The sequence below is a fragment of the Lysobacter sp. DMC104 genome (genome assembly GCF_056313665.1).
Map to the genome: position 1 here is coordinate 128,513 of NZ_JBQUZW010000011.1, position 56,305 is coordinate 184,817.

General features: G+C 70.2%; 53 protein-coding genes and 1 pseudogene (1 of these 54 only partly in view). 15 read left to right on the forward strand and 39 right to left on the reverse strand.

The features are described 5' to 3' along the window. Positions 1-53: 53 nt before the first annotated feature. A complete protein-coding gene (gene glmU / locus ACT53R_RS14755; RefSeq protein WP_476172655.1) occupies positions 54-1,427 on the reverse strand; it encodes a bifunctional UDP-N-acetylglucosamine diphosphorylase/glucosamine-1-phosphate N-acetyltransferase GlmU in 1,374 nt (457 codons plus the stop codon). 89 nt (positions 1,428-1,516) lie between these two features. On the opposite strand from glmU, the gene ACT53R_RS14760 reads away from it, so the two are divergent. Then, positions 1,517-3,547 (forward strand): hypothetical protein, encoded by a 2,031-nt coding sequence (locus ACT53R_RS14760; RefSeq protein WP_476172656.1) that lies wholly within the window; start codon positions 1,517-1,519, stop codon positions 3,545-3,547. Further along, positions 3,544-3,927, forward strand: coding sequence for a GtrA family protein (locus ACT53R_RS14765; protein WP_476172657.1), 384 nt, complete (start codon positions 3,544-3,546; stop codon positions 3,925-3,927). Before ACT53R_RS14760 ends, ACT53R_RS14765 begins: the two co-directional genes overlap by 4 nt. 76 nt (positions 3,928-4,003) lie before the next feature. Here ACT53R_RS14765 and ACT53R_RS14770 read toward each other — a convergent pair whose 3' ends face one another. The 15 genes from ACT53R_RS14770 to ACT53R_RS14840 form a co-directional block, all read right to left on the reverse strand. Continuing rightward, positions 4,004-4,426 (reverse strand): F0F1 ATP synthase subunit epsilon, encoded by a 423-nt coding sequence (locus ACT53R_RS14770; protein ID WP_476172658.1) that lies wholly within the window; start codon positions 4,424-4,426, stop codon positions 4,004-4,006. Positions 4,427-4,506: 80 nt separating this feature from the next. Next, positions 4,507-5,925, reverse strand: coding sequence for a F0F1 ATP synthase subunit beta (gene atpD / locus ACT53R_RS14775; protein ID WP_476172659.1), 1,419 nt, complete (start codon positions 5,923-5,925; stop codon positions 4,507-4,509). 58 nt (positions 5,926-5,983) lie between these two features. Continuing rightward, the gene (gene atpG / locus ACT53R_RS14780; RefSeq protein WP_476172660.1) at positions 5,984-6,847 is read right to left on the reverse strand and encodes a F0F1 ATP synthase subunit gamma; all 864 of its coding nucleotides are present in this window, start codon (positions 6,845-6,847) and stop codon (positions 5,984-5,986) included. An 86-nt stretch (positions 6,848-6,933) separates the two neighbouring features. Further along, positions 6,934-8,484 carry a F0F1 ATP synthase subunit alpha gene (gene atpA, locus ACT53R_RS14785; protein ID WP_476172661.1) on the reverse strand — a complete coding sequence of 517 codons (1,551 nt, stop codon included), beginning with the start codon at positions 8,482-8,484 and terminating at the stop codon, positions 6,934-6,936. A gap of 48 nt (positions 8,485-8,532) precedes the next feature. Beyond that, positions 8,533-9,060 (reverse strand): F0F1 ATP synthase subunit delta, encoded by a 528-nt coding sequence (locus ACT53R_RS14790; protein WP_476172662.1) that lies wholly within the window; start codon positions 9,058-9,060, stop codon positions 8,533-8,535. A 16-nt stretch (positions 9,061-9,076) separates the two neighbouring features. Then, positions 9,077-9,547, reverse strand: a complete 471-nt coding sequence (locus ACT53R_RS14795) for a F0F1 ATP synthase subunit B (protein WP_476172663.1) — start codon at positions 9,545-9,547, stop codon at positions 9,077-9,079. Between the two features lie 109 nt (positions 9,548-9,656). Next, positions 9,657-9,932, reverse strand: a complete 276-nt coding sequence (gene atpE / locus ACT53R_RS14800) for a F0F1 ATP synthase subunit C (protein WP_476172664.1) — start codon at positions 9,930-9,932, stop codon at positions 9,657-9,659. A gap of 73 nt (positions 9,933-10,005) precedes the next feature. Next, entirely contained in the window at positions 10,006-10,830 is an 825-nt protein-coding gene (atpB, locus tag ACT53R_RS14805; protein WP_476172665.1) for a F0F1 ATP synthase subunit A, read from the reverse strand. Positions 10,831-10,926: 96 nt separating this feature from the next. Further along, entirely contained in the window at positions 10,927-11,421 is a 495-nt protein-coding gene (locus tag ACT53R_RS14810) for an ATP synthase I (protein ID WP_476172666.1), read from the reverse strand. A 244-nt stretch (positions 11,422-11,665) separates the two neighbouring features. Then, on the reverse strand, positions 11,666-12,358 hold the full coding sequence (locus ACT53R_RS14815; protein ID WP_476172667.1) for an aspartate/glutamate racemase family protein: 693 nt from the start codon (positions 12,356-12,358) through the stop codon (positions 11,666-11,668). Positions 12,359-12,383: 25 nt separating this feature from the next. Continuing rightward, positions 12,384-14,195 (reverse strand): dihydrolipoyl dehydrogenase, encoded by a 1,812-nt coding sequence (gene lpdA / locus ACT53R_RS14820; RefSeq protein WP_476172668.1) that lies wholly within the window; start codon positions 14,193-14,195, stop codon positions 12,384-12,386. 16 nt (positions 14,196-14,211) lie between these two features. After that, on the reverse strand, positions 14,212-15,744 hold the full coding sequence (gene aceF, locus ACT53R_RS14825; protein WP_476172669.1) for a dihydrolipoyllysine-residue acetyltransferase: 1,533 nt from the start codon (positions 15,742-15,744) through the stop codon (positions 14,212-14,214). Between the two features lie 73 nt (positions 15,745-15,817). Continuing rightward, positions 15,818-16,675, reverse strand: a complete 858-nt coding sequence (locus tag ACT53R_RS14830; protein ID WP_476172670.1) for a hypothetical protein — start codon at positions 16,673-16,675, stop codon at positions 15,818-15,820. Between the two features lie 115 nt (positions 16,676-16,790). Next, complete coding sequence (locus tag ACT53R_RS14835) at positions 16,791-17,687, reverse strand: hypothetical protein (RefSeq protein WP_476172671.1); 897 nt, start codon at positions 17,685-17,687, stop codon at positions 16,791-16,793. Between the two features lie 78 nt (positions 17,688-17,765). Then, complete coding sequence (locus ACT53R_RS14840; protein WP_476172672.1) at positions 17,766-18,608, reverse strand: DMT family transporter; 843 nt, start codon at positions 18,606-18,608, stop codon at positions 17,766-17,768. A 197-nt stretch (positions 18,609-18,805) separates the two neighbouring features. Here ACT53R_RS14840 and ACT53R_RS14845 point away from each other — a divergent pair, with 197 nt between their 5' ends. From ACT53R_RS14845 to ACT53R_RS14855, 3 genes are all read left to right on the forward strand, one after another. After that, positions 18,806-19,861 (forward strand): OmpA family protein, encoded by a 1,056-nt coding sequence (locus ACT53R_RS14845; RefSeq protein ID WP_476172673.1) that lies wholly within the window; start codon positions 18,806-18,808, stop codon positions 19,859-19,861. A 165-nt stretch (positions 19,862-20,026) separates the two neighbouring features. Next, on the forward strand, positions 20,027-20,509 hold the full coding sequence (locus tag ACT53R_RS14850; protein WP_476172674.1) for a YajQ family cyclic di-GMP-binding protein: 483 nt from the start codon (positions 20,027-20,029) through the stop codon (positions 20,507-20,509). A gap of 5 nt (positions 20,510-20,514) precedes the next feature. Then, a complete protein-coding gene (locus tag ACT53R_RS14855) occupies positions 20,515-21,072 on the forward strand; it encodes a DUF1415 domain-containing protein (protein ID WP_476172675.1) in 558 nt (185 codons plus the stop codon). 25 nt (positions 21,073-21,097) lie between these two features. On the opposite strand, the pseudogene ACT53R_RS14860 reads toward ACT53R_RS14855, so the two are convergent. The 3 genes and pseudogenes from ACT53R_RS14860 to ACT53R_RS14870 form a co-directional block, all read right to left on the reverse strand. After that, positions 21,098-21,718: pseudogene (locus tag ACT53R_RS14860) on the reverse strand (HAD family hydrolase). A gap of 50 nt (positions 21,719-21,768) precedes the next feature. Next, positions 21,769-22,494: a pseudouridine synthase gene (locus ACT53R_RS14865; protein ID WP_476172676.1), complete on the reverse strand. Its 726-nt coding sequence runs from the start codon at positions 22,492-22,494 to the stop codon at positions 21,769-21,771. Positions 22,495-22,532: 38 nt separating this feature from the next. Next, positions 22,533-23,537: a class I SAM-dependent methyltransferase gene (locus tag ACT53R_RS14870; RefSeq protein WP_476172723.1), complete on the reverse strand. Its 1,005-nt coding sequence runs from the start codon at positions 23,535-23,537 to the stop codon at positions 22,533-22,535. 171 nt (positions 23,538-23,708) lie between these two features. Between ACT53R_RS14870 and ACT53R_RS14875 the strand changes: the two genes are divergently transcribed. Both ACT53R_RS14875 and ACT53R_RS14880 read left to right on the forward strand, forming a co-directional pair. Next, positions 23,709-24,215 (forward strand): RNA polymerase sigma factor, encoded by a 507-nt coding sequence (locus ACT53R_RS14875; protein WP_476172677.1) that lies wholly within the window; start codon positions 23,709-23,711, stop codon positions 24,213-24,215. Positions 24,216-24,286: 71 nt separating this feature from the next. Further along, on the forward strand, positions 24,287-24,946 hold the full coding sequence (locus ACT53R_RS14880) for a hypothetical protein (RefSeq protein WP_476172678.1): 660 nt from the start codon (positions 24,287-24,289) through the stop codon (positions 24,944-24,946). Positions 24,947-25,046: 100 nt separating this feature from the next. On the opposite strand, the gene ACT53R_RS14885 is transcribed toward ACT53R_RS14880, so the two are convergent. The 8 genes from ACT53R_RS14885 to ACT53R_RS14920 all read right to left on the reverse strand — a co-directional run bounded on the left by ACT53R_RS14885 (position 25,047) and on the right by ACT53R_RS14920 (position 34,842). After that, positions 25,047-27,554: an ABC transporter permease gene (locus ACT53R_RS14885; RefSeq protein ID WP_476172679.1), complete on the reverse strand. Its 2,508-nt coding sequence runs from the start codon at positions 27,552-27,554 to the stop codon at positions 25,047-25,049. After that, positions 27,551-28,273 (reverse strand): ABC transporter ATP-binding protein, encoded by a 723-nt coding sequence (locus tag ACT53R_RS14890; RefSeq protein ID WP_476172680.1) that lies wholly within the window; start codon positions 28,271-28,273, stop codon positions 27,551-27,553. The genes ACT53R_RS14885 and ACT53R_RS14890 overlap by 4 nt, the downstream gene beginning before the upstream one ends. Before the next feature lie 129 nt (positions 28,274-28,402). Then, a complete protein-coding gene (locus tag ACT53R_RS14895) occupies positions 28,403-29,068 on the reverse strand; it encodes a hypothetical protein (protein ID WP_476172681.1) in 666 nt (221 codons plus the stop codon). A gap of 120 nt (positions 29,069-29,188) precedes the next feature. Further along, complete coding sequence (locus ACT53R_RS14900) at positions 29,189-31,060, reverse strand: CIA30 family protein (RefSeq protein WP_476172682.1); 1,872 nt, start codon at positions 31,058-31,060, stop codon at positions 29,189-29,191. Between the two features lie 159 nt (positions 31,061-31,219). Further along, positions 31,220-31,822 (reverse strand): response regulator transcription factor, encoded by a 603-nt coding sequence (locus tag ACT53R_RS14905; RefSeq protein ID WP_476172683.1) that lies wholly within the window; start codon positions 31,820-31,822, stop codon positions 31,220-31,222. After that, complete coding sequence (locus ACT53R_RS14910) at positions 31,819-33,033, reverse strand: sensor histidine kinase (protein WP_476172684.1); 1,215 nt, start codon at positions 33,031-33,033, stop codon at positions 31,819-31,821. Before ACT53R_RS14910 ends, ACT53R_RS14905 begins: the two co-directional genes overlap by 4 nt. Before the next feature lie 58 nt (positions 33,034-33,091). Then, positions 33,092-33,880 (reverse strand): ABC transporter permease, encoded by a 789-nt coding sequence (locus ACT53R_RS14915; protein WP_476172685.1) that lies wholly within the window; start codon positions 33,878-33,880, stop codon positions 33,092-33,094. Next, positions 33,877-34,842, reverse strand: a complete 966-nt coding sequence (locus tag ACT53R_RS14920; RefSeq protein WP_476172686.1) for an ABC transporter ATP-binding protein — start codon at positions 34,840-34,842, stop codon at positions 33,877-33,879. The genes ACT53R_RS14915 and ACT53R_RS14920 overlap by 4 nt, the downstream gene beginning before the upstream one ends. A gap of 222 nt (positions 34,843-35,064) precedes the next feature. Here ACT53R_RS14920 and ACT53R_RS14925 point away from each other — a divergent pair, with 222 nt between their 5' ends. The 4 genes from ACT53R_RS14925 (at position 35,065) to ACT53R_RS14940 (ending at position 39,482) form a co-directional block, all read left to right on the forward strand. Next, positions 35,065-36,330: an efflux RND transporter periplasmic adaptor subunit gene (locus tag ACT53R_RS14925; RefSeq protein ID WP_476172687.1), complete on the forward strand. Its 1,266-nt coding sequence runs from the start codon at positions 35,065-35,067 to the stop codon at positions 36,328-36,330. 85 nt (positions 36,331-36,415) lie between these two features. Beyond that, the gene (locus ACT53R_RS14930; protein ID WP_476172688.1) at positions 36,416-37,108 is read left to right on the forward strand and encodes an ABC transporter ATP-binding protein; all 693 of its coding nucleotides are present in this window, start codon (positions 36,416-36,418) and stop codon (positions 37,106-37,108) included. Positions 37,109-37,124: 16 nt separating this feature from the next. After that, positions 37,125-38,279 carry an ABC transporter permease gene (locus tag ACT53R_RS14935; RefSeq protein ID WP_476172689.1) on the forward strand — a complete coding sequence of 385 codons (1,155 nt, stop codon included), beginning with the start codon at positions 37,125-37,127 and terminating at the stop codon, positions 38,277-38,279. A 24-nt stretch (positions 38,280-38,303) separates the two neighbouring features. Beyond that, a complete protein-coding gene (locus ACT53R_RS14940; RefSeq protein WP_476172690.1) occupies positions 38,304-39,482 on the forward strand; it encodes an ABC transporter permease in 1,179 nt (392 codons plus the stop codon). A gap of 66 nt (positions 39,483-39,548) precedes the next feature. Here ACT53R_RS14940 and rarD read toward each other — a convergent pair whose 3' ends face one another. The 11 genes from rarD to ACT53R_RS14995 all read right to left on the reverse strand — a co-directional run bounded on the left by rarD (position 39,549) and on the right by ACT53R_RS14995 (position 51,810). After that, positions 39,549-40,454, reverse strand: coding sequence for an EamA family transporter RarD (rarD, locus tag ACT53R_RS14945; RefSeq protein ID WP_476172724.1), 906 nt, complete (start codon positions 40,452-40,454; stop codon positions 39,549-39,551). Beyond that, entirely contained in the window at positions 40,454-41,380 is a 927-nt protein-coding gene (gene yedA, locus ACT53R_RS14950) for a drug/metabolite exporter YedA (RefSeq protein WP_476172691.1), read from the reverse strand. Before yedA ends, rarD begins: the two co-directional genes overlap by 1 nt. Positions 41,381-41,553: 173 nt before the next feature. Beyond that, positions 41,554-42,381 carry a bifunctional transcriptional activator/DNA repair enzyme AdaA gene (locus ACT53R_RS14955; RefSeq protein WP_476172692.1) on the reverse strand — a complete coding sequence of 276 codons (828 nt, stop codon included), beginning with the start codon at positions 42,379-42,381 and terminating at the stop codon, positions 41,554-41,556. Positions 42,382-42,808: 427 nt separating this feature from the next. Continuing rightward, positions 42,809-44,986 (reverse strand): carboxy terminal-processing peptidase, encoded by a 2,178-nt coding sequence (locus ACT53R_RS14960; RefSeq protein ID WP_476172693.1) that lies wholly within the window; start codon positions 44,984-44,986, stop codon positions 42,809-42,811. A gap of 203 nt (positions 44,987-45,189) precedes the next feature. After that, positions 45,190-46,200: a lipoyl synthase gene (gene lipA, locus ACT53R_RS14965; RefSeq protein WP_476172694.1), complete on the reverse strand. Its 1,011-nt coding sequence runs from the start codon at positions 46,198-46,200 to the stop codon at positions 45,190-45,192. A 1-nt stretch (position 46,201) separates the two neighbouring features. Beyond that, positions 46,202-46,954, reverse strand: coding sequence for a lipoyl(octanoyl) transferase LipB (gene lipB / locus ACT53R_RS14970; RefSeq protein WP_476172695.1), 753 nt, complete (start codon positions 46,952-46,954; stop codon positions 46,202-46,204). Further along, complete coding sequence (locus ACT53R_RS14975; protein WP_476172696.1) at positions 46,942-47,220, reverse strand: DUF493 family protein; 279 nt, start codon at positions 47,218-47,220, stop codon at positions 46,942-46,944. The genes lipB and ACT53R_RS14975 overlap by 13 nt, the downstream gene beginning before the upstream one ends. Before the next feature lie 58 nt (positions 47,221-47,278). Continuing rightward, positions 47,279-48,028: a glycoside hydrolase family 25 protein gene (locus tag ACT53R_RS14980; RefSeq protein WP_476172697.1), complete on the reverse strand. Its 750-nt coding sequence runs from the start codon at positions 48,026-48,028 to the stop codon at positions 47,279-47,281. A 7-nt stretch (positions 48,029-48,035) separates the two neighbouring features. Further along, complete coding sequence (locus tag ACT53R_RS14985; protein WP_476172725.1) at positions 48,036-48,752, reverse strand: hypothetical protein; 717 nt, start codon at positions 48,750-48,752, stop codon at positions 48,036-48,038. A gap of 42 nt (positions 48,753-48,794) precedes the next feature. Next, entirely contained in the window at positions 48,795-49,778 is a 984-nt protein-coding gene (locus tag ACT53R_RS14990; RefSeq protein ID WP_476172698.1) for an alpha/beta fold hydrolase, read from the reverse strand. A 19-nt stretch (positions 49,779-49,797) separates the two neighbouring features. After that, the gene (locus tag ACT53R_RS14995) at positions 49,798-51,810 is read right to left on the reverse strand and encodes a M1 family metallopeptidase (protein WP_476172699.1); all 2,013 of its coding nucleotides are present in this window, start codon (positions 51,808-51,810) and stop codon (positions 49,798-49,800) included. Between the two features lie 234 nt (positions 51,811-52,044). Here ACT53R_RS14995 and ACT53R_RS15000 point away from each other — a divergent pair, with 234 nt between their 5' ends. Beyond that, entirely contained in the window at positions 52,045-53,007 is a 963-nt protein-coding gene (locus ACT53R_RS15000) for a CsgG/HfaB family protein (protein ID WP_476172700.1), read from the forward strand. Between the two features lie 278 nt (positions 53,008-53,285). Here the strand turns inward: ACT53R_RS15000 and coaBC are convergent, their stop codons facing one another. After that, entirely contained in the window at positions 53,286-54,491 is a 1,206-nt protein-coding gene (gene coaBC / locus ACT53R_RS15005; RefSeq protein WP_476172701.1) for a bifunctional phosphopantothenoylcysteine decarboxylase/phosphopantothenate--cysteine ligase CoaBC, read from the reverse strand. A 116-nt stretch (positions 54,492-54,607) separates the two neighbouring features. Here coaBC and radC point away from each other — a divergent pair, with 116 nt between their 5' ends. From radC to argS, 3 genes are all read left to right on the forward strand, one after another. Beyond that, positions 54,608-55,282, forward strand: coding sequence for a RadC family protein (gene radC, locus ACT53R_RS15010; RefSeq protein ID WP_476172702.1), 675 nt, complete (start codon positions 54,608-54,610; stop codon positions 55,280-55,282). A 94-nt stretch (positions 55,283-55,376) separates the two neighbouring features. Continuing rightward, positions 55,377-55,727, forward strand: coding sequence for a GIY-YIG nuclease family protein (locus tag ACT53R_RS15015; RefSeq protein WP_476172703.1), 351 nt, complete (start codon positions 55,377-55,379; stop codon positions 55,725-55,727). Positions 55,728-55,961: 234 nt separating this feature from the next. Continuing rightward, positions 55,962-56,305, forward strand: the 5' portion of a protein-coding gene (gene argS / locus ACT53R_RS15020) for an arginine--tRNA ligase (RefSeq protein WP_476172704.1). 1,345 nt of this gene lie beyond the right edge of the window; the window shows 344 of its 1,689 coding nt (coding positions 1-344); the start codon lies at positions 55,962-55,964; the stop codon falls past the right edge of the window.

Below are 56,305 nucleotides of genomic sequence, written 5' to 3' on the forward strand. Positions count from 1 at the left end.
GGCCTGACCAGCCGAACGGCTGGTCAGGCCGCTCTACCAAAGCATGTGCGTCGTCAGTTCTTCGGCGTCTTCACCGGCCGCTTCCAGCCATCGATCCCGACCTGCCGCGCACGCGCGATCGCGAGCTTGCCCGCGGGCACGTCCTCGACGATGGTGGAGCCGGCGCCGACGGTCGCGTTCGCACCGATCGTCACCGGTGCCACGAGCGCGGCATTGGAGCCGATGAAGGCGCCGTCCTCGATCGTCGTCGTCGACTTGTTGGCGCCGTCGTAGTTGCAGGTGATGGTGCCGGCGCCGACGTTCACGCCCGCACCGACCACGGCATCGCCGAGGTAGGTCAGGTGGTTGGCCTTGCTGCCGGCGCCGAGCCGCGCGTTCTTGGTCTCGACGAAGTTGCCGACGTGCACGCCATCGGCAAGCATCGTGCCCGGGCGCAGCCGCGCGAACGGGCCGATCTGCACCGCGCCTTCGGTGCGCGCGCCGTCGAGGTCGCAATGCGCGCGCACCTCGGTACCGGCCGCGAGCACGACGTCCTTCAGCCGGCAGAACGGGCCAATGCGCACGCCGTCGCCGAGTGCGACCTCGCCCTCGAACACCACGTTCGCGTCGATCTCCACGTCGCGGCCCACCGTCACCGTGCCGCGCACGTCGACGCGATTGACGTCGGCGAAGCGCGCGCCGTCGGCGCACAGCGCGCGCACGCGGCGCAGCTGCAGCGCGCGTTCGAGCTGCGCGAGCTGCCACGGGTCGTTCGCGCCTTCGGTTTCCATCGGGTCGTGCACGGTCACGATCTCGGCCGGCACGAATTCGTCGGCGGCCATCGCGAACACGTCGGTGAGGTAGTACTCGCCCTGCGCGTTCTGGTTCGACAGCCGGTCCAGCCACGGCACGAGGGCATTGGCGTCGGCAGCGATGATGCCGGTGTTGATCGAGCGGATGCGGCGGGTGGCCTCGTCGGCGTCCTTGTGCTCGACGATCGACGCGACCCGCCCCTGCGCATCGCGCACGATGCGGCCGTAGCCGGTGGGATCGGCGACTTCGGCGACCAGCACCGCGAGCCGGCCCGGCGCATCGAGCAGCCGGCGCAGGGTCTCGGCGCGGATCAGCGGCACGTCGCCGTACAGCACCAGCACGCGCGCGTCGTCGGGCACGCCGGGCATCGCCTGCTGCACCGCGTGGCCGGTACCGAGCTGCTCCGCCTGCTCGGCCCAGCGCAGGTCCGGCTGGTCGGCGAACGCGGCGCGCACGGCGTCGCCGCCGTGGCCGTAGACGATGTGGATGCCGGCCGGCACGAGTGCGCGCGCGCTGGCGATCACGTGCGCGAGCATCGGCACGCCGGCGATCTTCTGCAGCACCTTGGGCAGCGCGGACTTCATCCGCTTGCCCTCGCCCGCGGCGAGGACGACGACATGGAGAGGGGCGGTCATGCGGGCTCCGGGGCCGGGAATGCCGGCATTCTAGCGGCAGCGGGCTGCTACGATGCCGGCGCCCCCAGTTCCCGGCCGATTCCCCGCGCATGTCCGCATCGCCTGCCGCCCTCGATCCGCCGTCGCCCTCGCGGGCGATGCGCATCGCACTGGCGGCCGGCTTCGCGGCGACGATCGCCGGCCTGATCATCCACGACACCTGGCGCGTGCTGCCGGCCGAGCGCTTCGCGCTGTCGCTGGTGCTCGCGGGGCTGAGCGGTCTCGTCGCATGGCCGCTGCGGATGCTCTTGCGCGGTTCGATGGCAGCCGCGCTCGCCGCGGTCTGGACGATCGTGCTGGTCGTCTACGCCGGCGCGCTGCCGATGCTGTCGGCGGCGACGCTGGGCGCCGCGGCGCTGGGCGTCGGCCTGTGGCTCGTGCCCGCGCGCGTGCCGGCGCGGGCCGCAATCGCCACTGCCACCGGACTGATCGCCATCGCCGGAACCACCGGCTGGACGTTGCCGTGGCCGATCCACCGCGTGATCGTCTGGTGGCCGCTGCTGCTCCTGATCATCGTCTGGCGTCGCCGCGTCATCGGCGATGCCCTGCGCGCGATCGCGGTCGGCTGGCGCACCGCCGTCGGCGAAGCGCCGCGCGCGGCGGCGGCGACGGTGCTGCTGTTCGGGCTGGCGTCGACGGCCTGCTGGCTGCCGTCGCTGCAGATGGACGACCTGACCTACCACCTCGGCCTGCCCGCGCAGTTGCGCCTGCATGGCGCCTACGCGCCCGATGCGCGCGCGCAGATGTGGGCGTACGCGCCATGGGCGGGCGACGTGCTGCACGGGATCGTCGGCGTGCTCGCGCTGCGCGAGGCGCATGGTGCGATGAACGCGCTGTGGCTGCTGGTGATGGCCGGTGCCGCGGGATCGCTGCTCACGTCACTGCATGCCGCACCGCGCGAACGCTGGGCGTCGCTTGCGCTGCTCGCCAGTCTCCCGCCGCTGGTGTGGATGGCCGCCGGGCAGCAGACCGAACTTGCAGCAACCGCGGTCACGCTCGCGTTGGCGGCCGTCATCGTTGCTGATGCACCCGGCCGCCTGTGGGCCGGTGCGGTGCTGTTCGCCGGCCTGCTCGCACTGAAGCCGGTGCACGGCATCGCCGCCTTGCCGCTGCTGGTGTACGCAACGTGGCGGCATCGCGGCGCACTGCCGTGGTCGCGGCTGCCGATCGCGGTCGTGCTGTTCGCCGTCGTCGCGCTGTCGAGCGAAGCCATGGCCTGGCGCGCGACCGGCAATCCGCTGCTGCCGCTGTTCAACCAGGTGTTCCGATCGCCGGTGATGCCGGCCGCGCAGCTCGACGATGCGCGCTGGCACGCGGGCCTCGCGTTCGACCTGCCGTGGCGCATGGTGTTCGACACCGACCGCTACCTCGAAGGCTGGGACGGCGCGCTGGGCTTCGCGCCGATCGCGCTCGGCGGCGTGCTGCTGCTCGCGCTGCTGCGCCCGCGCCGGCGCGGCCTGCTGCTGTGCGCCGCGGCCGCGATGCTGCTGCCACTGCTGTCGATGCAGTACGCGCGCTACGCGTGGCCCGGCCTGGGTCTGCTGCTGGTGCTGCTGCCGATCGGGATGGAGGCCGCGTCGGGCCGGCGCACGTTCGCGTGGGCGCTCATCGCGCTGTGCACGCTCGATCTCGCGTTCCAGGCGAACGCCAGCTGGCTGCACCACGCGTCCGTGTTCAAGCGCACGCTGCGCAATCCGTTCGACGACACCGTCGTGCTGCGCGAGTGGCTGCCGGAACGCCTGCTGCTGCGCCAACTGCCGCCCGGCGACGACGGCGTCGTGCTGGCGACCGATCCGCAGCGCGGCTTCGTCGCCGAACTCGGCGGCCGAGGGCGCACGGTGTCGCCGCATGCGCCATGGTTGCAGCGCGAGGCACAGGCGGCGGACGGCGATGCCTCGGGCGCAGCATGGCGACGATTGTTCACCACGCACGGGATCCGCTGGACGCTGACCGATGACGCCGTGGCTTCGCCCGCATTGCGGGCGGGCCTGCGCAGCGCACGCGCGCATGCGATCGAACGCGAAGGCACGTTGACGCTATGGCGCCTCGATCGCTCGCCTGCACCGGCAACGTCGCCATGAGCCTCTCGCGGCAGGGCGGCCATTACCTGCTCATCGGCGGCCTGCAATGGCTGCTGGACTGGGCCGTGACCGTGGTCGCCAGCCACGGCGGATGGCCGATCGAGGCCGCGAACGTCTGCGGCCGCATCGCCGGCGCCATGCTCGGCTTCTGGCTCAACGGCAAGGTCACCTTCGCCGGCGACGACACGCGCCTCGGCGGCACGCAGCTGCGGCGCTTCGTGCTGCTGTGGCTGTGCACCACCACCGTCAGCACGTTGGCGATGGGCGGCATCGACGATGTTTTCGGCCTGCGCGGCGCGTGGCTGGCGAAGCCGGCGATCGAGCTGGCGCTCGGGCTCGCCGGCTTCCTTGCCTCGCGGCATTGGGTCTACAAACGCTGACGCCCCGCGAATCGTCGCCGCACACGAAAAACGCCGGCTTTCGCCGGCGTTTCCGTGTATCGCGAAGGCAGGAACCTCAGTGCTTGAGGTTCTTGCGCAGGCGCTCCAGCGCGCTCAGCTGGGCGAGGCTCATCGCCAGCTGCGCCTGGGCTTCCTCGGCCGACATCTTCGGATCCTTGTGCTCCAGCGCGCGCTTGGCTTCTTCCATCGCGGCCTTCACGGCGGCTTCGTCGATGTCCTGCGCACGCACTGCGGTGTCGGCCAGCACGGTCACGACCTGCGGCTGTACTTCGAGGATGCCGCCGGAGATCGCGAAATCCAGCGTTTCGCCGGCCGCGGTGGTGACGACGACCTTGCCGGGCTTGAGGCGGGTGATCAGCGGCGCGTGGCGCGGCGCGATGCCGAGTTCGCCCTGCTCGCCGGTGGCGACGACCAGCGTGGCCTCGCCGTGGAAGATCTCGGCTTCGGCGCTGACGATGTCGCAACGGATGGTGGCCATGTGTTTCCGATTCCTCGTGGGGCGGGCATCGACCCGCCGCTTGTCTCGCAGTGGCGTGGCGGGTCAAGACCCGCCCTGCATCACGCAGCCAGCTTCTTCGCCTTCTCGACCGCTTCCTCGATGCCGCCGACCATGTAGAACGCCTGCTCCGGCAGGTGGTCGTACTCGCCGTCGACGATGCCCTTGAAGCCGCGGATGGTGTCCTTCAGCGACACGTACTTGCCCGGCGAACCGGTGAAGACTTCCGCGACCGTGAACGGCTGCGAGAAGAAGCGCTCGATCTTGCGGGCGCGGGCCACGGCCAGCTTGTCGTCTTCCGACAGTTCGTCCATGCCCAGGATCGCGATGATGTCCTTCAGCTCCTTGTACTTCTGGAGCGTGGCCTGCACGCGGCGCGCGGTGTCGTAGTGCTCGTTGCCGATGACGTTCGGGTCGAGCTGGCGCGAGGTCGAGTCCAGCGGATCGACCGCCGGGTAGATGCCGAGCGACGCGATGTTGCGGCTCAGCACGACGGTCGCGTCAAGGTGCGCGAACGTGGTCGCCGGCGACGGGTCGGTCAGGTCGTCCGCGGGCACGTACACGGCCTGGATCGAGGTGATCGAACCGGTCTTGGTCGAGGTGATGCGTTCCTGCAGGACGCCCATTTCCTCGGCCAGGGTCGGCTGGTAACCCACCGCCGACGGCATGCGGCCCAGCAGCGCCGACACTTCGGTACCTGCCAGCGTGTAGCGGTAGATGTTGTCGACGAACAGCAGCACGTCACGGCCTTCGTCGCGGAAGTATTCCGCCATGGTCAGGCCGGTCAGCGCGACGCGCAGGCGGTTGCCCGGCGGCTCGTTCATCTGGCCGTACACCATCGCCACCTTGGACTTGTCGGTGTCGCCCACGACCACGACGTTCGACTCCTGCATTTCATGATAGAAGTCGTTGCCTTCGCGGGTACGCTCACCGACGCCGGCGAACACCGACAGACCCGAATGCTCGGTCGCGATGTTGTTGATGAGCTCCATCATGTTCACGGTCTTGCCCACGCCGGCGCCGCCGAACAGGCCGACCTTGCCGCCCTTGGCGAACGGGCACATCAGGTCGATCACCTTGATGCCGGTTTCCAGCAGCTCGGTCGACGAGGACTGCTCTTCGTACGTCGGCGCGGAACGGTGGATTTCCCAGTGCGCATCGGCCTGCACCGGGCCGCACTCGTCGATCGGATTGCCCAGCACGTCCATGATGCGGCCCAGCGTGCCCTTGCCCACCGGCACCGAGATGGCGCGACCGGTGTTCACGGCGATCAGGTTGCGCTTCAGGCCGTCGGTCGAACCGAGGGCGATCGTGCGCACCACGCCGTCGCCCAGCTGCTGCTGGACCTCGAGGGTGATCTCGGTGTTCTGCACCTTGAGCGCGTCGTACACCTTCGGCACGTCGGCGCGCGGGAATTCGACGTCGACGACGGCGCCGATGATCTGGACGATCTTGCCTTGCGTGTTGGCGGCGGTATTCATGGAGGTTCCCGATTCGAAAAAGTCTTGTTGCATGAGGTCGGTCCGTATCGTCGCGTCGTCAGACCGCGGCCGCGCCGCCGACGATTTCGGAGATTTCCTGGGTGATCGCGGCCTGTCGGGCCTTGTTGTAGACCAGGTTCAGCGTTCCGATCAGCTTGGTCGCGTTGTCGCTGGCGGCCTTCATCGCCACCATGCGCGCCGCATGTTCCGACGCCACGTTCTCCATCACCGCCTGGTACACCAGCGATTCGATGTAGCGGGTCAGCACGTGGTCGAGCACGGCCTGCGCGTCGGGTTCGTAGATGTAGTCCCAGTCATGGTGGGCAACCGCCGTCTCGGAAGCCGGCAGCGGCAGCAGCTGGTCGAACGCCGCGCGCTGGGTCATCGTATTGACGAAGTCGTTGTAGACCAGGAACACCTTGTCGAGCTGCCCGCTGCTGTAGGCATCGAGCATCACCTTCACGACGCCGACCAGCTGGTCGACGTGCGGGGTGTCGCCCAGATGCGTCGCCGAGGCGAGCATGCCGACCTTGATGCGGCGGAAGAACACGGTCGCCTTCTGGCCGATGGTGACGACGTCGACCTCGACGCCCTGCTCCTGCCACTTGCGGATCTCGCCGAGCAGCTTGCGGAACAGGTTGTTGTTCAGGCCGCCGGCAAGGCCGCGGTCGGACGAGACGATGACGTAGCCGACGCGCTTGATCTCCTTGCGCTCCACCAGATAAGGATGGTGGAACTCGGAGTTGGCCTGCGCGAGGTGGCCGATGACCTGCTTCATCGCGCGCGCATACGGACGCGAGGCCTTCATCCGGTCCTGCGCCTTGCGGATCTTGGAGGCCGAGACCATTTCCAGTGCGCGCGTCACCTTGCGGGTGTTCTGCACCGACTTGATCTTGGTCTTGATTTCTCTGCCGCCTGCCATCGCTTTTTCCCGTAGGGCGGGTCTCGACCCGCCGTTGCAGAATTCGCCGTCACCGAAGGCGGGTCGAGACCCGCCCTACGAAGCCGTTACCAGGTACCGGTCTTCACGAACTCTTCGATGCCCTTCTTGAAGGTGCCTTCGATCTCGTCGTTCCAGTTGCCGGTGGTGTCGATGTTGCCCATCACGTCGCCGTAGTTGTTGGCGAAGTGGGCCTGCAGGCCGGCTTCGAACGCGAGGATCTTCGCGACCGGGACCGCGTCCATGTAACCCTTGTCGACCGCGTAGATCGACAGCGCCTGCTGCGCGACCGACATCGGCGCGTACTGCTTCTGCTTCATCAGCTCGGTGACGCGCTGGCCGCGCTCGAGCTGCTTGCGGGTGGCTTCGTCGAGGTCCGAGGCGAACTGCGCGAACGCGGCGAGCTCGCGGTACTGGGCGAGCGCGATGCGGATGCCGCCCGACAGCTTCTTCATGATCTTGGTCTGGGCCGCGCCACCGACGCGCGAGACCGAGATGCCGGCGTTCACGGCCGGGCGGATGCCGGCGTTGAACAGGTCGGTTTCGAGGAAGATCTGGCCGTCGGTGATCGAGATCACGTTGGTCGGCACGAACGCGGACACGTCACCGGCCTGCGTTTCGATGATCGGCAGCGCGGTCAGCGAGCCGGTCTTGCCCTTCACTTCGCCGTTGGTGAACTTCTCGACGTAGTCCGCCGACACGCGGGCGGCGCGCTCGAGCAGGCGGCTGTGCAGGTAGAACACGTCGCCCGGGTACGCTTCGCGACCCGGCGGGCGGCGCAGCAGCAGCGAGATCTGGCGGTAGGCCACGGCCTGCTTCGACAGATCGTCGTAGATGATCAGCGCGTCTTCGCCGCGGTCGCGGAAGTACTCGCCCATGGTGCAGCCCGAGTAGGCGGCGATGTACTGCATCGCGGCCGATTCGGACGCCGAGGCGGCGACGACCGTGGTGTACGCCATCGCGCCGTTCTCTTCGAGCTTGCGCACGATGTTGGCGATGGTCGAGTTCTTCTGGCCGATGGCCACGTAGATGCACTTGATGCCCGAGTGCTTCTGATTGATGATCGCGTCGATCGCGAGCGCGGTCTTGCCGGTCTGGCGGTCGCCGATGATCAGTTCGCGCTGGCCGCGGCCGATCGGGATCATCGAGTCGACCGACTTGTAACCGGTCTGCACCGGCTGGTCGACCGACTTGCGCCACACCACGCCCGGGGCGATGGTTTCGACCGGCGCCTTCAGCTTGGCCTCGATCGGGCCCTTGCCGTCGATCGCCTCGCCCAGCGCGTTCACCACGCGGCCCAGCATCTCCGGACCAATCGGAACCGAGAGGATCTGGCCGGTGGTCTTGGCGGTGTCGCCTTCGCGCAGGTTTTCGTAGTCGCCGAGGACCACGGCACCCACCGAATCACGCTCGAGGTTCAGCGCGAGCGCGAAGGTGTCGCCCGGCAGCTCGATCATTTCGCCCTGCATCACGTCGGCCAGGCCGTGGATGCGCACGATGCCGTCGGACACCGAGGTCACGGTGCCTTCGTTGCGCGCCTCGGCGGCGAGCTTGACCTTTTCGATGCGGGTCTTGATCAGTTCGCTGATTTCGGACGGGTTGAGCTGGGAGGTAGCCATGGTCGTTTCCTGGGTAGGACGGGCTGCGGCCCGCCGTTACGAATTGTGTTAGTGCGCCAGCGCGGACTGCAGCCGCGCGAGCTTGCTGCGCAGCGAACCGTCGATCACCACGTCGCCGGCGTCGATCACCGCGCCGCCGATCAGGCCTTCGTCGACCGCGGTCTCGATGGCGACGTCGCGGCCGAAGCGGCGCTTCAGCGCGGCCTTGATCGTGTCCAGTTCCGCGGCGGGCAGCGCCGTCGCCGACGTCACCTTCGCCTTGACGATGCGCTCGGCCTCGGCACGCTGCTCTTCGAACAGCCCGGCGATCTCCGTCAGCAGCGGCAGGCGACGGTTGTCGGCCAGCAGCGCGAGGAAGTCGCGGAAGGCGTCGGACGCACCGTCCGGCGACAGCAGCGCGACCGCGTCGTCGCGACCGAGCTGCGGGTGGCCGAGCAGTGCGTTCACGCGCGGGTCCGCGGCGACGCGCGCCGCGAAGGCAAGCGCGTCGGACCACGTGGCGGCGGTGCCGGTCTCGCGCGCGATCGCGTAAGCGGCGCGGGCGTAGGGACGGGCGAGGGTCAGAGCCTGGCTCATCGGAGTCTCCGTGCCGTCAGAGCTGGGCGGCGAGTTCGTCGATCAGCGCCTTGTGGGCGTTGGCGTCGATTTCGCGCTTCAGCAGCTTTTCGGCGCCCGACACGGCGAGGACGGACACCTGCTTGCGCAGGTCTTCCTTGGCGCGGTTGGCGGCGGCGACGATCTCGGCCTCGGCCACTGCCTTCTGCCGGTTGGCCTCGGCGATGGCGTCGTTCTTGGCCTGGTCGATGATCTGGTTGGCGCGCTGGTGGGCCTGCTCGATGATCTCGTTGGCCTTGGCGCGGGCGGCCTTGAGCTCTTCGGCGGCTTTGACTTCGCCCTGTTCCAGCTCGGCCTTGGCCTTGTCGGCGGCGGCGAGACCGTCGGCGATCTTCTGCTGACGCTCCTCGATCGCCTTCGTCAGCGGCGGCCAGATGAACTTGACGGTGAACCAGATGAGGATCGCGAATGAGATCATCTGGCCCAGCAAGGTGATATTCGGATTCATGACGTGCCCTGCGGAAGCGAGTCCTGCGAATCGGCGCCCACCGCGACCCGTGGCCGCGATGGACGCAAGCGGTGGCGCGGCGCCTCGACGGGCGCCGCGCTGGTGCCGATCAGCCCGCGGCGTTCTGCAGCGCGGCCAGCAGCGGGTTCGCGAACGCGAACATCATCGCGACGCCGACGCCGATCAGGAACGCCGCGTCGATCAGGCCGGCGAGCAGGAACATGCGGCCCGACAGCATCGGGACCAGTTCCGGCTGGCGCGCGGCGGATTCGAGGAACTTCGAACCCATGATGCCGATGCCGAGCGCTGCGCCGAGCGCGCCGAGACCGACGATGAGGCCGATGGCGATGGCGGTGAAGCCCTGGACGTTGGCGATGAATTCCATGGTGAACTCCGGATTGAACGAGATGGATGGAGGAAGCGTGGAGGGTTGAAGCGAAGACTTGAGAAAGCGCGACTCAGTGGTGCTCGTGTGCCATCGACAGGTACACGACGGTCAGCACCATGAAGATGAACGCCTGCAGCAGGATGATCAGGATGTGGAAGATCGCCCAGCCCGCATTGATCAGCACGCCCGGGACGAAGGTGGCCCACGAGGCGAAGAGGCCGGCGATCAGCATGAACAGCAGCTCGCCCGCGTACATGTTGCCGAACAGTCGCATGCCGAGGCTCACCGGCTTGGACAGGTATTCGACGAGATTGAGGAAGAGGTTGAACGGGGCCAGGATGATGGCCATCACGCCGTGGCCGTGGAACGGGGCGGTGAACAGCTCCTTGGTGAAGCCGCCGAAGCCCTTGGCCTTGATCGAGTAGAAGATGATCAGCAGGAAGACGGTGATCGACATGCCGAAGGTGGTGTTCACGTCGGCGGTCGGGACCACGCGCAGGTAGGTGTGGTGGGCGGTTTCCTCGCCGGCGACCCAGGCGATGATCCGGCCCGGCAGGTCCAGCGGCAGCAGGTCCATCGTGTTCATGAACACGACCCAGACGAAGATCGTCAGCGCCAGCGGGGCGATGAAGCGGCGGTCGCCGTGGAAGGCGTCCTTGACCTGGCCGTCGACGAACTCGACCACGATCTCGACGAAGGCCTGGGCCTTCGAGGGCACGCCCGAGGTCGCCTTGCGCGCTTGGGTCCACATCAGGAAGCAGGCCAGCAGGCCCAGCACCAGCGAGATCACCCACGAGTCGATGTGCAGGCTGTGGCCGGCCACGTCGACCTTGTTGTGGGTCAGGTGATGGACGATGTACTCGGTCAGCCCGCCGCCACTTTTCTCAGCACTCACGCCGTCGCCCTCGTTTCCACGGGTTTCCCCGCCAGGTCCGCCGCGAGGAAGTTCGCGGCGCTTCGGTTGTCACGTTCCGTCCGGCCCGGCCGCCCCTCAGGAGCGCAACCCGGACCTCGCGGTGAACAGCACGCCGGCCGCGGCCGCGGCCGCTCCGACGAGCGCCGGCACCGCCGGCAGTTTCCACACGGCGATCGCGAGCCAGAGCCCCGCGGCCACCACGATCCATTTCGCCGCGATCCCCAGCAGCAGCCGGCCGAACGCCATTTCCGCGCCGACCACGCCGCCCGGGAAGGCCCCCCAGGCGGCCAGCGCCGTGCCGAGGGTCATCGCGGCGCCTCCGACCAGCGCGGCGAGCGCGGCAGACCCTCCGAACGTCAGACAGGCCGCGGCTGCGATCACGACGGCCACGGCCTGGGTCAGCACCGTGCGTCGCGCCAGTCGGCGGCCCGCGGCGACAGAATTCAGCACGCGGCACCCGGGGATTTGGCGGAGACGACAGGCCGGACCGGCGCCGATGGCAGCCGAAAACCGTCCTGCGAAGCCGAAAAAGTATAGCAGCCGCGCATTTTCCGGGGCAACCGCGCCCATGGTCGTAGGCAGGCGCCCTCCGGGGCGGAATGCCGACACGCAATCCATTGAATTCAATGGGAATTTCGACGAAATTCCTTGCCGCCGTCACATTCACGGACTGATCGACGGCAAACGCGGAACTTTCGTGCCGGCGCTCGGGTCCAGTCTGGCGTCCTGCGCGGTGCGATGCGGCCGTCCCCCGGCGGTCCGGCAGGCCCTCGAAGCCCCGGCTCTCCCCGGCCGGGGCTTCGTCTTGTCCGGATCAGGCCTCCAGCGCCCAGTCCGCTGCGGTTTCGGCGTGGATGCGCGCGGTGTCGAACAGCGGCACGTCGGCATCGCCCTCGCCCACCAGCAGGCCGATCTCGGTGCAGCCGAGGATCACGCCCTGCGCGCCGCGCGCGACCAGGGTGGCGATGATGCGGCGATAGTCCTCGCGCGATGCGTCGTGCAGGCGACCGAGGCACAGTTCGTCGTAGATCACGCGATGCACGCGTTCGCGATCACCAGCGTCCGGCACGATCACCGCGATGCCGGCGGCCTCGATGCGGTCGCGGTAGAACGCCTGCTCCATCGTGAAGCGCGTGCCGAGCAACGCGACGCGATCGAGCCCCGCAGCGCGCAGGCGACGCGCGGTGGCATCGGCGATGTGCAGCAGCGGCACATCGATCGCGGCTTCGATCGCGGGCGCGACGCGATGCATGGTGTTGGTGCACAGCACGATCGCGTCCGCGCCCGCGGCGCGCAGTCCGCGCGCGGCGTGTGCGAGCAGCGCACCCGCGTCGTCCCAGCGATCGGCATGCTGCAACGCCTCGATCTCGGCGAAGTCGACGCTGTGCAGCACCAGCTTTGCCGAATGCAGGCCGCCGAGGCGTGCGCGCACGCGCTCGTTGACGATGCGGTAGTACGGCAGCGTCGATTCCCAGCTCATGCCGCCGAGCAGGCCGAGCGTCTTCATCGGACGAACCGCCGATGCACCGCGATCATTTCTTCTTCGGGATGTACAGGTCGGTGATGGTGCCGTCGAACACTTCCGCCGCCATGCCCACCGATTCGCTGAGCGTGGGATGCGGATGGATGGTGTGACCGATGTCCTCGACCTCGCAGCCCATCTCGATCGCAAGCGCCGCTTCGGCGATGAGATCGCCCGCATGCACGCCGACGATGCCGGCACCGATGATGCGGTGGCTGGCTTCGTCGAAGATCAGCTTGGTGAAGCCCTCGGTGCGACCGATGCCGATCGCGCGGCCGGAGGCGGCCCACGGGAACTTGCCGACGCCGATCTTCAGGCCCTTGGCCTTCGCCTCGGTCTCGGTGACGCCGACCCACGCGATCTCCGGATCGGTGTAGGCGACCGACGGGATCACCCGCGCGACCCACTCCTTCTTTTCGCCGGCGGCGACTTCCGCCGCGAGCTTGCCTTCATGCGTCGCCTTGTGCGCCAGCATCGGCTGACCGACGATGTCGCCGATCGCGAAGATGTGCGGCACGTTGGTGCGCATCTGGCGATCGACGGCGATGAAGCCGCGCTCGCCGACGGCGACGCCGGCCTTCTCGGCATCGATCTTCTTGCCGTTGGGCGAGCGGCCGACGGCGACCAGCACGCGATCGTAGGTGTCGCTCGCGGGTATGCTGGCGCCCTCGAAGGTGCAGGCGATGCCGGCGTCGGTCGCCTTGGCCTCGACGACCTTGGTCTTGAGGTGCACGGCGACGCCCTGCTTCTTCAGGCGATCGGCGAGCGGCTTGATCAGGTCGGTGTCGGCGCCGGGCATGATCTGGTCCATGAACTCGACCACGGTCACCGCCGCGCCCAGCGCGCGGTACACCGTCGCCATCTCCAGGCCGATGATGCCGCCGCCGACGACGAGCAGCGACTTCGGCACGTCGGCCAGCATCAGCGCGTCGGTGGAATCCATCACGCGCGCGTCGTCCCACGGGAACGCCGGCAACTTCACCGGCTGCGAGCCGGCGGCGATGATGCACTGCTCGAAACGCACGAGCTGCGTGCCGGCCTCGCCGACGACTTCGATCTCGTTCGGCGACACGAACTTGCCGGTGCCCTGCACCACCCGCACCTTGCGCTGCTTCGCCATGCCGGACAGCCCCTTGGTGAGCTGGCCGACGACCTTGTCCTTGTAGCCGCGCAGCGTGTCGAGCGCGATGGTCGGCGCGCCGAAGTCGATGCCGTAGTCCTTCGCGTGCGCCGCTTCGTCGATCACGTTCGCCGCGTGCAGCAGCGCCTTCGACGGAATGCAGCCGACGTTGAGGCAGACGCCGCCGAGCGACGGATAGCGCTCGACCAGCACGGTGTCGAGGCCGAGGTCGGCGCTGCGGAACGCGGCGGTGTAACCGCCCGGACCCGCGCCGAGCACCAGCATGCGGCATTCGACGTCGGCCTTGCGGCCGGTGGATGCGGCGGCGGCCGGTGCGGGTGCCGCAGGCGCGGAGGTGGCCGCTACCGGCGCGGCAGGCGCGGCGGCAGGCGCCGCGCTTTCGCCCCTTCCCCCGCTCGCGGGGGAAGGTTGGGATGGGGGCTGCGACGGCGTAGCCACATCGGCCGTCTCGAGGATCGCGATCACGCTGCCCTCGGACACCGTGTCGCCCAGCTTCACCCGCAGTTCCTTCACCACGCCGGCGGCGGACGACGGCACTTCCATCGTCGCCTTGTCGGATTCCAGCGTCACCAGGCCCTGGTCCTTGGCGACGGTGTCGCCGACCTTCACCAGCAGTTCGATCACCGGGATGGCATCGAAATCGCCGATGTCCGGAACCTTCGCTTCAATCGTGTTCGCCATGTGTGCGCGCCTCCGATCAGAGCAGCACGCGGCGCATGTCGCCGAGCAGCTGCGCGAGGTGGGCGGCGAAACGCGCCGCGGCGGCACCGTCGATGACGCGGTGGTCGTAACTCAGCGACAGCGGCAGCATCAGCTTCGGCTGGAACTGCTGGCCGTCCCACACCGGTTTGATCGACGACTTCGACACGCCGAGGATCGCGACTTCCGGCGCGTTGACGATCGGGGTGAAGCCGGTGCCGCCGATGCCGCCCAGCGAACTGATCGAGAAGCAGCCGCCGCTCATGTCGGCCGGTCCGAGCTTGCCGTCGCGCGCCTTCTTCGCCAGTTCCGAGGTCTCGCGGGCGATCTCGATCACGCCCTTGCGGTCGACGTCGCGGATCACCGGCACCACCAGCCCGTTCGGCGTGTCGGCGGCGAAGCCGATGTGGAAATACTTCTTGAGCATCAGCTTCTCGCCGGTCTCGTCGAGCGAGGCGTTGAAGTCCGGGTACTGCTTCAGCAGCGACACCACGGCCTTCATCAGGAACGCGAGCATGGTCAGCTTCACGCCGGCCTTCTCGTGCTCCTTGTTGAGCTGCACGCGCAGCGCTTCGAGGTCGGTGATGTCGGCCTCGTCGTGCTGGGTGACGTGCGGGATCATCGCCCAGTTGCGGGCGAGGTTGGCGCCGGAAAGCTTCTTGATGCGCGACAGTTCGCGCACTTCGATCTCGCCGAACTTGGCGAAGTCGACCTTCGGCCACGGCAGCAGGTTGAGCCCACCGCCACCGCCGGCCGCGGCCGGTGCGGCGCCGGCGGACGCGCCGCCCTGCATCACCGACTTCACGAAGCCCTGCACGTCCTCCTTCGTGATGCGGCCACCGCGTGCGGAGCCGGCGACGCGCGACAGGTCGACGCCGAGTTCGCGGGCGAACAGGCGCACCGCGGGGCTGGCGTGCGGCACCTTGTCCGGCAGCACGGCGTCGGCCTCGAAGCGCACCGGCGGCAGGCCGGCGCCCATCGGCGCCGCAGCGGGCGCCGCGACCGGCGCGGGAGCAGCGGCAGCGACCGGTGCCGGCGCGGGCGGCGCCACGGGCGCAGGTGCGGGAGCGGGCGCCGCGGCAGTTTCGCCAGCCTCGCTCGGTTCGATCATCGCCACCACGCTGCCTTCGGACACGGTGTCGCCGAGCTTCACCTTCAGTTCGCGCACCACGCCGGCGAACGGCGCGGGCACTTCCATCGTCGCCTTGTCGGATTCCAGCGTCGCCAGGCCCTGGTCCTTGGCGACGGAGTCGCCGACCTGGACCAGGAGCTCGATCACCGGGATGTTGGTGAAATCGCCGATGTCGGGAACGCGGGCTTCCTTCGGTGCGGTCATGGCGTGGCCTTGTGCGGGAACTCGGGGGGAGGCGACGCGCAGGACGGACACGCGCGTCGCGGAGACAGACCTATTGTGGACGGGCGGGCCGCGCACGCCAACCGCGGACGGTCGCGAAACCGTGTTCGCGGCGCCCGCGGGACGGGAAAACGTATTCAGTTCGCAATGCGGCGGCGTACGGTGTGCGCCCGGCATGATGCAGCGCCGCAAACGACGAAGCCCGGCGCGGGGCCGGGCTTCGTGCGATGCGGGACGGTGGCGGACGCGATCAGCGTTCGTCGCCGACCACCCGCAGGCCGAACACCATCGAGGCGAACGACACGTTCTGCGAGAACCCGCTGATGTTGAGGCGGATCTTCGTCGGCTTCTTGAAGAACTCCTTCGCCTGCGCGTCGGTCAGGCCGTAGTTCTCGATCAGCGCCTGCCTGGACACGAAGCCGGCCATGCAGACGGTGGAATCGCGGGTGCGCTCGGTGACGGTCTGGCCGGCGTTGAGCGGCATGACCAGGATCTCGCTGGAGGTCATCGCGGTCAGCAGCTTGCCGCCGAACGGCACGCCGGTGGTGGGATCGATCAGCGCCGGGTTGTCGAGCACCGGGTTCTCGATCGTCAGCGTCGGGTTGTAGCGCAGGCGGCCCAGCGCCGGGGTGGCGCCCGGGTTGCTCCAGGTGACGGTGAGCACCGGCGAGAACCAGTAGCACAGCAGCGAGTTCGCGGACTTCGCCGGCAGGTAGATGTGCGCGGTGTCCTCGAAGGTGAAGCTGGTGGTGGCCGGCGCCGGATTGACGACCTGGCAGTGCTCGGACGGATCGGCCGGATCGGTCGTCGGGCAGGTGTCGCCGAGGGTGACGAAGGCGCTGGTCAGGCCCAGCCAGACCACGTTGCGGCCGAAGGAATCGACGTCGTACACGTCGTCGACGGTCGGCGCGGCCTTGGCGACGCCGGTGGCCTTGGCCGCGGCGGCGCGGGCGCCGAGCGTGGCGGGCGCGGGGGCGCGCCAGTGGGGCAGATCGGAGGAGACGGCCTCGGCGATGTCGTGCTTCGACGGCGCCCGCTGCTGCGCGTAGGCGCCGAGCGAGGCGAGGGCCGCGACGACGGCGAGGCCGATCAGATGCTTGCGTTGCATGGTGGTGCGCTCCGGAGGTTGGGCCGAGGACGGGACGGCACCGACCAGAACGCAGCCCCCCGACCGGAGCGGACAGCCCGGCCGCCGCGCACGGCGGCGGCCGGTGTCGTGCGGATCAGTCGCCGACGATGCGCAGGCCGAACACCATCGACGCGGTGGAGATGTAGCGCGTGCTGCCGGTGATGTTGAGCTTCACCGTCATCGGGTTGGCCATGAAGTCGTCGGCCTGCGCCGGGGTCAGGCCGTAGTTCTCGACCAGCGACTTGTGGCTGATGAAGCCGGCCATGCACACGTTGGAATCGCGCTCGCGCTCGTTGAGGGTCACGCCGGCTTCCAGCGCCTGCTGCACGGTCTCGCTGGAGGTCATCGAGGTCTGCAGCACGCCGCCGAACGGCACGCCGGTGGTCGGGTCGATCAGCGAAGGATCGGCCAGCACCGGGTTCTCGATGGTCAGCGTCGGCACGAAGCGCAGCTGGCCGATCACGCGGCTCGCGGTCGGGTTGCTCCAGGTGTAGGTCAGCACCGGCGAGAACCAGTAGCAGAGGAGCGAGTTGCTGGCGTACTTCGGCAGCTTGATGCGGGCGGCGTCGTTGAAGGCGAAGCTGGTGGTGGCGCCCGGCGTGGCGTTGAGCTCCTGGCAGTACTCGTCCGGCGTGGTCGGCTTGGGGCAGCCGGTCTGCACGTTGATGAAGGCGCTGGCCAGGCCCAGCCAGCGGACGTTGCGGCCGAAGGAGTCGACGTCGTAGACCTCGTCGGTGGTCACCGGGTACAGCGGCGGGGCCAGCTTGGTGGCGACGGCGGTACGCCCGGTCGGCGCGATCTTGCCCTGGGCGGCGGCGCGCTTGGCCAGCAGGCGCTGCTGGGCGTAGTTCTGCAGGTCGGCGGCCACGCCGCGCGGCGGATCGGCACGCAGCGGGGCCCGGGACTGGGCGGCCCAGGCCACGGCAACGGTGCCGGCGGCGGCGAGGCCGAGGACGAGGGCGGACTTGGCGAACGGAAGCTTGCGGGACATCGGCGGGACTCCGGGTGACGGTTGGGTGACGTGACAACCGGAGCAATACGCAGGACGGGCGGCGGGGCGGACAGCCGCTCAGGGGTGTTCGGCCTCCAGATGGACCCGTTCCCGGTGCAGCAGGTACAGGCCGCTGGCGACGATGATCCCGGCGCCCACCCAGGTGATGCCGTCCGGAAGCACGTGCCACAGACCGAAGTCGAGCAGCACGCCCCACAGCAGCGCGGTGTACTCCAGCGGCGCGATCGACGACGCCTCGCCGAGGCGGAAGGCCTCGGTCACGAAGTACTGCCCCAGCGCCCCGGCCAGGCCGACGCCGGCGATGATCCACAGGTCCGACGCCGCCACCGGCACCCAGTGCGGCAGCGCCAGCGCACCGGCCCCGGTCGCCATGCAGACCAGCAGCCAGACCACCATCGACTGGCTGCTGTCGGTGCGGCTCAGCACCCGCACGGTGATCGCCGACACCGCATACCCCAGCGCCGACACCAGCACCGCCACGCCGGCCAGCGTGAGCACGCCCTCGCCGGTCGGCCGCAGCACCACCATCACGCCGGCGAAACCGACCGCGATCGCCGCCCAGCGCCGCGGCCCGACCCGTTCGCCCAGCACCGGCACCGACAGCGCGGTGATCATCATCGGCGCCACGAAGAACAAGGTGTAGGCGGTCGACAGCGGCAGCGTGCGCAGCGCGTAGACGAACGACACCATCATCAGCACGCCCAGCACGCCGCGCAGCAGGTGCAGCGGCCAGCGGATGCGCAGCAGGCGCCCGGGCCCCACCGTCGCCAGCGCCCAGACCAGCACGAACGGCAACGACGACGCCCCGCGCAGCGACGCGACCTGGAACGGCGGATACCGCGCCGACAGCAGCTTCAGGCCGGCATCCATCAGCGCGAAGAAACCGACGGCGGCCAGCATGCGCAGGGCCGCGCCCCACGGGTGTCGGGCGGGAACGGGAGGGAGGGACATCGGCACAGGATGCCCGCCCCCGCCCCCCCGCACCACCCCGCCAGGGCGGAACACCGTGTCCGCCCGACCGGCAGGGCCGGTTTCCGGCGTTCTACACTGCGTCCCGCCCTTCCGTCCCGATCCGTTTCCTGCCGGAGCCCTGCCCCATGTCGCCGAACGCCGCGCGCGCACTGTCGCTGTCCTGCCTGCTGTCCTGCCTGCTCGCGCTGCCCGCCTGCAAGCGCGAGGCACCTGCCCCCGATGCCGCCGCGCCCGCCGCTGCCCCGGTGACCGCCCCCACCGCCGAACCCGCGCCGGCCCCGGCACCAGCCGCACCCGCCCCGGCGGCCGACTTCGACCCCGCCAGCGTCCCCGAAAGCACCGCCACGCTGCCGCCGTTCCCGTTCTTCGCGATCCCCGAGGGCATGGAAAGCACCTTCGACGAGAAGGACAAGCTCGTGAATTTCGACCGCCAGTTCTTCCTCGCCGGCGGCAAGGCCGTGCCGGTGGAAGGGAAGATCTTCCACGACCGCTTCAACCTCGCCGGCGGCAAGCGCACGTACACCGAGACCGAATTCCTGCGCAATTACGAGAACGCCGCGCTGGCGCTGGGCGCGAAGAAGATCAACGACACCCAGTACACCTACCCGGTGATGGACGCCGCCGGCGGCCGCGACGTGCTGGAGAAGACCAACTATGCCGCGCCGCAGGTGCCGGACTACCACCACGACACCTACCTGCTGCGCCAGGGCGGCAAGGAATGGTGGATCGACGTCAGCACCGGCGTGTTCCCGGTCCACGGCTTCGTCGTCGTGCTGGAGAAGGAAGGCATGAAGCAGTCGCTGGGCTTCCTCGACGCCGCGGCGATGAAGCAGGCGATCGACAAGGACGGCCGCGTCGCGCTGCACATCAACTTCGACACCGACAAGGCGACCCTGCGCCCGGACGCGCAGCCGATCGTCGAGGAGATCAACAAGCTGCTGGCCGCCGATCCGGCGCTGAAGCTGTCGATCGAAGGCCACACCGACAACACCGGCACGCCGGCACACAACAAGGACCTGTCCGCCGCCCGCGCCCGCAGCGTGCTGGGCGCGCTGGTCGGGCTGGGCGTGGACCCGGCGCGACTGGCGTCGCAGGGTTTCGGCCAGGACAAGCCGGTCGCCGACAACGGCACCGAGGACGGCCGCGCGCAGAACCGCCGCGTGGAGCTGGTGAAGCGGTGACGTCGGGCGGGCCCCTGGCCCGCCATTGCGAGTCATCGGGTCGCTTCAGACGATGATCGAAACGGCTTCGATCGCCTGACGCGGCGATCGGAGAAGCCGCAATGGCGGGCCAAGGCCCGCCCGACATCGGCTACCCTGTGCGCCCCACGACCTGCACGCACCGCCATGCCCTCTTTCGACATCATTTCCGAAGTCGACGTCCACGAGCTGACCAACGCCGTCGACCAGGCCAATCGCGAACTGGCCAACCGCTTCGACTTCAAGAACGTCGACGCGAAGTTCGTGCTCGACGACAAGCTGATCACGCAGTCGGCGCCCAGCGAATTCCAGCTGCAGCAGATGACCGAGATCCTGCGTGCCCGGCTGATCGCGCGCAGCATCGACGCGCGCTGCCTCGAGTTCGCCGACATCGAGACCAACCTCGCCGGCGCGCGCCAGAAGATCACGGTCAAGCAGGGCATCGAGCGCGACCTCGCGAAGAAGATCCAGACCGCGATCAAGGACGCCAAGCTCAAGGTCGACTCGCAGATCAACGGCGACAAGCTGCGCGTCACCGGCAAGAAGCGCGACGACCTGCAGGCGGCGATCGCGCTGCTGCGCGGCCAGACCTTCGAGCGGCCGCTGCAGTTCGACAACTTCCGGGATTGAGCGACGTGGACGCCGCGCCGGCCGACGACGCCCCCGAAATCGCCGCCACCCGTCGCTGGCTGGAGCGCGCGGTGATCGGGCTGAACCTGTGCCCGTTCGCCAAGTCGGTGCACGTCAAGCAGCAGGTGCGGTTCGTGCTCAGCGACGCCGAACTCGAAGACGATCTGCTGGAGGAACTGGCCGAGGAACTGCTGCGCCTGCGCGACACGCCGGCCGACGAGATCGACACCACGCTGCTGGTGCATCCGCGCGTGCTGACCGACTTCCTCGACTACAACGACTTCCTCGACCGCGTCGACATGGTGGTCGAGGCGCTGGACCTCGAAGGCGTGCTGCAGGTCGCCAGCTTCCATCCGCAATACCAGTTCGCCGACACCGCCCCCGACGACCCGGGCAACGGCACCAACCGCGCGCCGTATCCGACCCTGCACCTGATCCGCGAAGCCAGCCTCGATCGCGCGGTCGCGGCCTATCCCGACCCGGATGCGATCGTGCAGCGCAACCTCGACACGATGGAACGCCTCGGCCTCGACGGCCTGCGCAAACTGCTCGACGCGGAGTGACGCGCGACGCGGCGCGCGGCGTGCGCTACGTCAACGCGACCAGTGCGTAGGCGTCGGCCAACGACGCGGCGACGCGATGCCCCAGCGCCCGCGTCGCCGCGTCCGGCGGCACGAGGTCGGGGACCTGGATCGGCGTCATCCCCGCCGCCAGCGCGGCGCGCACGCCGACCGACGAATCCTCGAACACGACACAGCGCGCTGGATCGACACCGAGCGCGGCGGCGGCCTTGAGATAGCCTTCCGGCGCCGGCTTCGGGCGTTCGACGTCGCTGCCGGTGACCACCACCTCGAAGTAATGCGCGAGTCCGCAGGTGGCGAGCTTCTGCGTCGCGCGTTCGCGTCGCGTGGACGTCACCACCGCGCGCGGCAACGCACGGAGTGCCACGTCGTCGAGCACGGTGCGCACACCCGGCATCAGCGGCAAACCGGCCTCCACGCGTGCGTGATAACGGGCGTAGCAGCCCTGCTGCAGCGCGTGGACTTCATCCGCGTGCATCGTCTGCCGCATCAACGCGACACAGTCGGTGTCGTGCATGCCGATCATGCGCATCCACAGGTCGCCTTAGACCGACAGGCCGAGATCGGCCGCAGCCTCGCGCCAGCAGGCGAGGATCGCGCGCTCGCTGTCGATCATCAGCCCGTCCATGTCGAACAGCAGCGCCTCGGGCGCGAACGGGATGGGCGCGGCGCGCAGGCTCACGCCTCGTCTCCGGCGGCGAACAGGCGACGGCGGTCGTCCTCGTCGAGCACACGCCACTGCCCCGCTTCGAGATCATCCAGCGCGAGGCCGCCCACCTGCGGCCGATGCAGGGCCTCGACATGGTTGCCGACCGCGGCGAACATGCGCCGCACCTGGTGGTAGCGGCCCTCGTGCAGCACCAGCCGTGCGCGGCCGTCGTCGAGCACGGTGAGTTCCGCCGGCAGCAGCGGCTTGGTTTCGGATTCGAGCATCAACGTGCCACTGGCGAAGATCGCCGCCTCATCGCCACGCAGCGGATGCGCCAGCGTCGCGTCGTAGACCTTCGGCAATTCCGCCTTCGGCGAGATGATCCGGTGCAGCAGCGCGCCGTCGTCGGTGAACAGCAGCAGGCCGCTGGTCTCGCGATCCAGCCGGCCCACGGTCGACAGCAGCGGATCACGCAGGCGGAAGCGCGGCGGCAGCAGGTCGTACACGAGCCGGCCCTGGTCCTTGGTCGAACAGGTCACGCCGACGGGCTTGTGCAGCATCAGCAGCAGGCCCGGCGCGGGATCCAGCGGCTCGCCGTCGATGCGCACGTCCTCGTGCCGCGCGTGCACGTCGAGTTCGTCGTCGGCGTACAGCACGTCGCCGTTCACGTCGGTCACGCGGCCCTCGCGGAACAGCGCCGTGACCTGCTTGCGGGTGCCGTAACCGAGATTGGCGATGCGGCGCAGGAGTTTCATCGGATCATCCTCAAGGTCGCGCCCTCAACGTCTTGTCTTCATCGTTTGATCGCCTCGATCACCTTGAAACCCTGCGCCTGCGCGACGGTGCGCACACTGGCGAACCGCGCGCCGAGGACGTCCTCGTACGGCAGATGGCGGTTCGCCACCAGCCACAATCGCCCGCCCGCATGCAGTGCATCGGCCGCGGCCGCGATGAACGCGCGGCCGATGTCGGGGCGATCGGCGCGACCCTGCGCGTGGAACGGCGGATTGGTGACGATGACGTCGTAGCGCGCCGGCAGGCCCGCGGTCACGTCATGCCAGTGAAAGGCCACCGGCACGCGCGCTGCGGCGAGATTGTGGCGGGCGAGCTCGAGCGCACGCGCCTCGGCCTCGTACAGGTCCAGCGAGACGATGCCCGGACAGCGCGCCAGCAGCTCGACGGACAGAAACCCGTAGCCGCAGCCGAGATCGGCGGCGCGTCCGGCGAGATCGGCCGGCAGCTGCGCCACGAGCAGCGCCGACGCGGCATCGATGCGATCCCATGCGAACACGCCCGGGCGGCTGACGAAGCGGCCGTCGGCGATCGCGCGCGGCGCATCAAGCGCGGACCACGCATCGAGCAAGGCCGCATCGACCGCGGCCGGATCGATCCGCGACCACGCCACGCGGCAATGATACTTCGAGAGCATGCCGGACAGTCCGGCCAGTCGTTTCAGATCGCCTTCCAGCGTTTTCGCGCCTTCGTCGTTGGTCGCGCAGACCACCACGATGCCGCCGGGTGCGCAGGCACGCACGGCGCGTGCGAGCAAGGCGCGCGCCTCATCGCGCTGGCGAGGCGGCAGCGCGAGCACCAACGGGAAGGTCGTGGCGTCATCATCGCCGGGATCGCGCACCGTCCAGCCCGAACGTTCCAGCGCATCGGCCTGCGGCCGGAAACCCTGTTCGCAGACGAGACCGTCGCGCGCGACGGCGCGCAGCGGCCAGCCGTCGCGGGCGCGCAGGAACAGCGCGCCGCCGGTCGCCGGCCACGCGAGATCGCCCGCGGCGAACGGCAGCATCAGGACTTCGAGCGCGGGATCGGCGGCGGTCACGGGAAAACGCGGGACGGAGGCAGGAAGCGGGAGCGGCCGCCCATTGTAGGCGGCCGGGTGTGAGGTTTCCCCCGCCGCCGCGAATCATGTGAGCATCCTCCGCTTCCGATGCCTGCCGTGATCGCCGCCGATGCCCCCATGGACGTGACCCGGACCCGCTTCGCCGACCTGCTCGACGCGCATCGCGGCATCGTGTTCAAGGTCGCGAACACCTACTGCCGCCATCCCGACGATCGCCAGGACCTGGTGCAGGAGATCGCGGCGCAGCTGTGGCGTGCGTTCCCCGGCTACGACCCGGCGCGATCCTTCACCACCTGGATGTACCGGATCGCGCTGAACGTGGCGATCTCGCATGTCCGCAGCGACGCGCGCCGTGCGCCGCAGGAGTCGATCGACGACCACGACAGCCATCCGGCGCTCGTGGTGGAGGACGGCGACCACGACGAGAAGCGCGTGCGCGCGCTGTACGCGGTGATCGACCGCCAACCGCCGCTCGACCGCGCGCTGTTGCTGCTGTGGCTGGACGAACGCAGCCAGCGCGAGATCGCCGACGTGCTCGGCATCACCGAAAGCAACGTGTCAACCAAGCTCAACCGGCTCAAGCAGCGCATCCGCGAGCAGCTCGCGGACGGCGACGCCTCCTGACCGCGCCGGCCAAGACCCTGCCGGCATCGCCCGGACCCTTTCCAAGGCAGACACCCACGATGGATACCCGCATGGAACTCGACGAACTCAAGCAGGCCTGGCAGACGCTGGACCGCCGGTTGCAGCAGCAGAACGCGCTCCAGCACGCGATCCTCCGCGAACAGAAGACCAGCCGCATCCAGTCCAGTCTGCGCCCGCTGTTCCGGGGACAGGTGGCGCAGGTCGCGTTCGGCATCGCTTCGACGCTCGCAGGCGTGTGGATCTGGCGGCACCTCCCCGCCCTGCCGACGGTGATCGCCAGCGGCCTGCTGGTGCTGGTCTACGGCATTGCCACCACCATCGCCGGCATCGTCGTGCTCGAAGGCATCGCCGGCATCGATCGCAGCCTCCCGGTGCTGGAACTGCAGCGCCGGCTCGCGAAGCTGCGTCGCGCCTACATCGTCGGCGGGCTGGTGGTCGGTCTGCCGTGGTGGGTGCTGTGGATGGTGCCGCCCGTGATCCTGCTGTCGCTGCATGCGCACGCGGCCGTCGGCGCGTCGCTGCCGCTCGCGGCCTGGGGCTGGTTCGCGAGCGGCGCGCTCGGCCTGGTCGCGACGCTCGTGTTCCTGCGCTGGGTACGCCGGCCGGGTCGCGAACTGCTCGCGAAACGCCTCGACGACGCGGCCGCCGGCAACAGCCTGCGCCGCGCGCAGGCCGAACTCGACGAACTGGCACGCTTCGCGGAGGAGTGAGGCCGCGGTGACGCTTCGGTAGAGCGGCCTTCAGGCCGCTGCTAGAGAGTTTGGAAAGCAGCGGCCTGAAGGCCGCTCTACCGAGCCGGAAGGACGACGATCAGGCGTCCAGTTCGCGCAGCGTCACCGACGGCGCGACATCCAGCACGCGGCGCGTGGCGAACAGGCCGGCGACCAGCGCCGCGAGCAGGCCGAGGCCGGCGCCGGTGGCGGCCATCGCCCAGTCGATCTTCCACGGCAGGTCGAACACGCGGGTGGCGACGACGCCGGCCAGCACGCTGGCGGCGACCGCGGCGACGAGGCCCGACAGCAACCCGATCGCCGCGAACTCCGACGCCTGCGCCAGCCGCAATTGCCGGCGGCTTCCACCCAGCGCGCGCATCACCCCGCCTTCGCGCAGGCGCTCGTCCTGGCTGGCGCTCACCGCCGCCATCAGCACCAGCACGCCGGCGGCGAGCGAGAACCAGAACACCACCTGCACCACCGTCGCCACCTGGTCGCCGATGCTGCGCACCTGCGCGAGGATCGCGTCGACGTCGACCACGGTGAGGTTGGGGAAGCGCTCGACCAACCCGGCGGTGAAGTGCGGCACGGTCGCCGGCACCTTCACCGCGGTGATGTAGCTGGCGGCGTAGCCGTCCAGCGCACCGGGCGAGGCGACGACGAAGAAGTTCGGGCGGAAGCTTTCCCACTCGACCTTGCGCAGACTGGTGAGCGTGGCCTCGAAGCGCTGCCCGGCGATGTCGAACGCGATGCGGTCGCCGAGCTTCCAGCCCAGCGATTCGGCGAATTTCTCTTCGACCGAGATCTCCGGCGTCGCGAGCTTGCGGGGCGGCCACAATTTGCCGGCGACGATGCTGTTGTCCTTGCCCATGGCATCGGCCATCGACAGGTTGAACTCACGCTCGGCCATGCGCTTCGCCTGCTCGCCGCGCGCGGCGAAATCGGCGCCGGTGACCGCGCGGCCGTTGTAGCCGACGAAGCGCGCGCGGATCATCGGATACAGCGTCGGCGGCGCGATGCCCTGACCCGCCACGTACGCGCGCAGGCCGTCCATCTGGTCGGGCTGCACGTTGACGATGAAGCGGTTGGGCGCGTCCGCCGACAGCGACACGCGCCAGCGATCGAGCAGGTCGGTGCGCACGAAGGTCAGCAGCAGCAGCGCCATCAGCCCGAGCCCCAGCGCCGACACCTGCGCGATGCTGGCGCCGGCGCGGCGGCTGACGTTCGCCAGCCCGTAGCGCAGGCTGCCGCGCAGGCGACCGCGCAGGCGACGCACCAGCAGGATGAGCGCATACGCGATGCCCGCCAGCGCGCCCAGCGTGAGCGCGATGCCGGCGAGCATGGTCAGCCCGAGCACGGCCGAGCCGGCCTGCCACCACAGCAGCGCGGCGAGACCGGCGAACCCGGCCAGCGCGACCGCCCACGCCGCGGGTTCGGCGGCGTCGAGGTCGCGACGCAGCACGCGCAGGGCCGGCACGCGGCGCAGCGCGACGACCGGCGGCGCGCCGAACGCGAGCAGCACGACCAGGCCCACGCCCAGGCCCTGCAACGCCGGCGCGAAACCGGCCGGCGGGATCGCGACCTTCAGCGCATCGGCCAGCCACGCGCCGACGGCCCACTGCAGCGCGAACGCGATCGCGACGCCGACCAGGCTCGCGATCACGCCGAGGATCGCGAGTTCGCCGACGTGGATCGCCACCAGCGTGCGCTGGCTGGCGCCGAGGCAGCGCATCACCGCCGCGCCGGAGAGATGCCGCTCGCTGTGCCGGCGCGCGGCCATCGCCACCGCGACCGCGGCCAGCACCACCGACACCAGCGCGGCGAGGCCGAGGAAGCGGCCGGCGCGATCCAGCGCGGAGCGGATCTCCGGGCGCGCGTCGGCGATCGTCTCCAGCCGCTGCCCGCGGCCGAGCGCGGCGCGCGCAGTGCGGGTGAAGCCTTCGACCGCCGCGGCGTCGCCGGCGACCACCAGCCGGTAGTCGATGCGGCTGCCCGGCTGCACCAGCCCGGTCGCGGCGAGATCGTCCAGCGCCACGAACACCTTCGGCGCGACGTTGAAGTAGTCGGCGGCACCGTCGGGTTCCTGCAGCACCAGCGCGGCCAGCGTGAATTCCGACGCGCCGAGCGCGACGACGTCGCCGACGTTCGCGCCCAGCGCATCGGCGCCGGCGCGGCTCAGCCACAGCGCACCCGGCCCGGGCCCGTGCGCGACGGTGCGTTCGCCCGCGGCGTCACGGATGCGGAAACTGCCGCGCAGCGGGAAACCGGCGCCGAGTGCACGCAGTTCGCCGAGCTTCAATTTCGCCGTGTCGCCGCGGCCGAGCCGGATCATCGTCGGCAGTTCGGCGATGTCGGTGCGCGTGAGCCCGGGCGCGGCCGAGGCGGCACGGATCTTCCCGGCGATCGGCGCGTCGCCGCGCACCACCGCGTCGCCGCCGAGCAGGCGGTTGGCCTCGATCGCCAGCGCACGTTCGGCGCGATCGGTGACGAACCCGACCGACGTCACCGCGGTGACCGCCAGCACCAGCGCGGCGATCAGGATACGGATGTCGCCGGCGGCGAGGTCGCGGCGCAGCTGGCGCCACGCGAGCGCCAGCGTCCTCATGCCGACACCAGCCGGCCGCCGTCGAGGCGCAGCGCGCGGTCGCAGCGTTCGGCCAGCCGGGCGTCGTGCGTCACCAGCACCAATGTGGTGCCGGCCTCGGCATTCAGGCCGAACAGCAGGTCGACGATCGCCGCGCCGGTGCGCGTGTCGAGGTTGCCGGTGGGCTCGTCCGCGAACAGCAGCGCCGGCCGGGTCACGAACGCGCGCGCCAGCGCCACGCGCTGCTGCTCGCCGCCGGACAGCTGCCGCGGATAGTGGCCGAGACGTTCGCCCAGACCCACGCGTTCGAGGATCGCCCGCGCCGGCGCTTCCGGATCGGCATCGCCGCGCAGCTCCAGCGGCAGCATCACGTTCTCCAGCGCGGTCAGCGACGGCAGCAGCTGGAAGCTCTGGAACACGAAGCCGACCTTCTCGCCGCGGACCTTCGCGCGGCCGTCCTCGTCCAGCGACGACAGCGGCGCGCCGTCCAGCAGCACCCGGCCCGAGGTCGGCGTGTCCAGCCCCGCCATCAGCGCCAGCAGCGTGCTCTTGCCCGAGCCCGACGCGCCGACGACCGCGATGCGCTCGCCCGCGGCGATGCGGAAGTCGACACCGTCGAGGATGGTCAGCTCGCTGCCCGGCAGCTTGACCCGCTTGCCGAGGCCTTCGACGGCGAGCGCGGGCGGCGCGGAAGCGGCTGCCGCTGCGGCAGGAGCGGGGGTGATCGTGATCGAGGGCATGCGGGGGCGCCGTGGGGGACGAAGGAGGGTCATGGGGCCATACGGCGGGGATCGCAAGGCGGATGCGACCGCCGGCGTCCCAACCGATGGCAGGGGTCACAAAATCCGTAGCCCTTACATCCGAAACAGTCAGGCCGGTCGCCGTCGGACGTGAAGCCGGATGCCTTCTATCATCTGTTTGACATGACGCTCTTCGATTTCCTCTCCATGAGCTGCGCTGTTCCTTACCCTGGCAAAAAATTCGATGAGTCTTTGATCTGCGGCGCTGTGGACGCCAGCTTTTGCAAGACCGACATTCATATCGTTCAATTTTTTTGCAGAGATACCCTTCGAATGACACTGCACTTTCAAGAAAGTCTCAAGCACGGTGCCGGCAATCACCGCTGCCGGTATCAAATATTTGTTCGAGAATAATTCCTCCGCCTGATCCAATGCATCTTCAAAAACCTCAGCTTGAGCCATGGCTACCAGCGGAGTCGCGTAACCATTTTCATAGTCGCTCTTGATTGCCATGAATATTGGAAGAAGCCGAATTAGCGCCCTTAACTGGCTTTCTTCCTGACGAGGTCGTATTGCCTCGACAAAGATGTCGTAGTGCTCAGAACCCTTCCCGCATGAACTGGCAATCAGGCTTCTTGCTTTTGTTGTCCAATTCAAGAAGATATCCGCCGCTACCGAATCAATATTGCGATCCTGAGGGAGCTTCGCGATGGCCGAAGCAGCAAGATGAGTCGCCAACTCATCCTCAAGCTCCAGAAATCTTTTCTTGTGCCGCTTGATCGCCATCGACTCCATGCGTTCTCCACTTTTCCGATCTTGATGAGTTGACCTTTGGAGTATCAGGTTGCGCCCCGAAACGACCAAGGCCCGGGCGACGAACGGCCCGCATCGCGGCGGGCCGTCGGCGGCGCCGCGTCACTCCACCCGCACGTCGTCGAGCTCGAACGCGAACGCGCCTTCGGCCTGGCTGGCGGTGAAGGCGAGGCCGCGGACGCGGGCGAGGTCGGCGCCGGCGAAACCCGACAGCGGCAGGCGCACCTCGGCCCAGTCCTTGCCGGCGACGAACGGCTGGATCGCCGGCATGCCCGAGAGCTGCGCGCCGGAGAACAGCATCGCGGCGTAGGTGCGGCCGTCGCCGCGGACGCGGAACACCAGCGCCTTGCGGCTGCCGAAATCGGCCGGCGTCATCGGCTGCGGGCCGGGGAAGAACATCGCGCCGGCCCACGGCATCGCGAAGCCGGATTTCAGCTCACCGCGCAGCGAGAGCGCGCCGCCTGCGCGCGCCAGCGTCACCTCGGAATGGCCGCCGGCCATCTGGTCGGTGGTCGCGGTCCAGCCGGCGCCGAACTTCGCCGGGGTCATGCCGCCGGCCGCGGTGGCGCTGCCCTCGAAGTCGTCGATGCGGCCGTCGGCGGGGATCGCCGCGCCGGCCGGCGCCGTCACCGCCTTCGGTTCGACGCGGGCGACGGCGTAGCCGTTCTTCCACACAGTCACGATGCGACGCGTCGCGAGGATGTCGGTGGCGGGATCGCCGTCGACCAGCAGCAGGTCGGCGCGCAGTCCGGGCGCGATGCGGCCGCGGTCGTCGAGGTGGAAGCGTCGCGCGGGCACCGACGTGGCCGCGGCCAGCGCCTGCACGGGCGTGAGGCCCGCGCGCACCAGCAGGTCGAGTTCGCCGTGCAGGCTGGCGCCGTGGGTGGTGCCGGGATTGCCGGCGTCGGTGCCGGCGAGGATGTCGACGCCGGCCGCATGCAGCATGCGCACGTCGGCGATGGCGTCGGCCAGCACCTTCGGGTGCGCGTCGCCGCTGCCGAAGCCGCCACGCAGCGCGTCGCGCTGGCTGTCGGCGAGCCACGGCTTCAGCGCCGCGTCGTCGGCGAGGCGTGCACCTTCGCCGGCATGCGCGATCGTGCCGAGCACCGACAGCGTCGGCACCACGAACGCGCGATGACGTTTCGCCGCGTCGACGAACGCGGCGTCGACGGGTTCGCCGACGATGTGCACCAGACCGTCGGCACCGTCATCGACCGCGGCGCGCGCATCGCGCAGGCGCGAGACGTGCACGACCGCGAGCTTGCCGCGCGCGTGCGCGGCAGCGATGGCGTCGCGGGTCTGCGCCGCGTCGAGCGTGGGCAGGCGGTGCGTGTCGCTGTAGGCGCTGAAGTCCTCGACGATGATCTTCACGTAGTCGGCCCCCTCGGCGACGCGCGCGGCGACGAAGGCGTCGGCGCGGTCGCCGGGCGCGAGCGTCGGCACCTTGATGCCGTACTCCGTGCCATGGCCGCCGGGTGCGGTGACCGCGGCGCCGGCGCTCCACAGGTCGGCCTCGTCGGTGCGCGCCAGCGACGCGCGCTGCGTCTTCAACTCGGGCAGGCGGTGCCAGTCGCCCATCATGTCGAGTTCGCTGGTGACGCCGAAGCGCAGCGCGTCGCGGCGGGCGTCGCCCCAGCTGTGGGTGTGACTGTCGATCAGGCCGGGCAGCAGCGTCTTGCCGCGGCCGTCGACCACGGCGACGCCGGCCGGCGCGGCGAGGCGTGCGCCGACCGCGGCGATGCGGCCGTCGAGCACCAGCACGTCGGCGGCGGGCCGCACGCGGGTGCCGTCGAACACGCGGGCGTCGCGGATCAGGACGTCGTTCGCGGGGTCGGCATCGCGCGGTGCGGGCGCGGCGGCGTGGCCGTGGCCGGAGAGCACCGCGGTCGCGATGGCGACGGCGATGGCGAAGCCGGCGGCGTTGCGCGCCGGGCGGCGCGGGGTCGTGGTCGGAAGCGTGGTCGGGGTGCGCATGGCGAGTTCCTCGGGATGGAAGGCAGGGACAAGGGCACAGGACGACCCGGGGCCGCGGATGTGACCGCGACCGGCGAGGGTCGAACGCGTGGAAATGAGAGGCAGCGGCCGGCGATCAGCCGGACGGTGGCCCGGTACGGGTGCGGGCGACGGCGAGGCTCACAGCCAGCCCTTCTGGCGCGCGAGGCGGTAGGCCTCGATGCGGTTGCCGACGCCGAGCTTGCCGATGGCCTCGGACAGGTAGTTGCGCACGGTGCCGTGCGAGAGGTTGAGCTGCGCGGCGATCTCGTTCGCCGACAGGCCTTCGCCAGCGAGCCGCAGCACGCGGCGTTCGCGATCGGTCAGCGGGTCCTGCTCGGACCACGCTTCCAGCGCGAGCTGCGGATCGATCGCGCGGCCGCCGCGATGGACCTTGCGCAGCGCCTCGGCGAGTTCCTCGGCCGGCGCGTCCTTCAGCAGATAGCCGCAGACGCCGGCGTCCAGCGCGCGACGCAGGAAACCGGCGCGCGCGAACGTGGTCACGATCACCACCTTCGTCGGCAGTTCATGGCGCTGCACGCGCTGCGCCAGTTCCAGCCCGGTCAGGCCGGGCATCTCGATGTCGGTGACCAACACGTCGGGCTTCAGCCGCTGCAGCTCGCGCCACGCGGCCTCGCCGTCGGCGGCGGCGCCCAGCACTTCGATGTCGGTCTCCAGCGACAGCAGCGCGGTGAGCGCGCCGCGCACCATCGCCTGGTCTTCGGCGAGCAGGATGCGGATCATGCGGCCACCTCCGCGCCGGTCGCGGGTGTGTCGGGCGCCTGCGCCACTGATGCGTGCAGCGGCACCCGCGCCTCGATCCGGGTGCCGCCGCCGCGCGGGGAATCGATGCTCAGACGCCCGTCGACCGCTTCCAGCCGCTCGCGCATCCCGGTCAGGCCGTTGCCCGGCGCATCGGCGCCGCCGCGGCCGTCATCGGACACGCGCAGCACTGCCGCGTCGCCTTCGATCGCCAGCACGGCGCGGGCGCTGCGGGCGCGGGCGTGGCGCTGGATGTTGGTCACCGCCTCGCGCAGCGTGAGCGCGAGCGGCGCCTCGGCCGCCGGCGGCAGCACGCCGCCATCGAGGCATTCGGGCGCGATGTACGCGTCGAACGCGATGCCGTCGCTTTCCAGCAGCAGCTTGGCCGACGCCAGTTCGGCGGCGATGCCGACCGCACGGATGCCGGTGACCGCGGCGCGCACCTGCGCCAGCGCCTCGCGCGCCACGCGGCTGACTTCATCGATCTCGCGCCGCGCGGCCTCGCGTGCCTGCGGGGAATCGCCGCGCTGCAGCAGCTTGCCGGCGAGTTCGCTCTTCAGCGCCACCAGCGACAGCGTGTGACCGAGCAGATCGTGCAGGTCGCGGCCGATGCGTTCGCGCTCGGCCAGCGCCGCGAGCCGGCGCACTTCGTCGTGGCTCAGGCGCAGCGCGGCGTCGGCCTGCATGCGGCGGGCGAAGCTGAGGTTCATCAGCCCCACCGCAAGACCGACCACGGTGCTGCTGAACAGGTACACCACCGGGATGCCCAGCCACAGCCATTCGATCGCGTACAGCACATGCAGCGCGACCATCGTGGCCACCGCGCGCCGGCCCGGCAGCGTGAAGCCGAGGAAGGCGCAGGCGTAGATCAGGAACCCCTGCGCGCCCGGATTCACCGGCGTCAGCGCGCCGGCCAGTGCGCCCATGCCCAGCGCCAGCACGTACAGATGCCGGCGATCGCGGAAATACGCGCGCCAGTACAGCGCGAGGAATACGGCATAGCTGGCCAGCGTCGGCGGCAGCCAGGTCGACAGCGACAGCCCGGCGTACTTCGGGGTGAGGAAGATCCAGATCGACCACACCAGCATCAGCAGCGGCAGCCACTGCGGCCGGGCGCGGCCGCCCGGGCTGCGCTCGTGCAGCAGCGCGGTCTCGCTGGGGCGAAACAGGTGGGCGATCAGGCGGGCGATCACGGCGGGCACTCCGGTCGAGGACGGGGACATGGCGAAGCGGGACATCGTCGCCTGCGGCTCAGGCGCGCGCCAGCCGGCGCCGGGCGATCGCGAAGCAGGCCACGGAGAACGCGACCAGCACGGCGATGTGCGGCAGCGGCGATGCGCCGGCTTCGCCCAGGCCCACCACCCGCAGCGTGAGCTGCGCATGGTGGTAGGCCGGCAGCAGCGGCGCGCACTGCGCGATCCACGCCGGCAGCAGCTTCAGCGGCAGCCACAGGCCGGAGAGGAACGCCATCGGCAGGTACAGGATGTTCACCACCGCCGGCGCGCCCTGCCCGCCGACCAGCGACCCGACCAGCAGCCCCAGCGCGGCGAACGGCAGCACGCCGACCACGTCGACCAGCCACAGCAGCGCCCACTGCCATGCCGCCAGCGACACGCCGCCCGCGGTCGCCGCCAGCAGCGACAGCAGCAGCGCCACCATCGCCGCGAACAGCAGCGCCATCGCCACCTTGGCGAACAGGTAGGCGCCCGGCGGCATCGGCAGCGCGCGCTTGTAGACCAGCAGGCCCTGGTCGCGCTCGATCGCCACGGTCACGCCGAACGCGAACAGGCCCACGCCCATCACGCCGAAGCTGCCGTAGGTCGCCAGCAGGTAGCGCGCGGCGTCGCCCTTGCCGTGGTTCAGCAGCACGCCGAACAGCAGGTAGAACATCGACGGGAACAGCAGCGTCGGGATCGCGTACGACGGCGTGCGCAGCAGGCGCAGGAATTCGCAGCGGGCTTCGAGCAGGTAGCTGCGCCAGACGCGATGCGTCGCGGCGACATCGGCGGCGGGAATGCGGTGGGTAACGGCAGTGTTCATGCGGCCTCCTCCACGGCGACGTCGCGGGCAGTGTCGTCACGGGTGATTTCGAGGAACGCGTCGGCCAAGCCGGCGCGGCGGACTTCCAGGTCGCTCAGCGCGGCGTCCTCGGCCAGCAGCCGGCGGACGATCGCGACGGCGTCGGCATCGTCGGCCACGATCTCGATCCGCGCCGGGTCGCCGTTCGCGCCGCGCGTCGCGCTGCGCACACCGGACCAGGTCGCGATCCGCGCCGCGTCGAGCGCGGAGAAGCCGCCGATCCGGCGCTGCGACACCAGCGCCCGCACTTCGGCCAGCCGGCCGGCGGCGGCGACGCGGCCGCGATCCAGCACCACCACGCGATCGGCCAGTGCCTCGGCTTCTTCCAGATAGTGCGTGGTGAGCAGCACGCCGGTGCCCTCGGCGACGAGCGCACGGATCGCCGCCCACAGCGTCTGCCGGGCTTCGATGTCCAGCCCGGTGGTCGGTTCGTCGAGGAACAGCGCCTGCGGCCGGCCGCAGAGCGCCAGCGCGAACTGCACCCGGCGCTGCTGGCCGCCGGAGAGCCGGCCGTAGCGGCGGTCGAGCAGGCCGCCCAGCCCGGCCAGCGCCACGCATTCGTCGGTCCTGCGCGGCGCCGGGTAGTAACTGCGGGTCAGCGCCAGCAGTTCGTCGACGCGGGCGTTCCCGGGCAGGCCGGCGGACTGCAGCATCACCCCGGTGCGGCGGCGGGCGGCCAGCGCGCCGGCCGGCTGGCCGAACAGCGTGGCCGTGCCGGCGTCGGGCGTGCCCAGGCCCAGCATCAGCCCGACCGCGGTCGACTTGCCGGCGCCGTTGGCACCGAGCAGCGCCAGCACTTCGCCGGGACACAGGTCGAGGTCGATGCCATCGAGGGCGACCACGGCGCCGTGGCGGCGGCGGACGCCGCGCAGGGCCGCGAGCGGCCGGGGAGCCGGCGTCGCGGCGGACATTGCAACTTGCATGGGACGGCCTCCTTCGGGACGATGCGGCCATCCTCCCCGTCCCGGCCCGCCCTCGGCAGTCCGCGCCGTCAGCCATCGGGAATGACATTCGTCACCTGACGCCTGACACCGGGCCCGGGTACTCTGGCATCCTCCCCTCCCCGGCCGAGCCCCGGGTCGTGACGCCTGCACGGTCGCAGGCGTCGCGCGCGTCACCTTCCGTACCCTGCCCCGCAAGGATTCATGAATACCAACGCCGATCTGCTCAAGGAACTCCGCATCGACCGCAACGCCTCGCCGCCACCGGCTTCTCCGGGCCGCGGACTGTGGATCGGACTGACCGCCGCCGCCGTGATCGCCGCCCTCGGCGCGGGTGGCTGGTGGCTGTTCGGCCGCGACGCCGGCGTCGAAGTGCGCACCGCGTCCGCCACGCCCATCGCCACCGGCGCCGGCGCGGCCGCCTCGGTACTGGACGCGACCGGCTATATCGTCGCGCGGCGCACCGCGACGGTGTCGGCCAAGATCACCGGCAAGGTCCGCCAGGTGCTGATCGAGGAAGGCATGCGGGTCGAGGCCGGCCAGGTGATGGCCACGCTCGACCCGATCGATGCCGATTCCGAACGCAGTCTCGCCCTGTCCCAGCTCGAAGCCGCGCGCAGCCAGGTCGGCAGCGTGCAGGCGCAGCTGAAGGAAGCCGAGGCCAACGCCGGCCGCTTGGGCCAGTTGGTCGGCCGCAAGCTGGTCTCGCGCCAGCAGTACGACCAGGCCGTGGCCCAGCGCGATTCGCTGCGCGCGCAGTTGCTCACCGCCCAGCGCAACGCGCAGGTCGCGTCGGATTCGCTGCGCATCGCCGACAACGGCGTGGACAACACCGTGGTGCGCGCGCCGTTCGCCGGCGTGGTCATCGCCAAGGCCGCGCAGCCGGGCGAGATCGTGTCGCCGCTGTCCGCCGGCGGCGGTTTCACCCGCACCGGCATCGGCACCATCGTCGACATGGACTCGCTGGAGATCGAGGTCGACGTCAACGAGTCCTACATCGGCAAGGTCCAGCCGAAGATGCCGGTCGAGGCCACGCTCAACGCCTATCCCGACTGGAAGATCCCGGCCGAGGTCATCGCCATCATCCCCACCGCCGACCGCAGCAAGGCCACGGTCAAGGTGCGCATCGCGCTGAAACAGAAGGACCCGCGGATCGTGCCCGACATGGGCGTGCGCGTGAGCTTCCTGGAGAAGCCGCAGGACGCGACCGTCGCGACCGCCGCGCCGAAGCCGGTCGGCGTGCTGGTGCCGGCCGACGCGGTGGTGCAGCGCGCCATCGACGGCAAGGACACCGACGCGGTGTTCGTGGTCGAGGAAGGCAAGGCCGTGCTGACGCCGGTGAAGCCCGGCGAGACCCGCGGCAGCGAACGCGTGATCGAGACCGGCCTGGCGCCGGGCGACAGCGTGATCCAGGCCCCGCCCGCCGACCTGCAGGACGGCGCCGAAGTGCGCGAGAAGGCCGCGCAGTGACCGCGGGCGGCCGCCGGCCGCCGCGTCCGCGACATCAACCGACGATTCCCCCGATCCCACCGAAGCGCCAGTACGAGAAAACGCCATGTCCGCACTGATCACCATCCGCGACGTCATCAAGACCTACACCCGCGGCAAGCAGCAGGTGGAAGTCCTCCACGGCATCAACCTCGAGATCCCGAAAGGCGATTTCGTCGCGTTGATGGGGCCGTCCGGCTCGGGCAAGACCACGCTGCTGAACCTCATCGGCGGTCTCGACCAGCCCACCAGGGGCGAGATCAGCATCGACGGCAAGCGCATCGACAGCCTCAGCGCCGGCGAACTCACCCGCTGGCGCGCGTCCAACGTCGGCTTCGTGTTCCAGTTCTACAACCTGATGCCCGTGCTCACCGCGCAGGCCAACGTCGAACTGCCGCTGCTGCTGACCAACCTCAGCGCCGCGCAGCGCAAGCGCAACGCCGAGATCGCGCTGCAGGTGGTCGGTCTGGCCGAACGCGGCAAGCACAAGCCGCGCGAACTGTCCGGTGGTCAGGAACAGCGCGTTGCGATCGCCCGCGCCATCGTCTCCGACCCGTCGCTGCTGGTCTGCGACGAACCCACCGGCGACCTCGACCGCAAGACCGCGGACGAGATCCTCACCCTGCTGCAGACGCTCAACCGCGAACACGGCAAGACCATCGTCATGGTCACCCACGACCCGCTCGCCGCCGAGTACGCCAAGCGCACCCTGCATCTGGACAAGGGCCGCCTGATCGAGCAGACCGAGCGCGCCGCCTGATCGCCGGGAGACGGACATGACCAAGACCGGATTCGTCATCGCCAACCTGTTCCGCAAGAAGACGCGGACCTCGTTGACGATGCTCTCGATCATCACAGCGTTCCTGCTGTTCGGCCTGTTGCAATCGGTCAACGCGCTGTTCAACGCCGGCGCCGACTACCTCGGCACCGCGCGCCTCATCACCCAGGCCCGCGTCTCGTTCACCCAGCCGCTGCCGCTGCGCATGCGCCAGGAGATCGAGGGCGTGCCCGGGGTCGAGGCCGTCACCCAGTCGCAGTGGTTCGGCGGCGTGTGGCAGGGCAAGGACCCGCTGGTCGCGCTGGCCGTGGACCCGATGCGCTTCCACCAAGTCTACCCCGAGTGGGACCTGCCCGAAGCGCAGTGGAAGCAGTTCGCCGACACCCGCACCGCGATGGTCGTCGGCCGCAAGCTGGCCGACCAGTACGGCTGGAAGGTCGGCCAGAAGGTGCCGATCAGCTCCAACATCTTCCCGATGAAGAACGGCAGCAAGGACTGGACGTTCGACCTCGTCGGCATCGTCGACGGCCGCGACCAGGAATGGAAGGACAAGGCGACGCAGGTGTGGATCAACCACGCCTACTTCGACGAGGAAAACCAGTTCGGCAGCGGCAGCGGCGGCATCTACCTGATCAAGCTGAAGAACCCCGACGACGCGCAGAAGGTCTCGCGCATCATCGACGCCAAGTTCGAGAACTCGCCGGACGAGACCAAGACCCAGACCGAGAAGGACTGGAACCTCGGCTTCGTGAAGCAGATCGGCGACATCGGCCTGATCGTGCGCTGGATCCTGTTCGCGGTCTTCTTCACCCTGCTGCTGGTGGTCGGCAACACCATGGCGCAGAGCATGCGCGAGCGGGTGCCGGAGATGGCCGTGCTCAAGACCCTCGGCTTTTCCGATGGCAGCGTGCTCGGCTTCGTGATGGCCGAGACCGTGGCGCTGTGCGCGTTCGGCGGCATCGCCGGCCTGGCGCTGGCGACGGTGGCGGCGATCGCCATCCAGCACACGGGCATCCCGCTGCCGCTGCGCGTGGACTGGCACGTCTGGGGCCTGGGCGTGGCGGCGATCCTGCTGCTGAGCCTCGCGGTCGGCCTGCTGCCCGCGCTGCGCGCCAAGCGCCTGAAAATCGTCGACGCCCTCGCCGGCCGCTGATCGGCGCACGCAAGGAGACACCGCATGTTCTCGCAGATCTTCGCCATCACCGGCGTCAACCTGAAAAGCATCCCCGAACGCTGGGGCCCCTCGCTCGTGATCGTGATCGGCCTGGCCGGCGTGGTCGCGGTGTTCACCGCACTGCTGGCGATGAGTGAGGGCTTCAGCTCCACCCTCGCCGCCACCGGCAGCCGCGACATCGCGCTGGTGATGCGCGGCGGCTCCGAGGTCGAGGTCAACTCCGGCCTCGGCCGCGAGGAGGTCGACCTGATCAAGCTCGCCCCCGGCATCCGCAAGGGCAGCGACGGCAAGCCGCTCGCCTCGGGCGAGGTGCTGGTCATCGGCGAACTGAGCAAGAAGGACGACCCCACCAGCAGCGCCAACATCACCGTGCGCGGCGTCGAGCCGGCCGGCTTCGTGCTGCGGCCCAAGCTCAAGGTCGTCGAAGGCCGCATGTTCAAGCCCGGCCTGCGCGAGCTGATCGTGGGCCGCGGCGTGGCCCGCCAGTACGATAACGCGGGCGTGGGCCGCACGATCCGCATGCGCGGCTCGGAATGGACCGTGGTCGGCGTGTTCGAGTCCGGCGACGCCCACGAGAGCGAGCTGTGGACCGACACCGGCGTCGCCCAGACCAGCTTCGGCCGCAACGGCTACAGCTCGGTGCTGGCCGGCCTGGAAAGCGAGAAGGCGATCAAGACGCTGGAATCGTCACTCAAGGCCGATCCGCGCCTCAACGTCGACGTGGTCTCGCAGCAGACCTACTTCAGCGCGCAGACCAAGCAGTTCCGCGAAACCATCGGTGCGCTGGCGATCGTCGTCACCGTGATCATGGCCCTCGGCGCCATCTTCGCCGCGCTCAACACCATGTACGCCGCGGTCGCCACCCGCGCCAAGGAGATCGCCACCTTGCGCGCACTGGGCTTCGGCGGCCTGCCGGTGCTGGTGTCGGTGATGCTGGAAGCGCTGGTGCTGTCGCTCGGCGGCGGCCTGGTGGGCGCGCTGATCGCCTACGTGCTCTTCAACAACGTCTCGGTGTCCACGCTCGGCGCGAACTTCACCCAGGTGGTATTCGCGTTCAAGGTCACGCCGATGCTGGTCCTGATGGGCCTGGGCATCGCGGTCGCGGTCGGCTTCATCGGCGGCCTGCTGCCGTCGATCCGCGCGGCGCGGATGCCGGTGACCACGGCGCTGCGCGCGGGCTGACGCACCCGCTCCCCGCGTCCTGCGCACGAACGCCCGGCTCCGGCCGGGCGTTCGCGTTCATGGGGCTCAGGCCGCGCGCGCCGCCCGCGCCCGGCGCAGGCTGTCGGCCATGAACAGCGCCAGCGCCGACCAGATCAGCGCGAAACCGATCGCGCGATCGACGTCGAACGGTTCGCGGAACAGCAGCACGCCGATCAGGAACTGCATCGTGGGGGCGAGGTACTGCATCAGACCGATGGTCGACAGCGGCACGCGCCGCACCGCGAACGAGAACCCGATCAGCGGCAGCGCGGTCAGCGCGCCGCCGACCAGCAGCAGCGCGTCGATCGCCGCGCCCCAGTCGCCGAAGAAGCCGCCCTGCCCCGTGGCTTCGGCGAAGGCGACATAGCCCAGCGCCGGCAGCAGCAACACCGCGTTCTCAACGCCGAGGCCGACGATGGGATCGACCGCCGCGAGCTTGCGGATCAGCCCGTACACGCCGAACGACAGCGCCAGCGTCAGCGCGATCCACGGGAAGCTGCCGTAGTTGAACGTCAGCCACAGCACGCCGGCGCCGGCGATCGCCACCGACACCCACTGCACCGGCCGCAGGTGCTCGCGCAGGAACAGCGTGCCGATCACCACGTTGAGCAGCGGGTTGATGAAGTAGCCGAGGCTGGTCTCGACCACGTGGCCGGCGTTCACCGCCCAGATGTAGAGGCCCCAGTTCACGCCGATGCACAGCCCGCTGAGCGCGAGCACCCGCGCCAGCCGCGGCTGCGCCATCACCTTCGCGAACCAGCCCCGGCCCTGCGTCCAGCCCAGCCACGCCGCGACCAGCAGCGCACTCCAGACCACGCGGTGGGCGACGATCTGCAGCGACGGTACCGCCTTCAGCAGATGCCAGTACAGCGGCATCAGGCCCCACACCACGAACGCCGCGAGCGCCACCCACAGCCCGCGCCGCGCCTCGGCCGGCGAGACCTCGGCCATCATTCCTGCGGTTCCGCGGGCAGCGCCGGCGCGCGCGTCTTCGCACGGGTGATGACCACCACGCCGGCGAGGATCACCGCCATCGCGCCGAGATCGTGCAGCGTGAAGCGTTCGCCGCCCAGCCACGCGCCCAGCAGCACCGCGATCGGCGGATTGACGTAGGCGTAGCTCGACGCCAGCGCCGGCCGCACGTGATGCAGCAGCCAGATGTACGCCCCGAAGCCACCGATCGACCCGGCCAGCGCGAGGTACACCAGCGCCGAAGTGCCCTGCAGCGTCGGCGCCACCGGCAGGCGTTCGCCGAGCGCCAGCCCCAGCACGATCAGCATCACGCCGCCGCAGAGCATCTGGCCCGCCGCGGCCATGAACGGCGACGGTAGGTCGCGGCCACGCGACCACACCGAACCGAACGCCCACGCGATCGGCGCGATCAGCAGCAGCGCCAGCCCGCGCGGCGTCGACGCCAGCGCGCTGCCGGCGTTGAGCCACAGCACGCCGAGGAAGCCGATGCCGATGCCCAGCCATTCGGCGCGGCGCGGCCGCTGTCCGAACATCAGGCCGAACAGGCCCATCCACAGCGGCATCGACGCGATCGCGATCGCGGCCAGGCCCGAAGAGACCTCCTTCTCGGCCAGCACCACCATGCCGTTGCCCAGCAGCATCAGCAGCAGGCCCATCGCCGCGAGCGTGCGCCACTGCACGCGCGTCGGCGCGGGCACGCCGCGCAGCCGCAGCACCGCGAACAGCAGGCCGCCGGCGACCAGCATGCGTCCGCCGGACACGGCCAGCAGCGCCGGCCAGCCGCCTTCGAGCGCGAAGCGGATGCCGAGATAGGTCGAGCCCCAGATGACGTACACCGCCGCCAGCGCGAGACCGATGGCGAACGCGGAAGCAGGGCGCGGGGCGGCCGCGGAGGGAGCAGCCATCGCAATCCTCGAAAGCGAAAGACGAGCGGGGAGAGAAGGAAGATGCACATCGCCGCGCAGCGCGGGCGAAGCGTCATTCTACGCGCGGCACCTGCGCGCCGGCCGCCGCGATTGCCGTGCCCGGTGGAACGCCGTCGTTCCGTGCGCACCACGCGCACGGCGGCGCAGGCCGATCACGCGGCGCGTTCGCGATCCAGCAGGCGGCGTTTCAGATCGAGGCCCCAGCGATAGCCGCCGGGCGAACCATCGCCGCGGATCACGCGATGACACGGCACCACGATCGCCACGCGGTTGCGCGCGCACGCGCCGGCGACCGCACGCGAGGCCGACGGCGCGTCGAGCGACGCCGCCACTTCGGCGTAACTGCGCGTCTCGCCCGGCGGAATCTTCATCAGCGCATCCCACACGCGCTTCTGGAACGCGGTGCCGACGAGATCCACCGGCACGTCCGCACGGCGCCCCGCGAGCGCATCGGCGACCGCACGCACCCGCGGCGCGAGGAATTCGTCGCGCCCGGCATCGACCTGCTGCAACCGCGCGCCGGGGAATTCGTCGCGCAGCCGACGCTCCAGCGCGTCGCCATCGAGGCCCAGCTCGATCATGCAGATGCCGCGCACCGTCGCCGCCACCAGCGCGGGCCCGAGCACGGTGTCGACCACGCTCCAGCGGATGTCCTCGCCGGCACCGCCGGCGCGATAGGTCGCGGGCGTCATGCCCAGCTTCGCCGCGCCAGTCTCGTACACCCGCGACGGCGAGCCGTAGCCGGCGTCGTACAGCGCACCGCTGACGTCGCGCCCGGCCTTCAGCGCCGACTTCAGCGCATCAAGCTTGCGCTGGGCGAGGTATTCGGCCGGACTCAGCCCGAACCGCGCCCGGAACCGCCGCTGCAGGTGCGACGCGCTCAGGCCGACGGCCTCCGCCAGCAATTGCAGCGTGGGTTCGCCGGCGTCGAGCAGCGCGCGGGCCTGGTCGAGGGCATCGGGGTGGGCGGTCTTCGTCATGGGCACAGGCTACGGCCGGCCGAGGGTAGCCGCTATCCGATTCTTGCGCTGGTCACGAAGGGGGTTCGTGCACCGGACGCGAGGATGGCGGTTTCCAGCCCGCGACATGGATCACTCCATTGCGAACAGCAGGGCTTCCGCGCTGGCGCGCGGGTGACTTTCTTTGACGCAAAGAAAGTCACCAAAGAAACACTCAGGGCCACTTCAAACCTGCCTTCGGGAACGTGGCCGGGATTTTTCGACGAGGCGTCCTGCCTCGTCGAAAAACGGCGGGCTTCCTGCCCGCCGCCCTCCGGGTCTCCGATTCGGGGACAGTGCGCTGTCTGGACATGCTTTCGGGACGATGCAGGCCAGAAGTCAAAGCGAGACAACAACGAAAACGGGCCTCGCAGGGCCCGTTCCGTGAAGCGATCGCGCGGGTCGTGGCTCAGTTCACCCAGTGCCCCGGCACCGTCGGCGCGGTCAGCAGCACCTGCGCGGAAAGCGGCTTGTCGGCGTCGAGCAGGCGCAGCGCGTCGGCGAGGACCGAGGCCGACTCACGCAGCAGCGGGTCCGGACGCTTCTCCGCGGCCTTCTCGCGCGCGGCGTCCTGGGCGATGTCGCGCTCGTTGGCGGTCAGGCCGTCGTCGCTCTCGTCGGCCAGCGGATCGAGATCCAGGCCCATCGCCTTGCGTTCGGCCTGGCGCTGCTTGCGCTTGGCGGCGTCGCGGTCGCGCTCGGCGCGGCGCTCGGCTTCGTTCAGCGAGATCCACTTCCGCGCGTTGTCCTCGCGGAACTGCGCGATGTCCTCGCTCCACCACTTGAATTCCGTGTCCTTGGCCATGCGCGCTGCGTGCAGGCCTTCGAGCTTGGGCAGCAGCGGGCCGAAGTCGCCGTAGCGGGTGTACGGCACCGCGGCGATGCGGGTCCACGGCAGCGCGTTGTCGTAGGTGCTTTCGCCGAATTCGCTGGCGTCGACCGTCACCGGGAACTTGATGTCCGGCACCACGCCCTTGTTCTGCGTGCTGCTGCCGCCCGGCAGGAAGAACTGCGCGATCGTCAGCTTCACCTGGCCGAAGCGCTGGCCATCGGGGCGCGGCCAGCGGTCGAGGTCGACCAGGTTCTGCACCGTGCCCTTGCCGAAGCTGGTCTCGCCGATGATCAGGCCACGGCCGTAGTCCTGGATCGCGCCTGCGAAGATTTCCGAGGCCGAGGCCGAGCCGCGGTTGATCAGCACCGCGAGCGGGCCGTTCCACGCCACGCCGGCATCGGTGTCGCCATCGACCTGCACGCGGCCGCCGGATTCCTTGGCCTGCACCACCGGGCCCTTGTCGATGAACAGGCCGGTCAGCGCCACGGCTTCGTTGAGCGAGCCGCCGCCGTTGTTGCGCAGATCGATGACCACGCCGTCGACCTTCTGTTCGCGGAAGCCATTGAGCAGTTTGGCGACGTCGCGGCTGGCGGACGCATAGTCGTCGGAATTGCGGCGACGGCCTTCCCAATCCTCGTAGAACGCCGGCAGCTTCACCACGCCGATGCGGCGCTCGGGCTGGCCGTCGGTGCCGGGCACGGTGATGACCTCGCCCTTCGCGGCCTGCTCTTCGAGGCGGATCTTGGCGCGCTTGAGCACGATGCGGTTGGGCTTGCTGTCGAGCACGGCCTCGGCCGGCACGATGTCCAGCCGCACCTGCGTGCCCTTGGCGCCCTTGATCTTGTCGACGACGTCGTCGATGCGCCAGCCGATCACGTCCTCCATCGGGCCGTCGGTGCCCTGCCCGACCGCGACGATGCGGTCGCCGGCCTTCAGCTTGCCGCTGAGGATCGCCGGGCCGCCGGGGATCAGTTCGCGGATCACCACCACGTCGTCCTGCTTCTGCAGCTGCGCGCCGATGCCTTCCAGCGACTGGCTCATCAGCTGGTTGAAGCGTTCGGCCTCGCGCGTGTCGAAGTAATCGGTGTGCGGATCGATGGTGTTGGTGTAGGCGTTGAGGAAGGTCTGGAACGCGTCGCTGGCGTTGAGCTGGTCGACGCTCTTGGCGGTCGAGGCGTAGCGCTTGTCCAGCGTCTTGCGGATGTCGTCGGGCTGCTTGCCGGCCAGCTTCAGGCGCAGCCAGTCGTTGCGCACCGACTGCTTCCACAGCGCGTCGAGTTCGCTGGCGTTGGCGGCCCAGGGCGCGTCCTTGCGGTCGTAGTTCCAGCGATCCTGGCCGTCGAAGCGGAAAATGTCCTCGTTCAGCATCGCGCGCGCCCGGGCGATGCGCTCGCGGACGCGGGTCTGGTAGAGCGTGAAGATGTCGAACGCCGGCGTGACTTCGCCGCTGCGGATCGCGTCGTCCAGCGTGGTGCGGTAGCGCGACAGCTGGTCGACGTCGGCGGCGGTGAAATACAGCTTGCCGGGATCGAGATTGTCGAGGTAGCGCTTGAAGATCTCCGCGGACAGCGCGTCGTCGAGCGCGCGCGGGCGGTAGGCGTAGCGGCTGTCGGACAGCAGGCCGTAGACCAGTTTCGAGGCGTTGGCCTGTGCGGCCGAGGGATTCCCGGCGTCGGCATGCGCGGTGATCCACGCCAGCGGCGCGGTCAGCGCGAGGGCGAGCAGGGAGACCGGCAGGACTTTGGAGACTTTCATCGGCACTCTCGGGGACGGAACGCGGTGGGGACGGCATGCACGGAGGCGATGCGCGGACCTAGCATGCACCCGCATGGGACCGCTGCAAAGTGTCGGAAGTTGCAGGCGCTGCCGTTCGTCGCGCAGGCGGAACCGACCGGTCGACACCGCGCCCGGCGTTCAGCCGCGAGCAGGCCGCGACGCGGCCCGGGACGCGCCGCGGCTCAGGCGACGACGCCCGCCCCGGCCGCCTGGCGATCGGCGTGGTACGAGCTGCGCACCATCGGGCCGGACGCCACGTGCTGGAAGCCCAGCGCCATGCCGTAGTCCTCCAGCGCCTTGTATTCCTCGGGCGTCCAGTAGCGCAGCACGGGATGATGGTGCGCGCTGGGCTGCAGGTACTGGCCGATCGTGACCATGTCGACGTCGTGCGCGCGCAGGTCGCGCAGGGTGGCTTCAACCTGTTCCATCGTCTCGCCGAGGCCGAGCATGATGCCGCTCTTGGTCGCGATGTCCGGGTGCTGCGCCTTGAACTTCTGCAGCAGGGTCAGCGACCACTGGTAGTCGGCGCCCGGGCGCACGTTGCGGTAGAGGTCGGGCACGGTTTCGAGGTTGTGGTTGAACACGTCCGGCGGGCTGGTCGCCAGGATCTCCAGCGCCCGCTCCATGCGACCCTTGCCGCGGAAGTCGGGGGTGAGGATCTCGATCTTCGTGCCCGGGCTGCTGGCGCGGATCGCGGCGATGCAGTCGACGAAGTGCTGGGCGCCGCCGTCGCGCAGGTCGTCGCGGTCGACGCTGGTCACCACCACGTACTTCAGGCGCATGTCGGCGATGGTGCGGGCGAGGTTCTGCGGCTCTTCCGGATCCGGCGGCTTGGGCCGGCCGTGGGCGACATCGCAGAACGAGCAGCGGCGGGTGCAGACCTCACCGAGGATCATGAAGGTCGCGGTGCCGTGGCCGAAGCACTCGTGGATGTTCGGGCAACTGGCCTCCTCGCACACGGTGACGAGGCGGTTCTCGCGGAGCCGGGCCTTGAGGTTGGCGACCGCGTTGCCGGAGGGAATCCGCACCCGGATCCACGACGGCTTGCGCAGCACCGGCGCCTCGGCGAACTGCACCGGCGAGCGCGCGATCTTGTCGGCGGCGACCTGCCTGGCGCCCGGCTCGAGCGACGCGGGCGCGTCGCCGACCACGGTCAGCGGGATGGACTTCTCGGAGGACGGTGGCGTGGACATGTCAGGCGGCCCGTGGGGTGGCGGGAAGGGCGGACAGGGCGTCGAGGTCGGGCGCCGGCGCGGGCGCCGCACGCAGGCCGAAGCAGTCGGCGAGGTGCTGCACCAGTGCGGGCTTGACCGCGTCGAAGGACGCCGGGCCGCCGAGGTCCTGCATCGCGGTCACCTGCAGGCCGGCGTAGCCGCAGGGGTTGATGCGGTGGAACGGCGACAGGTCCATGGCGACGTTGAAGGCGAGGCCGTGGAAGGTGCAGCCGTGGCGGACGCGGATGCCCAGCGCGCCGATCTTGGCGTCGCCGACGTACACGCCCGGCGCGCCGTCGCGGCGCTGGGCGAGGATGTTCCAGTCGGCGAGGGTGTCGATCATCGCCTGCTCGATCCGGCAGACGTGCTCGCGCACGCCGAGCTTCAGCCGGCGCAGGTCGAGCAGCGGGTAGATCACGATCTGGCCGGGGCCGTGGTAGGTCACCTGGCCGCCGCGGTCGACCTTCAGCACCGGGATGTCGCCGGGCGCCAGCACGTGTTCGGGCTTGCCGGCCTGGCCGAGGGTGAAGACGGGATCGTGCTCGACGACCCAGAGTTCGTCCGGGGTGTCGTCGGTGCGGGCGTCGGTGAAGGCCTGCATCGCGCGCCAGACGGGCGCGTAAGCGACCCGGCCGAGGTCACGGACGAGTGCATCGCGCGGGGGAACGTCGCGCGGCGCCTCCGCGGCGCCCGCGCCCGACCCCGCCGCATCGCAGGCGGTCACAGGGTCCACTTGATGTCCGGGTCGGCGCGCAGCGCGGCGTGGGCGGCCTCGTAGCGCTGGCGATCGGCGGCCTCGAAGCTCAGCCGGATCGACACGAACTTCCCGCCCGACGAGTTGCGCGCGGCCACCGTCTCGCGCAGCACCGAGATGCCGACGGTTTCCAGCAGCAGCGGCACGCGCTCTTCCAGGCCGGCGCCGGCCGGGCCCATGGCGGTGATCTCGAACACGCCGGGGAACTGGAAGCCGTGGTCGGGGTGGTCGGACTGGATTTTCATCGCGGCATTATGGGCCCGGGGGCGGGGCAACCCAAGTCCGCGCCCCGGCCCGCAGCGTTCAGCGCGGCGGCGGTGCGGCGGCGCGCCAGCGCGCGAATGCCGTCGGGCCGGCGAAGAACACGTTCAGGTCCACCGGACCTGTGATGCCGTCGATCCGGCCGCGGTTGTGGTACTGCCACACCCGCCACTGCGCCAGCGGCCCGGGTTCGCGGAACAGCGAGCGGCGCCACAGCGGGCGCGGCGGCAGCGCGGCGGCGTTGGCGTCGAGGAAGTCGCCGGTGACGTACAGGACCGCGCGCCGGCCGTAGACCGGTTCGACCCTGGCGAGGAAGGCGTCGAGTTCGCGGCGCAGTTCCTCCGGCGGTGGCCGGCGGCCGCAGTTGCCGCCGAACTCGACGTCGACCGCCGGCGGCAGCGCGTCGGCCTCGACCGGCACCGCGGCGAGGAAGTTGTCGGCCTGCTCGGCGCCGGGCCGGCAGAAGGTGAAGAAGTGGTAGGCGCCGACCGCGAGCCCCGCGGCGCGGGCCTCGCGCCAGTTGCGGGCGAAGGCGTCGTCGCGGTAGTCGCCGCCCTCGGTGGCTTTCAGGTAGGCGAAGGCGACGTCGTCCGCGGCGACCTTCGCCCAGTCGATGGCGTGCTGGTGGTGCGAGACGTCGATGCCGCGCAGCGGGTAACGCTCGGGATCGGGCCGGTATTCGCGGAAGGTTCGCCAGACGACGAAACCGATCGCGGCCAGCGCGACCGCGGCGACCAGCAGCGCCATCGCCGGGGAGAACGCCGGCGACCGTCCCGCGCGACGCCGCGCCATCCGCGCCTCACCAGCCCGGCAGTTGCGCCGGGTCCAGCCCGCCGACCTCGAACAGCGCCTTGCGGGTGCCGTGGCCCTTGGCCGGGAAGGCGATCTCGATCGTCTTCGCCGACTTCGCCAAGCGCCACAGCGCCTTCTCGTCGTCGACGAACATGGCGATGGCCTCGTCGGTCTTCGGCCGGGTGCCGGCCATCGGTTTCGGCGGGCCGCCGTCGACGCTGACCTGCAGGCGGCAGCCGCCGTAGCAGTCGAAATCGCCGCGGGTGATCACGAGGTAGCTGCTGCGACCCCAGTCGGGATGGTCGCGGAAGATCAGCTGCACGCGGCTGGGGCCGCTGCCGTCGACGTCCACGTCGTCCTTCGCGTACACGCTGGCCGAACGCTGCTGGCCGCCCGTCACCGGCGTGGCGACGTAGCTCCACAGCGCGGCGAGGCGTGCGCTTTCGCGGCCGGCCTCGGCCTTCGCCTTCACCTCGGCGTACTGCGTCTCGACGCGGGCCGCGGCGGCGGTGCCGGCGTGGTCGTGCAGCAGCAGGTCGGCCTGGGCCTTGGCCAGCGTCCAGTTGCCACGGGCGACGGCGTCGTCGAAGGCCTTCGCGCCCTCTTCCGCGGCGGCCTCGTTCGCGGCGGCCTGTTCGGCGGCGGCGGCCTTCACGGCTTCCGGGTCCTCGCCGCAGCCGGCCAGCAGGGCGACGCCCAGCGCCAGCGGCAGCAGGCGCGTCAACGCGGGGCGCGGGAACATCGCTTTCGGCATCGGAACGCTCCGTCAGGGCGGCCCGGCGGGCGCGCCGTGGTTCACCAGCAGGTCGATCGCGCCCGCGCTCTCGCCGGGACGCTCCATCAGGGACATGTGGCCGCAGCCTTCCAGCAGCACGCGACTGGCGTCGGGCATGCGCGCGCCGTACAGCTGCAGCGCGCTGGGATCGATCACCTGGTCCTGGGCGCACCACAGCAGCAGCGATGGCTGGGCGATGTTCGCCGCTTCCTTGCCGGGCAGGAACGCCTCGTCGCCGCGGCCGATCCTGTTCAGCACGCCCTGCTCGAACGCGGCGTCGCGGCGGCGCTGGGCGATGTAGATGCGGTCCACCGGCCACGGCAGGTACGGCTTCGTCGCGGGGGCGTGGAACAGGATGTCCATGTAGCGCTGCAACGACGCCTCGTCGGTGACGCCGAACGGATTCTTCCCGGCCAGCACGTCCTCGCCGAAGCGGTTGTCGTCGAAGCGCACGCCGGCGGCATCGAGCAGCGCCACGCGGGCGACGCGATCGGGATACCGGGCCGCGGTCAGCGCGGCGATGCCGCCGCCCATCGAATGCCCGACCAGCGTGACCGGCTTGCCGCCGGACACCTCGGGCAGCGCGAGGAATTCGGACAGGCGCTTGCTCTGGGCGACGTAGCCGTAGTCGCCCCCCGGCTTGCGCTCGCTCTGGCCCCAGCCGGGCAGATCGGGGATCACCAGCCGGTAGCGGCCGTCGAAGGCGCGCGCCATCCGGTACCAGTTCTCCTTGCTCCCCGTGTAGCCGTGCACCAGCACCAGCGTCGGCGCATCGGCCCGCTTGGCGTCGATCTCGGTCCAGACCCAGCGATGGCCGCCGGCGACGCTCTCGCGGGCGCTGCCGCCCAGCAGCAGACGCTGCTTGGCGAACTCGCTGCGGATCACCAGCCCGGGATCGCGCCAGACCGAAAACGCCATCGCGAGCAGGATCGCGCCCGCGATGGCGTTGGCCCAGCGCGCCTGGCGCGGGGTCACGCGCGCCACGGCGGCGCCGTTACTTCGCCGGCGCCGCGGGCGGCGGCGTGGCAGCGGCCGGGGCAGGCGCCGTCGTCGAACCCGCCGCCGGAGCCGGCGTCGCGGCCGGCGCGGCGGCCGGCTTGGCGTTCTCGATCACCTTCTGCACCGAGCCGGTGGTGATCGGGTGGTAGCCGGGCTTCGCGGCCTCGAACACCTGCTTCGCCAGCGCCAAGCCGGCCTCGGTCTGCACCAGCGCCTCGTAGGTCGGCATGATCAGCTTGCGGCGTCCGACGCGCTGGAGGAACGCGGCAATGGCGTCATTCGCCTGAGTGTAGCCGTTGCGCACCGCCAGCGGATACCAGCGCTGCGCGATCTCGCCGTTCGGGGTGCCGGTGAAGTGGTAGGCGCCATCGAGCTGGGCCAGCTGCGCGGGGGTCAGCGTCTCCGGCAGGCTCTCGATGAAGTGGACCCATTCCTGCGTGGTCCACTCCCTGGTGAGCGCGTCCGGCGGCAGCTGCTGCGTGCCCAGCCACGCCAGGCGCGCGGAGTCGACCACGCCGAAGCGGCGGGCCTGCACCTGCGGCGCCGTCGACGGGATGCCCGGCTCGTACAGCCACGCATCGAACTCGGCCGGCGTCACCAGGCCCGGGTTCTTCGCCAGCAGGTTGGCCTTGGCGTACTTCGCGAACTGCTGCGAATCGATGCTCTGGAACGCGAAGTGGTCGAAGTAGCCGCGCAGGAACGGATCGAACTTCTCGCGGCCGTAGCGCTCTTCCAGGAACTGCATGAACCACGCGCCCTTGGTGTAGACGGTGGCGCTGCTGTTCTCGTCCGGATCCTTCAGCGTGCCGGGCTTCTCGGCCAGCACCTGGTACTTCGGATCGAGTTCGGCGAATTCCTTCTTCAGCTCGTTGCGGTCGATCACCTTTTCCATGTCGGCCACGTCCTTGCCGTACAGGGCTTCGGTGATGCGGCCCTCGACGTAGGTGGTGAGACCTTCGTTGAGCCAGGCGTCCTTGGCGCTGGAGAAGGTGACGAGGTTGCCCGACCAGCTGTGCGCCAGCTCATGCGCGACCAGCGACACCAGCGACTTGTCGCCGACGATCACGGTCGGCGTGGCGAAGGTCAGGCGCGGGTTCTCCATGCCGCCGTACGGGAACGACGGCGGCAGCACCAGCAGGTCGTAGCGGTCCCAGCGATACGGACCGTACAGCGACTCGGCGGTGCCGATCATCTTCTCGGTGTCGCTGAACTCGGCCACGGCCTTGTCGACCATCGCCGGCTCGGCCCACACGCCGCTGCGCGGCGAGATCGGCTTGAACACCAGGTCGCCGGCGGCGATCGCCATCAGGTACGACGGGATCTTCTGCGGCATCTTGAACGTGTAGTCGCCGTCGCGGACCGCATTCGGGTCGTTGTCGGCGCTCATCAGCACCATCACGTCCGGACGCGAAGTGACGTGCGCGGTGTAGGTGTAGCGCACGCTCGGCGTGTCCTGCAGCGGCACCCACGAACGGGCGTGGATCTGCTGCGACTGGCTGAACATGAAGGGCAGCGACTTGCCCTCGGTCATCGACGGCTCCAGCCACTGCAGGCCGGAGGCGTTCGGCGAGGTCTTGTAGGTGATGCGGACTTCCGGGTTGCGGGCCGGGGTGTCGATGGTGAGCTTGCTGCCCAGCACCGGGTCGGCGGCGGCCAGCTTGAACGTCAGCGGCGCCCAGCCCCCCTTGCCGTCCGCGCCCTCGACCTTGTCGATGGTCAGGTCGCGGGTGTCGAGGGTCAGTGCCTTCGCGGCCTTGTCCTTCCACTCCAGGTCCAGCGTGGCGGTGCCGGCGAGGGTCTTGGCGTCGAAGTCGACCGCGAGGTCCAGCGCCAGGTTGGACACCGCGACCGCCTTGGGATCGGCGTAGGAATGTTCGTCGAGCGGCGCCACGGGGGCGGCAGGGGCCGCCGGCGCGGCCGCGGGGGCGGCAGCGGTGTCGGACTCGGATTGGCAGGCGGTCATCGACAGGGAAGCGAGCAGGGGCAGGGCCAGGAAAGAGGCGCGCATGGGCGGACAGGGGCGGACGGGGAAGCCGCCAGTGTACCCGCCCGCGCCGGGACAGGTTCCGCGAAACTGACTCGCCACCGACCGGCCTCCGCCGCGCGCAGGCCGGCGCTGGCCGCGATCCACCGTCGCGGCCGTTGTATCGACTTGCCGGTCACCCGGCGCGACAATGCCGCCGCCGCGCCGGGGGCGCACCGGCGACTTCCCAGACTTTCCATTCCGAGGCCATCGCTCGCCATGATCCGTTCCGTCCGTTCGTCCGTCCTGCTGCAGGCCAGCCTGCTCACCCTCGCCCTCGCCGCGGTGGTGGCGCCCGCCGCCAACGCCAAGAGCGCGCAGGACGAGCGCAAGGAGAAGGTCGCCCAGATCCCGACCTGCGCCAAGCCGCTGGGCACGATCTCGGTGCTCGAACCCGAAGACGCCACCGACTGGTGGACCGGCCAGCAGCTGCCGGCGCCGTCGAAGCTGATCAAGGTGTTCATCAGCAAGTCGCGCTGCTTCACCCTCGTCGACCGCGGTGCCGGCCTCGACGCCGCCCAGCGCGAGCGCGCCCTCGGCGCCAGCGGCGAACTGCGCGGCCGCTCCAACGTCGGCAAGGGCCAGATGAAGGCCGCCGACTACGTGATGGTCCCCGACCTGATCTCCGCCAACAGCAACGCCGGCGGCAACGCGATCGGCGGCCTGCTGGGCGGTCTGGTCGGCGGCCGCGCCGGCGCGGTGCTCGGCGGCGTGGACCTCAAGCGCAAGACCGCCGACGTGGTGCTGACCGTCACCGACGTGCGCTCGACCGAGCAGGTCGCGATGGCCGAAGGCAGCGCCAAGAAGACCGACCTCGGCTGGGGCGCCGGCGGCGGCCTGTTCGGCTACAGCGGCTTCGGTGCCGCGGGCGCCAGCGGCTACGCCAACACCGAGATCGGCCAGGTCATCACCCTCGCCTACCTGCAGGCCTACACCGACATCGTCGCCCAGCTCGGCGGCCTGCCGGCCAACGCCTCGGCCTCGAACGCCCAGCAGGCCGTGACCGTGACCAAGCCCGCGCGCCTGTTCACCACGCCCAAGGGCACCAAGGTCGTCCGCAGCCTCGACCCCGGCATGATGCTGTACCCCACCGGCAACAAGGAGGGGATGATGTGGGAAGTCGAGGACGAACTCGGCAACAAGGGCTGGGTCTCGTCGACGCTGATCGAGCTGTCGCGCTGATCCCGGTTTCACGCATCACGCACGAAAAAGGGCGCTTCGGCGCCCTTTTTCGTTGGCGGCTTCGGCAGAACGGCCTGACCCGCCTCCGGCGGTTGAACACCGGGCCGCTGCGCTGTTTCACCGTGAAGGCAGCCGCGAAAAACCCCCGTCATCCTCGCGCAAGCGAGGACCCATGCTTGATCACTGTCCACGGTTGGGTCCTCGCTTGCGCGAGGATGACGATGCATTTGGCTGTCGGCCACCAGGTGGTTTAACCATTAAACCGCCGCATGCCGCGGCTACAGCCGCGCCTTCACCAGATCCAGCAGCGCATCCGCGAGCACCGTCTTCGGCCCCGGACCCAGCGCGTGCGACGTCGCGGCGTCGATCACGGTGAGCGCGTTGTCGTCGCTCTCGAAGCCGCAGCCGGCCCGGCCGACCTGATTGGCGGCGATCATGTCGAGCTGCTTGCGCACCAGCTTGTCGCGGGCGTAGTGCTCGACGTCGTTGGTCTCGGCGGCGAAGCCCACCACCACCCGCGGCCGCTGCGCGTGCACGGCCACTTCGGCCAGCACGTCGGGCGTGCGCACCAGTTCGACGGTCAGGCCGTCGCCCGACTGCGCGGTCTTCTTGATCTTCTGCGGCGACACCACGCGCGGCGTGTAGTCGGCGATCGCGGCCGCGCCGATGTAGACGTCGGCCGGCAATGCGCCCAGCACCGCGTCGCGCATCTGCGCCGCCGAGCGCACGTCGATGCGGCGCGTGCCTTCCGGCGTGCACAGCGACACCGGCCCGGCCACCAGCGCCACCTCGGCGCCGCGGCGGGCGGCGGCGGCGGCGATCGCGAAGCCCATCTTGCCGCTGCTGCGGTTGCCGATGAACCGCACCGGGTCGAGGTCCTCGAACGTCGGCCCGGCGCTGACCACGACGCGCACGCCCGCGAGATCCTGTGCCACCGGCACGGCGTCGGCCTGCGCCAGCGCGGTGACGATGTCCGGCGGCTCGCGCAGGCGGCCCGGACCGAATTCGCCGCAGGCCTGGGCGCCGTCGTCGGGGCCGATCACCTGCACGCCGCGGCTGCGCAGCGTCGCCACGTTGGCCTGCGTCGCCGGATGCAGCCACATGCGGTTGTTCATCGCCGGCGCCACCGCGATCGGCGCGGTCGTCGCCAGGCACAGCGTGCTGACGAGGTCGTCGGCAAGGCCGTGCGCGAGTTTGGCGAGGATGTCGGCAGTGGCGGGCGCGACCACCACGCGGTCGGCCCAGCGCGCCAATTCGATGTGGCCCATCGCGGCCTCGGCGGCCTCGTCCCAGAGCGTGCCGCGCACCGGCACCCCGGACACCGCCTGCAGGCTGGCGGCACCGACGAAGCGCTGGGCGTTTTCGGTCATCGCGACCTGCACCTCGGCCCCGGCCTCGCGCAATCGTCGCACCAGTTCCACCGCCTTGTACGCGGCGATGCCGCCGCACACGCAGAGCAGGATGCGTCGACCGGTCAGCGCCATCGCGGGGTTTTCCTACGCCAGAACAGACCGACAGCTTACCCGATGCCGCGCCGGCACCCGACGGTGCGGCGCCGGCAGCGAGGCGACGCTGGTAGCCCGTTCACCGGAACCGCCCCATGCACATCCGCGACTGGCCCGAGACCGAGCGCCCCCGCGAAAAACTCCTGCACCGCGGCGCCGCGGTGCTGTCCGACGCAGAACTGCTGGCGCTGTTCCTCGGCTCGGGCGGGCGCGGCAGCGACGCCGTGGCCGACGCCCGCACCCTGCTCAACGACCACGGCCCGCTGCGCCGGCTGCTGGAGCGTTCGCCGCAAGAGCTGCTGAAACTGCCGGGACTCGGCCCGGCCCGCGTCTGCGCGATGATCGCCGCGCTCGAACTGGGCCATCGCCACCTCGCCGCCGGGCTGGAACGCGGCGACGCCCTCACCGACCCGCAGGCCGCAGGCCGCTACTTCGCCCAGCGCCTGCGCGACCTGCCGCACGAGGTGTTCGCGGCGCTGTTCCTCGACACCCGGCACCGTGCCCTCGGCTTCGAGGAACTGTTCCGCGGCACCGTCGACGGCGCCGAGGTCCACCCGCGCGAAGTCGTCCGCCGCGCCCTCGCCCGCAACGCCGCCGCGGTGATCGTCGGCCACAACCACCCCAGCGGCAACGGCGAGCCCAGCGCCGCCGACCGCGCCATCACCCTGCGCCTGAAACAGGCCCTGGCACTGGTCGAGATCCGCCTGCTCGACCACTTCGTCATCGGCGACGGCACCCCGGTGTCGCTGGCGGCGCGGGGGTGGGTGTGAGACCGCAAGAGGCCGCCGGTTTTCGCCCGTTGCCAGCCAATCTCCGCTTGCCCTCTTTGCTGTCATCCCGAGCGGAGCGAGGGACCTGCTTTCCATGGAAATGACGCAAGAAACCGAACGTTACTCCGTCTACATCCTCGCCAGCCGTTCCGGCGCGCTGTACATCGGCATCACCGGGGACCTGATGCGCCGGATCGCCGAGCACCGGGCGGGAACGGCCTCCGCACACACTCGGCGCTACCTGATTTACCGTCTCGTCCATGTCGAGACGACCGACGACGCGCATACCGCGATCGCGCGCGAGAAACAGCTCAAGGGATGGCGACGCGAGAAGAAAGTGGCGTTGATCCGGGAAAGCAACCCGGTCTGGGACGATCTGGCGGAGCCTTGGCTGGGGCCGTTGGGGCCAGGCTCCAAAGCAGGTCCCTCGCTGCGCTCGGGATGACAAGCCTTGGCATCCCGGCTTCATCGACAGATGGGCGGCACGACGCCTTCCAGGCCTCGGCTTCGCGAGCGCATTCCGATGTCATCCCGAGCGCAGCGAGGGACCTGCTTTCCGCCGGGCACGCCACCGCCGCACGGCAACGACGGAAGCGACCGGGAAACAACGGCTTGCCCCGCCGGGGACGGGCTACAATGCCCGATCCCCGCATCACCGCCGTTTCCGGCCGAATCCCCAGTGAAATCCCAGCTTCGCGCCCTGATCGAACAGGGCATCGCCAATCTCCGTGCGCAGGGCGCGGTGCCCGCCGATCTCGCCACTCCGGACTTCGTGGTCGAGCGGCCCAAGGACCGCAGCCACGGCGACTTCGCCACCAACGTCGCGATGACGCTCGCGAGGCCCGCACGCAGCAACCCGCGCGCGGTGGCGCAGGCGCTGATCGACGCCCTGCCCGCGAACGACGACATCGCCGCGGTGGAGATCGCCGGGCCGGGCTTCCTGAACTTCCGGCTGTCGCCGGCCGCGTGGCAGCGCCAGCTGCGCGCGGTGCACGCGAATGGCGCCGCCTACGGCCACAACGC

Excerpts from the sequence above, each read along its gene's own strand:
- ACT53R_RS14850 (WP_476172674.1), top strand. The coding sequence starts at position 20,027 with ATGCCCTCTTTCGACATCATTTCCGAAGTCGACGTCCACGAGCTGACC.
- ACT53R_RS14980 (WP_476172697.1), bottom strand. The coding sequence starts at position 48,028 with ATGGCGCGGCGTCGCGCGGGACGGTCGCCGGCGTTCTCCCCGGCGATG.
- ACT53R_RS14900 (WP_476172682.1), bottom strand. The coding sequence starts at position 31,060 with ATGCGCACCCCGACCACGCTTCCGACCACGACCCCGCGCCGCCCGGCG.
- ACT53R_RS14890 (WP_476172680.1), bottom strand. The coding sequence starts at position 28,273 with ATGCCCTCGATCACGATCACCCCCGCTCCTGCCGCAGCGGCAGCCGCT.
- ACT53R_RS14815 (WP_476172667.1), bottom strand. The coding sequence starts at position 12,358 with ATGAAGACGCTCGGCCTGCTCGGCGGCATGAGCTGGGAATCGACGCTG.
- ACT53R_RS14925 (WP_476172687.1), top strand. The coding sequence starts at position 35,065 with ATGAATACCAACGCCGATCTGCTCAAGGAACTCCGCATCGACCGCAAC.
- ACT53R_RS14930 (WP_476172688.1), top strand. The coding sequence starts at position 36,416 with ATGTCCGCACTGATCACCATCCGCGACGTCATCAAGACCTACACCCGC.
- ACT53R_RS14795 (WP_476172663.1), bottom strand. The coding sequence starts at position 9,547 with ATGAATCCGAATATCACCTTGCTGGGCCAGATGATCTCATTCGCGATC.
- ACT53R_RS15015 (WP_476172703.1), top strand. The coding sequence starts at position 55,377 with ATGGAAATGACGCAAGAAACCGAACGTTACTCCGTCTACATCCTCGCC.
- ACT53R_RS14760 (WP_476172656.1), top strand. The coding sequence starts at position 1,517 with ATGTCCGCATCGCCTGCCGCCCTCGATCCGCCGTCGCCCTCGCGGGCG.
- glmU (WP_476172655.1), bottom strand. The coding sequence starts at position 1,427 with ATGACCGCCCCTCTCCATGTCGTCGTCCTCGCCGCGGGCGAGGGCAAG.
- ACT53R_RS14875 (WP_476172677.1), top strand. The coding sequence starts at position 23,709 with ATGGACGTGACCCGGACCCGCTTCGCCGACCTGCTCGACGCGCATCGC.
- ACT53R_RS14895 (WP_476172681.1), bottom strand. The coding sequence starts at position 29,068 with ATGGAGTCGATGGCGATCAAGCGGCACAAGAAAAGATTTCTGGAGCTT.
- atpA (WP_476172661.1), bottom strand. The coding sequence starts at position 8,484 with ATGGCTACCTCCCAGCTCAACCCGTCCGAAATCAGCGAACTGATCAAG.
- ACT53R_RS14770 (WP_476172658.1), bottom strand. The coding sequence starts at position 4,426 with ATGGCCACCATCCGTTGCGACATCGTCAGCGCCGAAGCCGAGATCTTC.
- aceF (WP_476172669.1), bottom strand. The coding sequence starts at position 15,744 with ATGCCGGGCGCACACCGTACGCCGCCGCATTGCGAACTGAATACGTTT.
- ACT53R_RS14790 (WP_476172662.1), bottom strand. The coding sequence starts at position 9,060 with ATGAGCCAGGCTCTGACCCTCGCCCGTCCCTACGCCCGCGCCGCTTAC.
- ACT53R_RS14865 (WP_476172676.1), bottom strand. The coding sequence starts at position 22,494 with ATGAAACTCCTGCGCCGCATCGCCAATCTCGGTTACGGCACCCGCAAG.
- ACT53R_RS14995 (WP_476172699.1), bottom strand. The coding sequence starts at position 51,810 with ATGCGCGCCTCTTTCCTGGCCCTGCCCCTGCTCGCTTCCCTGTCGATG.
- ACT53R_RS14940 (WP_476172690.1), top strand. The coding sequence starts at position 38,304 with ATGTTCTCGCAGATCTTCGCCATCACCGGCGTCAACCTGAAAAGCATC.
- coaBC (WP_476172701.1), bottom strand. The coding sequence starts at position 54,491 with ATGGCGCTGACCGGTCGACGCATCCTGCTCTGCGTGTGCGGCGGCATC.
- ACT53R_RS15000 (WP_476172700.1), top strand. The coding sequence starts at position 52,045 with ATGATCCGTTCCGTCCGTTCGTCCGTCCTGCTGCAGGCCAGCCTGCTC.
- atpD (WP_476172659.1), bottom strand. The coding sequence starts at position 5,925 with ATGAATACCGCCGCCAACACGCAAGGCAAGATCGTCCAGATCATCGGC.
- ACT53R_RS14905 (WP_476172683.1), bottom strand. The coding sequence starts at position 31,822 with ATGATCCGCATCCTGCTCGCCGAAGACCAGGCGATGGTGCGCGGCGCG.
- ACT53R_RS14870 (WP_476172723.1), bottom strand. The coding sequence starts at position 23,537 with ATGCTGCCGTTCGCCGCGGGCGATCTCGCGTGGCCGGCGACCGGCGGC.
- ACT53R_RS14830 (WP_476172670.1), bottom strand. The coding sequence starts at position 16,675 with ATGCAACGCAAGCATCTGATCGGCCTCGCCGTCGTCGCGGCCCTCGCC.
- rarD (WP_476172724.1), bottom strand. The coding sequence starts at position 40,454 with ATGGCCGAGGTCTCGCCGGCCGAGGCGCGGCGCGGGCTGTGGGTGGCG.
- atpE (WP_476172664.1), bottom strand. The coding sequence starts at position 9,932 with ATGGAATTCATCGCCAACGTCCAGGGCTTCACCGCCATCGCCATCGGC.
- ACT53R_RS14975 (WP_476172696.1), bottom strand. The coding sequence starts at position 47,220 with ATGAAAATCCAGTCCGACCACCCCGACCACGGCTTCCAGTTCCCCGGC.
- ACT53R_RS14810 (WP_476172666.1), bottom strand. The coding sequence starts at position 11,421 with ATGGGCGCGGTTGCCCCGGAAAATGCGCGGCTGCTATACTTTTTCGGC.
- atpG (WP_476172660.1), bottom strand. The coding sequence starts at position 6,847 with ATGGCAGGCGGCAGAGAAATCAAGACCAAGATCAAGTCGGTGCAGAAC.
- ACT53R_RS14920 (WP_476172686.1), bottom strand. The coding sequence starts at position 34,842 with ATGCAAGTTGCAATGTCCGCCGCGACGCCGGCTCCCCGGCCGCTCGCG.
- ACT53R_RS14885 (WP_476172679.1), bottom strand. The coding sequence starts at position 27,554 with ATGAGGACGCTGGCGCTCGCGTGGCGCCAGCTGCGCCGCGACCTCGCC.
- ACT53R_RS14880 (WP_476172678.1), top strand. The coding sequence starts at position 24,287 with ATGGAACTCGACGAACTCAAGCAGGCCTGGCAGACGCTGGACCGCCGG.
- lipA (WP_476172694.1), bottom strand. The coding sequence starts at position 46,200 with ATGTCCACGCCACCGTCCTCCGAGAAGTCCATCCCGCTGACCGTGGTC.
- ACT53R_RS14835 (WP_476172671.1), bottom strand. The coding sequence starts at position 17,687 with ATGTCCCGCAAGCTTCCGTTCGCCAAGTCCGCCCTCGTCCTCGGCCTC.
- ACT53R_RS14845 (WP_476172673.1), top strand. The coding sequence starts at position 18,806 with ATGTCGCCGAACGCCGCGCGCGCACTGTCGCTGTCCTGCCTGCTGTCC.
- ACT53R_RS14960 (WP_476172693.1), bottom strand. The coding sequence starts at position 44,986 with ATGAAAGTCTCCAAAGTCCTGCCGGTCTCCCTGCTCGCCCTCGCGCTG.
- radC (WP_476172702.1), top strand. The coding sequence starts at position 54,608 with ATGCACATCCGCGACTGGCCCGAGACCGAGCGCCCCCGCGAAAAACTC.
- ACT53R_RS14915 (WP_476172685.1), bottom strand. The coding sequence starts at position 33,880 with ATGAACACTGCCGTTACCCACCGCATTCCCGCCGCCGATGTCGCCGCG.
- ACT53R_RS14765 (WP_476172657.1), top strand. The coding sequence starts at position 3,544 with ATGAGCCTCTCGCGGCAGGGCGGCCATTACCTGCTCATCGGCGGCCTG.
- ACT53R_RS14955 (WP_476172692.1), bottom strand. The coding sequence starts at position 42,381 with ATGACGAAGACCGCCCACCCCGATGCCCTCGACCAGGCCCGCGCGCTG.
- ACT53R_RS14840 (WP_476172672.1), bottom strand. The coding sequence starts at position 18,608 with ATGCTGGCCGCCGTCGGTTTCTTCGCGCTGATGGATGCCGGCCTGAAG.
- ACT53R_RS14935 (WP_476172689.1), top strand. The coding sequence starts at position 37,125 with ATGACCAAGACCGGATTCGTCATCGCCAACCTGTTCCGCAAGAAGACG.
- lpdA (WP_476172668.1), bottom strand. The coding sequence starts at position 14,195 with ATGGCGAACACGATTGAAGCGAAGGTTCCGGACATCGGCGATTTCGAT.
- yedA (WP_476172691.1), bottom strand. The coding sequence starts at position 41,380 with ATGGCTGCTCCCTCCGCGGCCGCCCCGCGCCCTGCTTCCGCGTTCGCC.